The organism is Streptomyces sp. NPDC030021 (genome assembly GCF_055574035.1).
The window spans coordinates 244,040-301,710 of record NZ_JBVIAH010000008.1 but is presented as its reverse complement, the minus strand read 5'-3'; the positions used below and the strand labels follow the sequence as shown (position 1 = coordinate 301,710).

The following is a 57,671-nucleotide window of genomic DNA, read 5'->3' as shown; positions in this document are numbered from 1 at the left end:
AGCTCCCGTATCCAGCCCCAGCGGCGCAGCGCGAGCAGCGCCAGACCGACCACGGCCAGGGACCACACCATGCGGTGGGCGAGGATCTCGATCGCCCCGGAGGGCTTGAGGAGCGGCCAGAAGAGGGGGACCAGCCCCCACATCCCGTATGCGCCGAATCCGTAGAGCAAACCCGTGCGCTGCTCGTTCTCCGCCTTCACGGGGCCTCCTGTACGACTTCCAGCCAACTTCACGACGGTATCGCCGTACGGCTCAGATGTCATGCCCGTAATCGGGAGATACTCATGACATCTTTCGGGGCCCGTCGCCCCGGGGCCGCCCCGGGCCGCGCCGGACGCGCCGGAGCCCGGACCCTGGCGCAGGATCCGGGCTCCGTCGCGTGCGGGCGGTACGCGCTACCCGACGACGGTCCAGGTGTCGCTGCCGGCCAGCAGCGCCCCGAGGTCGCCCTTGCCGCTGCGGTCGATGGCCGCGTCGAGCTGGTCGGCCATGAGGGTGTCGTAGACGGGCCGCTCCACGCTGCGGAACACCCCGATCGGGGTGTGGTGCAGGGTGTCGGGGTCGGCCAAACGGGACAGCGCGAACGCGGTGGTGGCACTGGCGTTCTTCGCGTCGTGCACCAGGATCCGCGCCTCGTTTGCCGCGGTGACCTCGACCACCTCCAGGTCCCCGGTGGCCGGATTGCGTACGACACCCTTCGCGTCGTCCGCGCCGAAGCGGATCGGCTGCCCGTCCTCCAGCCGGATCACGGCTTCCAGGGCCTGGTCCTTGTCCTTGAGGACCTCGAAGGCGCCGTCGTTGAAGATGTTGCAGTTCTGGTAGATCTCCACGAGCGCCGTGCCCTGGTGGTCGGCCGCCTGGCGCAGTACCTCGGTGAGGTGCTTGCGGTCGGAGTCGACGGTCCGGGCGACGAAGGAGGCTTCGGCTCCGATCGCCAGCGACACCGGGTTGAAGGGCGCGTCCAGCGAGCCCATCGGCGTCGACTTGGTGATCTTGCCGACCTCGGAGGTGGGGGAGTACTGGCCCTTGGTCAGCCCGTAGATCCGGTTGTTGAAGAGCAGGATCTTCAGGTTGACGTTGCGGCGCAGGGCGTGGATGAGGTGGTTGCCGCCGATGGACAGCGCGTCGCCGTCGCCCGTGACCACCCAGACGGACAGGTCGCGGCGGGAGGTGGCGAGGCCGGTGGCGATGGCCGGGGCGCGGCCGTGGATCGAGTGCATCCCGTAGGTGTTCATGTAGTACGGGAAGCGGGAGGAGCAGCCGATGCCCGAGACGAAGACGATGTTCTCCTTCGCGAGGCCCAGCTCGGGCATGAAGCCCTGAACCGCGGCCAGCACGGCGTAGTCACCGCAACCCGGGCACCAGCGGACCTCCTGGTCCGACTTGAAGTCCTTCATCGACTGCTTGCTCTCGGCCTTCGGTACCAGCGAGAGCAGCGTCCGCGCCCCTTCGGTCACCTCAGTCATCGATGGCCTCCTTGAGAACCGTGGCGAGCTGCTCCGCCTTGAACGGCATTCCGTTGACCTGGTTGTACGACTGGGCGTCGACCAGGTATTTCGCCCGGATCAGGGTGGCGAGCTGCCCGAGGTTCATCTCCGGCACCACTACCTTCTCGTAACGCTCCAGGACCTCGCCGAGATTCCTGGGGAAGGGGTTGAGGTGGCGCAGGTGGGCCTGGGCGATGGGGAGTCCGGCGTTCCGCAGCCGGCGGACGGCCGCCGTGATGGGGCCGTAGGTGGAACCCCAGCCCAGGACCAGGGTGGTGGCGCCGTCCGGGTCGTCGACGTCGAGGTCGGGCACCCGGATGCCGTCGACCTTGGCCTGGCGGGTGCGGACCATGAGGTCGTGGTTGGCCGGGTCGTAGGAGATGTTGCCGGTGCCGTCCTGCTTCTCGATACCGCCGATGCGGTGTTCGAGACCGGGGGTGCCGGGGATGGCCCAGGGCCGGGCGAGGGTCTCCGGGTCCCGTTTGTACGGCCAGAACACCTCGGTGCCGTCGGAGAGGGTGTGGTTCGCACCGGTGGCGAACTTGACCTTCAGGTCGGGCAGGTCGGCGACCTCCGGGATCCGCCAGGGCTCGGATCCGTTGGCCAGGTAGCCGTCGGAGAGCAGGAAGACCGGGGTCCGGTAGGTGAGCGCGATCCGGGCGGCGTCGAGCGCGGCGTCGAAGCAGTCCGCGGGGGTCCGCGGCGCGACGATCGGCACGGGGGCCTCGCCGTTGCGGCCGAACATGGCCTGGAGGAGGTCCGCCTGCTCCGTCTTGGTCGGCAGTCCGGTGGAGGGGCCGCCGCGCTGGATGTCCACGATCAGCAGCGGAAGCTCCAGCGACACCGCGAGGCCGATCGTCTCCGATTTGAGTGCCACACCGGGCCCGGAGGTGGTGGTCACCCCGAGCGCGCCGCCGAAGGCCGCGCCGAGCGCCGCGCCGATGCCGGCGATCTCGTCCTCGGCCTGGAAGGTCCGCACGCCGAAGTTCTTGTGCTTCGACAGCTCGTGCAGGATGTCCGAGGCCGGGGTGATCGGGTAGGAGCCCAGGTAGAGGGGCAGATCGGCCTGCTGGCTCGCGGCGACGAGGCCGTAGGAGAGCGCCAGGTTCCCGGAGATGTTGCGGTAGGTGCCGGTGGGGAAGGCACGGGTGGCCGGGGCGACCTCGTAGGAGACCGCGAAGTCCTCGGTCGTCTCCCCGAAGTTCCAGCCGGCCCGGAAGGCGACGACGTTCGCCTCGGCGATCTCGGGCTTCTTCGCGAACTTCTGCCGCAGGAATTTCTCGGTGCCCTCGGTGGGCCGGTGGTACATCCACGACAGCAGGCCCAGCGCGAACATGTTCTTGCTGCGTTCGGCCTCCTTGCGGGAGAGGCCGAAGTCCTTCAGCGCCTCGACCGTCAGGGTGGTCAGCGGCACCGGGTGCAGGCTGTAGGCGTCGAGCGAGCCGTCCTCCAGCGGCGAGGTGGCGTAGCCGACCTTGGCCATGGGGCGCTTGGTGAATTCATCCGTGTTGATGATGATCTCCGCGCCGCGCGGCAGGTCCGCGATGTTCGCCTTCAGGGCCGCCGGGTTCATCGCCACCAGCACGTTCGGGGCGTCGCCCGGCGTGAGGATGTCGTGGTCGGCGAAGTGGAGCTGGAACGAGGAGACGCCCGGAAGGGTTCCGGCGGGTGCGCGGATCTCGGCGGGGAAGTTCGGCAGCGTCGACAGGTCGTTCCCGAAGGACGCCGTTTCCGAGGTGAAGCGGTCACCGGTGAGCTGCATACCGTCACCGGAGTCACCCGCGAATCGGATGATCACACGATCGAGGCGGCGCACTTCCTTGCCGCCCGGACTCTCCGGGGTGCGCTGTCCACCGACAACCGCACCCCCGGCCCCGTCGGCCTGCTCGGCTGGGCTGCTGACCTGGCTGGTCACTGAACTGGACCTCCTTCGAGGCGTGACCCCCCCGGGACCCACCCTACGACGGTAGGGATCAAGGCCCCCAGGAGTGGTCACATTCTGGACCGTAGGACCGCCCCTTGAGACGGCCCTGCCGGTATGCCATATCTGACAGAGTGTCAGTCGATCAAGATTTCAGATAGGTGAGAACGGCCAGTACTCGCCGGTGATCCCCGTCACTCGGCGAAAGGCCCAGCTTCATGAAGATGTTGCTGACGTGCTTTTCCACCGCTCCGTCGCTCACGACTAGCTGCTTCGCCACGGCGGAATTCGTCCGGCCCTCGGCCATCAGCCCGAGCACCTCGCGCTCGCGCGGGGTCAGGCCCGCCAGTACGTCCTGCTTCCGGCTGCGGCCGAGCAGCTGGGCGACGACCTCGGGGTCCAGGGCCGTACCGCCCCGGGCCACCCGCACCACCGCGTCCAGGAACTCCCGGACCTCGGCCACCCGGTCCTTGAGCAGATACCCCACCCCGGTGCTGGAACCGGCCAGCAGTTCGGTGGCGTACTGCTCCTCCACGTACTGGGACAGCACGAGCACGCCTATCCCGGGGTAGTCGCGGCGCAGCCGCACGGCCGCCCGTACACCCTCGTCCGTGTGGGTCGGCGGCATCCGCACGTCCGCCACCACCACATCCGGCAGCGCCCCCTCGGCCGCCAGGTCCGCCACCGTCTTGATCAGGGCCTCTGCGTCCCCGACGCCCGCCACGACGTCATGCCCCCGGTCGGTCAGCAACCGGGTCAGGCCCTCACGCAGCAGCACTGAATCCTCGGCGATGACCACCCGCACCCTGTCTTCCACGACTCAGCAGCTCCCGCGTCCACTCGTTCACGCACTACCTGACTCAGCCAAGCATCCCAGCCTTGAGTCCCGGTGAAGGCAGAGCCGCGACAACACGTGGTCGTACGGGGGGAGTTTTCGAGTACCGGAAGGTCGCATACCGCAAACGGGCACCGCGCGCGGCGGAAGTTGCGAAGGGCCGGGCCATCCGGCCCGGCCCTTCCGTCGGCAGCTCCGCCAGGCCGTCCTACGGGCGCCAGGGCAGCTCGGCGGTGACCGTCGTCCCGCCCCCGGCGGGGGAGTCGACGACCAGCACCCCGTCCACGGCGTCCAGCCGCTCGGTCAGCCCCGCCAGCCCCGTCCCCTCCCGCGGCCCGGCCCCGCCCCGGCCGTCGTCGGCGACCTGGATCAGCAGCCGCTCCCCGGACTTCCACACGTCCACCGAGGCCGCCCGGGCCAGCGCGTGCTTGCTGACGTTCTGCAGCAGCTCCGAGACCGTGAAGTACGCGATCCCCTCGATCGCCGCCGCGGGCCGGGCCGGCAGATCCACGGCCACCCGTACCGGCACCGCGCACCGCGAGGCCACCGAGGACAGCGCCGCGTCCAGCCCCCGGTCGGTCAGCACGGCCGGGTGGATCCCGCGGGCCAGGTCGCGCAGCTCCTGCAGGGCGATCTTCACCTCACCGTGCGCCTCGTCCACCATCCGGGCCGCGGCCTGCGGATCCTCGGTCAGTTTCTCCCTCGCCAGCCCCAGATCCATCGCCAGCGCCACCAGCCGGGCCTGCGCCCCGTCGTGCAGGTCCCGCTCGATGCGCCGCAGGTCGGCGGCGGCGGTGTCCACGACCACCCCGCGGTCGGACTCCAGCTCGCTGACCCGGGTGGCCAGGCTGGACGCCCCGAGCAGCCCGCCGACCATGACCCGGTCGACGGTGGTCAGGGCACGGATCACCCACGGGGTGGCGAGGGTGATCGCCAGCCCGATGAGGCTGGTGAGGACGATCATGACCGGTGAGTCGAGGTAGAAGGTGTACCCGTCGTTCTGGAAGAGCTGCAGACCGGGCTGGTCGGTGTAGGCCGGAAAGACCCAGAACCAGAGCGGGTACAGCAGGTACGCCCACCCGGACGCCCAGAGCACCAGGGACAGGCAGAAGGAGAACACCGCCCACGGGAAGTGGACGACCGAGTACAGCGCGTGGCGCCATGCGCTCCCGCTCTTGAGCAGCGCACCCATGGCGGCGAGCGGCCCGGCCTTCTTCGCCCGGATCGGCGCGGGGGCGGCGATCTCCGTCCCGAGCAGCGCCCGCACCCGGGCCCGCTCCAGGTGCCCGAAGCCGCGGCACATGGCGAGCACGCCGGCGAGGACCGGAACGCCGAGGAAGGTGACGAGCAGACCGGCGCCGAGGCTCACGCCGGTGATGGCGAGCGAGAAGTACAGCGTGCTCAGCGGCAGCCCGATCAGCAGGTACCCGAACTCCCGCCAGGTCCGCCCCTCGACCGGAGCCCGCAACACCGCGCCGATCCCGCTACCTGTGCCTCTGCCGTTGCCCATGATCCCGACCCACCCTTCCGGTCCTCCGCTGCACCCCCCACCCTGCCGCCCCCCGACCCCCGACAACCATGCAGCGGGTCGGCATCTCCACCGGGGGGTTAACCCCACCCCCTCAGCCCGAATCCAGCCTCGCCGGCGCCCGAGGCGCCCCGCCGCCAATCCAGCCCCGCCGGAGTTTGAGGCGTGAGGCGCACGGCGGAGGCCTGGGAAACGGCGGCGCAGCGGAATCCGTACGGGACCCGGCCCATGCCCGCAGCCCCGTCGGCGAGGCGCACGGCGGAGGCCTGGGAAACGGCGGCGCAGCGGAATCCGTACGGGACCCGGCCCGTCCCCGCAGCCCCGCCGGCGAGTCGCACGGCGGAGCCCTGGGAAACGGCGGCGAGCCGGACACGCGAGCGGGACCCCCGCCCACCCCGGACGGGAGTCCCGCTCACCAGCAACAACAGGGGCCCGGGGGCCCACGGGCCCAGGGGCCCGGGGGCCTACCCCCGGTCCCGCCACGGCAGCTCGGCCGTGACCACGGTCCCCACCCCCACGGGCGAGTCCACCACCAGCACCCCATCCACCGCGCCCAACCGCTCCGCGAGCCCCGCCAGCCCACTCCCCCCGGAGGGACTCGCCCCGCCCCGCCCGTCGTCCGACACCCGGATCATCAGCCTCGTCCCCGCCCGCCACACCTCCACCGTCGCGCCCCGCGCCCCCGGCCCCGCGTGCTTGCTCACGTTCTGCAGCAGCTCGGACACCACGAAGTACGCGATCCCCTCGATCGCCTCCGCCGGCCGCGCCCCCGGCAGATCCGCCGGCAGATCCACCGCCACCTTCACCGGCACCACACACCGCGCCGCCACCGACGACAGCGCCGCGTCCAGCCCCCGGTCCGTCAGCACCGCCGGGTGGATCCCCCGTGCGAGGTCCCGCAGCTCCTGGAGGGCCAGCTTCACCTCCCCGTGCGCCTCGTCGACCATCGCCGCCGCGCCCTCCGGGTCCTCCAGCAGCTTCTCCTTCGCCAGGCCCAGCCCCATCGCCAGCGCCACCAGCCGGGCCTGCGCTCCGTCGTGCAGGTCCCGTTCGATGCGCCGCAGGTCCGCCGCCGCCGTGTCGACCACGACTCCCCGGTCGGATTCCAGCTCCGCGATCCGCCGCTCCAGGTCGTCGGACGGCGACAGCAGCCCCCGTACCATCGCCCGGTCCACGTTCGCCATCAGCCGCACCAGATAAGGCAGCACCGGCCACAGCACGAACAGGCCGGTCAGCGCTACCGTGAAGGTGAGTACTCCCCACGGCAACCGGATCAGCTGGTACAGCACCGTCCGCCAGCCGACCGGGTCCTTGATGCTCGTCCACAGCCAGGGGAAGAATCCGCCGGACCGCTTCGGACCGGGGATCGGGGTCGGCTCGTCCACCCGTACGCCCAGCAGCCCGCGGGCGCGTGCCCGGTCCAGCCGTCCCAATTGCCGAGACAGATACAGACCGCACGCGAGCAGGGGAATTCCGACCGCGGTCACGGAAAGACCGCCGGCCGTGGAAACCATGACAACCGCGTAAACAAAACCGACGATCGCCAACGGCAGGTTGCTCACCAGATAGGCGATCTCCTTCCACGTCACGGCGCTGAAGACGGCGCGTACGGGGGGAGGCCGATCGTTGTCGGGTATGGCATGGCTCAGGGTCATGCGCCACACCCTGTCAAGTACGACCCGCTGATGCCATGGGGTGGCCGGGGTGCTGTGAACGGGGGATAACCCCACCCCGTGTGAGGCAGGCCCTAGACTCCCGTCCGTACCAGATCGTCGACAGTGACCGAGGAGCGAGGAACGGACGTGCCTGAACCAACGGTATCGACCGTAACCGTGCTCGCGGCGGACTACTTCCGGAGTTATTCGGTCGTCGGTCTCCTGGCCGCCCTCGGTGTGCTTTTCGTGGCCGTCGCCTTCGGCGCGGGCCGCCTGCTGCGGCCCGTCGTCCCGACCCCCGAGAAGCTGCTGACCTACGAATGCGGTGTGGACCCGGTCGGCGAGGGCTGGGCGCACACCCAGGTCCGCTACTACGTCTACGCGTTCCTCTACGTCATCTTCGCCGTCGACTCGATCTTCCTGTTCCCGTGGGCGACGGTGTTCGCCGCCGCCGGTTACGGCGCCACGACCCTGGTCGAGATGTTCATCTTCCTGGGCTTCCTGGCCGTCGGCCTGCTCTATGCGTACAAGAAGGGCGTCCTCGAATGGACGTGACACCGGCTGTGACGCCGACCGAGGGCGTGCTGCTCCCGGAGCCCAAGCGCCTCGGAGTCCTCTCCCGCCTGGCCCCGGAACCGATGAAGGTGGTCCTGAACTGGGGCCGCCGGTACAGCCTGTGGGTCTTCAACTTCGGCCTGGCCTGCTGCGCGATCGAGTTCATCGCCGCGTCCATGGCCCGGCACGACTTCATCCGGCTCGGTGTGATCCCCTTCGCGCCGGGTCCGCGCCAGGCCGACCTGATGATCGTCTCGGGCACGGTCACGGACAAGATGGCCCCCGCGGTGAAGCGGCTCTACGAGCAGATGCCGGAGCCGAAGTACGTCATCTCCTTCGGCGCCTGCTCCAACTGCGGCGGCCCCTACTGGGACTCGTACTCGGTGACGAAGGGCGTCGACCAGATCATCCCGGTCGACGTCTACGTGCCGGGCTGCCCGCCGCGCCCCGAAGCCCTCCTCCAGGGCATCCTCAAGCTCCAGGAGAAGATCGCCCGCGAGTCGCTGGCCGAGCGCTACGCGGCCTGGCCGTCCGTGTCCCAGCTGACGAGCGGCCTGGTCACGCCCCCGCCGGCACCCGCGCAGGGGGCCGGCGCGTGAACCTCTACGACTCCCTTCCCGACGCGGCGCCGACGGTCTTCGGGGCCGAGGCCGTCGGCGAGTTCTCGTACGACGTCCTCACCGTGGACGTGCCCGTCGGCAGCTGGATCTCCGCCCTCGAAATCGCCCGGGACAAGCTGGGCTGCACGTACTTCGACTGGCTGAGCGCGGTGGACGAGCCCGGCACCGGCTTCCGGATCTGCGCGCACGTCGCGTCGCTGGAGAACCACCGGGTGCGCCGGCTGCTGCTGCGCACGACCGTCCCGCACAGCGCCGCCTCCCTGCCGTCCGCGGTCGCCGTCTACGCGGGGGCGGAATGGCACGAGCGCGAGACGTTCGAGATGTTCGGGGTGACCTTCACCGACCACCCGCACCTCGTTCCCCTGCTCCTGCCGGAGAACTTCGAGGGCCACCCGCTGCGCAAGGACTTCGTCCTGGCCGCGCGCGTCGCCAAGGCCTGGCCCGGCGCCAAGGAGCCCGGCGAGGCGCACGACCCGGGCGCGCCCAAGCGCCGCCAGATGCTTCCGCCGGGCGTACCGGACCCCAACGACTGGGGCCCCATGAAGGGCCAGCTCCCGCCGGCCCCGTCCCGTCCGGCCCGCACCCCGCGTGCCGCCGGCGCGGCGGGCGCCGCCGCTCGCACCCCGCGCGAGGGCGCCCCGGTCCGCCGCACCCGCTCGGTCACCGAGGGCTCGGCCACCCAGCCCCCGGCGGACGCGGCCACCGAGGCGACTGCGGAAACCACCCCCCGCCCGCCGCGCCGCACCCGCTCGGTATCGGAAGGCTCGGCGAGCCAGTCCGCCCCGGCGGACGCGGCCACCGAGGCGACTGCGGAAACCACCCCCCGCCCGCCCCGCCGCACCCGCTCGGTCGCCGACGGCTCGGCGAGTCAGACGCCGGCTCCGGCCCCGGCTCCGGCTCCGGAGGAAGCCGCCGGGGGCGCCGCCCCGGACGCAGGTGAGGCTGCGGGTGCGCCCCGCCGCCCGGCACCGCGCAGCTCGGACGCCCCCTGGCACGACCCGAAGCCCGCTTTCGAAGAACCGGCTCCCGGGCCGGTTCCGAAGGCAGAGCCGGGGACCGGACCCGAGCCGGAGCCCAAGGCCGACCCGAAGGCCGACCCGAAGGCCGACCCGAAAACCGGGCCCGCCGCCGGCGACGGGACCCGCCCCACCACCGACCCCACCACCGACCCCGACAACGGAGGCGACGCGTGAACGACGTCCTCGACGTCGCCCTGCGGCTGATCGTCGTCTTCGCCGTCTTCCTCGTGCTCCCGCTCGTCGTCGGGCAGACCGAGCACAAGGTGATGGCCCACATGCAGGGCCGCCTCGGCCCCATGTACGCCGGCGGCTTCCACGGCTGGGCCCAGCTCGTCGCCGACGGCGTGAAGTTTGCACAGAAGGAAGACATCGTCCCGGCCAACGCCGACCGCCGGATCTTCCAGCTCGCCCCCGCCGTCGCCCTGCTGCCGTACCTCCTCGTCCTCCTGGTCATTCCCATCGGCCCCGGCGAGGGCGCCGTCGGCCAGGTCATCGACGCGGGCCTGTTCTTCGCGCTCGCCGTCATGGGTGTCGGAGTCCTCGGCTCCCTGATGGCCGGCTGGGCCTCCGCGAACAAGTTCTCCCTGCTCGGCGGCCTGCGCACCGCCGCCCAGCTGCTCGCCTACGAGCTCCCGATGCTGCTCGCCGCCGCCTCCGTCGCCATGGCGGCCGGTACGGTCTCCCTCTCCGGGATCGTCGAGGCCTTCGAGTGGTGGTGGCTGCCCTGGCAGATCGTCGGCGCACTCGTCTTCTTCGTCGCCGGCCTCGCCGAACTGCAGCGGCCCCCCTTCGACATGCCCGTCGCCGACTCCGAGATCATCTTCGGCGCGTACACCGAGTACACGGGCCTGCGCTTCGCCCTGTTCCTCCTCGCCGAGTACGCCGGCATCGTCGTCCTCTGCGCCCTGACCACCGTCCTCTTCCTCGGCGGCTGGCACGGTCCCTTCGGCGACGACCTCGGCTGGGTCTGGACCCTGCTCAAGATCGCGATCCTCGCCTTCGTCGTGATCTGGCTCCGCGTGAGCTACCCGCGCCTGCGCGAGGACCAGCTCCAGAAGCTCGCCTGGACCACACTCATCCCGCTCGCGCTCGCCCAGATCGCGCTCACCGGCATCGTGAAGGTGGCGATCCAGTAATGCCCATCCCCGGATCCGGCCTGGCCAAGGGCCTGGCCGTCACGCTGCGCACGATGACGAAGCGCTCGCACACGGCCCAGTACCCCGAGGTTCAGCCCGAACTGCCGCCCCGCTCCCGCGGGGTCATCGGTCTGTTCGAGGAGAACTGCACCGTCTGCATGCTCTGCGCCCGTGAGTGCCCCGACTGGTGCATCTACATCGACTCCCACAAGGAGACGGTCCCGGCGTCCACGCCCGGTGGCCGCGAGCGCAGCCGCAACGTCCTCGACCGCTTCGCCATCGACTTCTCCCTCTGCATGTACTGCGGGATCTGCATCGAGGTGTGCCCCTTCGACGCCCTCTTCTGGTCGCCGGAGTTCGAGTACGCGGAGACCGACATCCACGAGCTGACCCACGAGCGCGACAAGCTTCGCGAGTGGATGTGGACCGTCCCGGCGCCGCCCGCGCTGGACCCGGCCGCCGAGGAGCCCAAGGAGATCGCCGCTGCCCGCAAGGCGGTGGAGAAGGCCGAAGCCGCTGCCGCCGCCGCGGCAGCCGCCGCCGAAGCCGCCGCCCAGGCGGCCGAGACCGAACCGCCGACCGACCCGACCCCGGAGGGAGACGCGTGAGCCCCGCCGCCACCTTGGCCGCAGCCGCCACCGCCACCACCACCGGGCCCGGCTTCCTCTCCCCGACCGGCGTCGAGATCGCCTTCGTCCTCGTCGGACTCGCCACTCTCGGCGCGGCCCTCGTCACGGTCACCACCAAGCAGCTGGTGCACGCCGCCCTGTGGCTGGTCGTCGCGCTCGGCGGCATCGCCGTCGAGTACCTGCTGCTGACCGCCGAGTTCATCGCCTGGGTCCAGGTCCTCATCTACCTCGGTTCCGTGGTCGTCCTCCTCCTCTTCGGACTGATGCTCACCAAGGCCCCCATCGGCCGCTCCCCGGACGCGGACTCCGGCAACCGCTGGATCGCACTCGGCGTCGCCGTCGTCGCGGCCGTGTCGCTGGTCTGGGTGGTCGTCGACGCCTTCCGCACCACCTGGATCGACCTCGACGGACCGGTCCAGGGCTCCACCAAGGTCTCCGGCGAGATCCTCTTCCAGCACTGGGTGCTGCCGTTCGAGGCGCTCTCCGTTCTCCTCCTCGCAGCCCTGATCGGGGCCATCGTGCTGTCCCGCAGGAACGACCCCGCCGACCCCGCCGACGCCGCCACCCCGGCCGGCCCCGGCGAGAAGAAGGGCCGGCGCTGATGCACCTCGCCTACCCCGCCGTACTCGCGGCGCTCCTCTTCTGCACGGGCCTGTACGGCGTACTCGCCCGCCGCAACGCCATCCTGGTCCTGATGTCCGTCGAGCTGATGCTCAACGCCGTCAACCTCAACCTGGTGGCCTTCGACGTCTGGCTGCGCGACGCCCTGCACGCCGGCCAGGCCCTCACCCTCTTCACCATCGCGATCGCCGCCGCCGAGATCGGCATCGGCCTCGCGATCGTGCTGATGGTGTACCGCAACCGGGGCACCTCCGACGTCGACCGGCTGCGCGACACCGCCGAGGGCCACGAGCCCGCCGCGAACAACCAGAGCGAGGTCACCGCGTGAGCACCACGACCCTCGCCGTCCTCGTCCCGCTGCTCCCCTTCCTGGGCGCGGTGGCGGGACTGCTCCTCGGCCGCAGCGCCCCCGGGTTCGTCCGGCCGCTCGCGATCCTGCCCACGCTCGGCGCCGCCGTACTGGCCGTACTCGTCGCCGTCCGCCAGGGCGGCGGCGAGACGATCAGTGCCGCGACCGAGCTGACCCCGACCGGCTCGGTGCCGATCGACCTCTCGCTCTACATCGACGGCTTCGCCGCCCTGGCCGCCGTCCTGGTCGGGGTGGTCGCCACCTGCGTACAGGTCTACTCGACGGCGTACCTCCGTGAGGACCCGCGCTACCCGTCGTATGCCGCTCTCGTCTCACTGTTCACCTCCGCCATGCTGCTCGTCGTCTACTCCGGCGACCTGATGGTGCTGCTGGTCGGCTGGGAGGTCATGGGCATCTGCTCGTACTTCCTGGTCGGCCACTACTGGGAGACCGAAGCGGCCCGTTCCGCCTCCCTGAAGGCCTTCCTCGTCACCAAACTCGGCGACGTCCCCTTCCTGATCGGCCTGTTCGCGCTCGCCTCCGACGCCGATTCGTTCGAGATCCCGAAGATCCTGGGCACCGTCGCCGCGGGCGGACTCGACCACCCGACCCTGATCGCGCTGCTCCTGCTCGCCGGTGTCGCGGGCAAGTCCGCGCAGTTCCCCCTGCACACCTGGCTCCCCGACGCCATGGCGGGCCCCACCCCGGTCTCGGCGCTGATCCACGCCGCGACGATGGTCGCCGCCGGTGTCTACTTCATCGCCCGCCTCCTGCCCGTCTTCGCGGCCTCCCAGGCCGCGCTGGTGGTCATGGCCGTGATGGCGGCCGTCACGATGGTCGGCTCCGGCCTGGCCGCCATCGCCCAGGACGACATCAAGCGGGTGCTCGCCTACTCCACGATCGGTCAGCTCGGCTACATGGTCGGAGCCCTGGCCGTCGGTGACCGTGGCGCCGCCGTGTTCCACCTCCTGTCCCACGGCGCCTTCAAGGCGCTCCTCTTCCTCGGCGCAGGCGTGATCATCCACGCCGCCGGTACGAACTCCCTGGGCGTCATGTCCCGGATGGGCGGCCTGGCCAAGCGCATCCCCGACGCCTTCTGGACGATGACGATCGCGTTGCTCGCGCTCGCCGCGGTCCCGCCCTTCGCCGGCTTCTTCTCCAAGGAAGCCGTCCTCGTCGCCGCCGAGCACACCGCGACCGGCCACTCGGAGTTCGCGCCCAGCGCCGCCGGCTGGCTGGTGCTCGTCGCCGGTCTGCTGACCGCCCTGCTCACCGCCGCCTACGCCACCCGGCTGTGGCTGATGGCCTTCCGCGGCCGGGGCGCTGCCGCCCCCGACCACGGCAAGGAGCCCCTCGCCATGACCGGCGTGCTGTGGCTGCTGGCGATCCCGTCGATCGGCTTCGGCCTCGCGGCCGGCCCCATCTCCGACTGGTTCGACGGCGGAGAACTCACCCCGACCCTGGTCACCTCGGTCCTCGGCACGGGCGCCGCGGCCATCGGCGCGATGCTCACCTACGCCCTCTGGCAGCGTGCCTCGGCCAAGGCCGTCCTCGCGACCGCCGCCGGCACCGGAGACGGCGCCGCAGCCGGAGTGCCCGCCGCCGCGGTCACCGCCGCCGAATCCGCCGCCTCCGTCACGGCCGCCGAATCCGCCGCGGAAGCCCCCGAGGTGGCCGAGGTGACCCACGATCACCCCGCCGTCCCGGCCGGCCCCGCCGCCGACCCCGGCAAGGCGTTCCTCGGACCGCTGCACCGCCACGCGGCCGTCGGCTTCCACCTCGACGCCGTCTACGACCGGCTGTTCGTCCGGCCCGTCCAGGCCGCCGCGAGCCTCGTCCGCTTCCTCGACCGCGAGGTCGTGGACACGTACGTCCGCGGCGCGGGCACCGGCACCCAGCTGCTCGGCAGCCTCGTGCGCCGTGCCCAGACCGGCAACGTGCAGAGCTACCTGAGCGCCCTGCTCGCCGGCGCCGTGGTCCTGGCGATCGCCACCGCCGTCCTCGCCAACGTCAACGCCGGATCGTGAGCCGTGAGTCAGCCGTGATTGATATCAGCCCGTCCGTGATGCAGTTCCTTCTGGCGTTCATCGTGGCCGCACCGCTCCTCGGCTCCGCCGCGGCGCTCCTGCCGGCCCCGCCCGGCCTCAAGGGCAAGAGCCCCGAACAGGCCGTGCTCCGCCACGGCGTGACCGTGACCGGCGTGATCCTCGCCGCGGCCATCGCCCTCACCCTGGGCTTCGACCACGACGCCCCGTCCCGCATCCAGGCGACGACGGACATCAGCTGGATCCAGGCGCTGAACGTCCGGATCCACCTCGGCGTCGACGGCATCTCGCTCCCCCTCCTCCTGATGACCGCGCTGCTGTTCTTCCTCTGCGCGCTCTACAGCTACTTCAAGCTCCCCGCAGGCCCCTCCCCGAAGGCCTTCGTCGCGCTGCTCCTCGTCCTGGAGTCCGGCACCCTCGCGACCTTCGCCGTCCTCGACCTGCTGCTCTTCTTCCTCGCCTTCGAGATGGTCCTCATCCCGATGTACTTCCTCATCGCCCGCTGGGGCGGTGCTCAGCGGCAGGCCTCCGCCTGGAAGTTCATCCTCTACACGCTCCTCGGCTCCGTCGTCATGCTGCTCGGTCTGCTCCTGATCGGACTGAACAGCGGCACTTTCGACATGGTGACACTGGCCTCTGACAATGGCCGCGAACTGTCCCACACCACCCAGCTCCTGGCCGTTCTCGCCATCGGCCTCGGCCTCGCCGTGAAGACCCCGATGTGGCCGCTGCACAGCTGGCTTCCGGACGCCCACACCGCCGCGCCCACCGTCGGATCCGTCCTGCTGGCCGGCGTCCTGCTCAAGATGGGCACGTACGGCTTCGTCCGCATCCTGCTCCCCATCACCCCCGACGGCATGGCCACCTTCGCCCCCTACCTGGGCGCCTTCGCCGCCGTCGGCATCGTCTACGGATCGCTCGCCTGCCTCGCGCTGGCCCGCAAGGGGAACAAGGGCGACCTCAAGCGCCTCATCGCCTACTCCTCCGTCGGCCACATGGGCTTCGTCCTCCTCGGCATCGCGAGCATGACCCCCACCGGCGTCAACGGCGCGCTCTTCGCCAACATCGCCCACGGCCTGATCACCGGCCTCCTCTTCTTCCTGGTCGGCGCCCTCAAGGACCGCTACGGCACCGCCGACCTCGACACCCTCGCCGGAGCCACCGGCGCCGCCCTCTACGGCCGCGCCCCCCGCTTCGGCGCGCTCCTCGCGTTCGCCGCCGTCGCCTCCCTGGGCCTGCCGGGCCTGGCCGGCTTCTGGGGCGAGATGCTGGCCCTCTTCGGCGCCTTCGACCCCGCCGAGGGCCTCTCCCGCCCCGCGTTCCTCACGTACGTGGCCGTCGGCGCGTTCGGCACCCTGCTCACCGCCGCCTACCTGCTGATCGTCGTACGGCGCGTCTGCATGGGAGACCCGAAAGCCGGTCCCGAGCTCGCCGTCGCGGACGTCCAGCACTACGAGTTCGCCGCCTGGACCCCGCTCGTCGCCCTCACCGTCCTCGCCGGCCTGTGGCCCGCGGTCCTCCTCGGCCTCACCGACCCGGCCGTCCAGAAGCTCCTCGCAGGAGGCAATTCATGACGGCCATGACGGCCCTGACGGTCCTCTCCGCCGAGGCCCCGAACCTGGTCCAGTCCGTCGACTGGCTCGCCATCGCACCCGTGGTGATCACCGCCGCCGTCGGCCTGGTCGTCCTCGTCGCCGACCTGTTCCTCGCCGAGCGCCACAAACCGGTCCTCGGCTGGATCTCGGTCGCCGGCCTCGCCGCCGCGACCGCCACCCTGCTGCCCCTGCGCGCCGGTGACCGCGCCACCTTCTGCCTCACCGGCGACCCGGCGGCCTGCAGCTACGTCGCCGACCGCTTCACCCTCGTCATCCAGTTCCTGGTGCTGGCCGGCGCCCTGGTCACCGCCCTGGTGTCGGTCACCGCCGTCCGCGACACCCGCATGCCGGCCGGTGAGTACTGGTTCCTGCTGCTCTCCTCCGCCGCCGGCGCGGCCCTGCTGCCCGCCTCCCGCGACCTCGCCACCCTGATCGTCGCGCTCGAAGTCGCCTCGCTGCCCGCCTTCGCCCTCGTCGGCATGCGCCGCGGCGACCGGCTCTCCTCCGAGGCCGCCCTGAAGTTCTTCCTGTCCTCCGTCACCGCCACCGCCGTGTCGCTGATGGGCGTCAGCTTCGTCTACGCCGCCACCGGCTCCCTGCACCTCACCCAGGTCGCCGGCCGCCTCGAAGACGTCCCCGGACAGCTCGACACGCTCGCCGTGGCCGGTGTCGCGCTCACCCTCGTCGGCTTCGCCTTCAAGACCGCGGCCGTCCCCTTCCACTTCTGGGTCCCCGACACCTACGTCGGCGCCCCCCTGCCCATCGCCGGCTACCTCTCGGTGATCGGCAAGGCCGTCGGCTTCACCGGCCTCATCCTCGTCACGGTGATCGCCTTCCCGGCGTACTCCGACATCTGGGGCCCGGCCCTGGCCGTCCTCGCCGCACTCACCATGACCCTGGGCAACGCCGCCGCCCTGCGGCAGTCCCCGGACCGCCCGAACAGTGCCGTACGGCTGCTCGCCTGGTCCTCGGTCGGCCAGGCCGGATACCTGCTGGTCCCGATCGCCGCGGCCGCGTACTCCGGGCGCGACCAGATCGGCTCCACCGTCGCCTACGCCCTCATGTACGCCGCCGTGAACCTCGGCGCCTTCGCCGTGGCCGCCCTGGTCGCCCGGACCAAGCCGCTCCACCGGATCAGCGACTACCGCGGGCTCTACGCCGAGCGCCCGCTGGCCGCCCTCTCCCTGGGCTTCTTCCTGCTCTGCCTGGCGGGCCTGCCCCCGGGCATCATCGGGCTCTTCGCCAAGGTCACCGTCTTCCGGTCCGCGGTCGACGCGGGCCTGGGCTGGCTGGCCGTGGTCATGGCGATCAACGTCGTCATCGCCCTGTACTACTACCTGCGCTGGACGGCCCTGCTCTTCCGCACCCCCGAGGGCGCACAGACCCGTACGCGCGCCCCCTGGCCGGTGGCGGCGGCCATCGTCGTCACCGCGATCACGGCGGTCGTCGTCTCGGCCGCCCCGGAACTCATCCTGCGCGTCACCTCGGGCAGCCTCTTCGCGCAGTAACCGGGCGCGTGCGACCCGTACGGAGTAACGCCCGCCGCAGCCCCGCCGCCCCTCGGGAAGGGGCGGCAGCGGGCGGCCGCCCTGCCACGCCCTGGGAACCTGACGCCCTCACCTCGCGTTGACCAGAAAGGGAGGGTCCACTGGACCGTAGACCCTCAAATCCATGACGGGCTCCCCTGCCGCACCACTTGGAGGGCGTACCGTGCACCGCCGGCACAACGGGCTGAAGACCGCCGTACTCCTCGGCGGGCTGTCCGCACTCATCATCCTCATCGGAAGCTTCTTCGGACGGGGCGGCCTGATCATCGCCGTCCTCGTCGCCCTCGGGACGAACGCCTACGCGTACTGGAACAGCGACAAGCTGGCTCTACGCGCGATGCGCGCCCGCCCCGTGAGCGAGTTCGAGGCTCCCCAGCTCTACCGCATGGTGCGCGAGCTCTCCACGTCCGCGCGCCAGCCCATGCCACGCCTGTACATCTCACCCACCGAGGCCCCCAACGCCTTCGCCACCGGCCGCAACCCGCGCAACGCCGCGGTCTGCTGCACCGAGGGCATCCTGCGCATCCTCGACGAGCGCGAGTTGCGCGGGGTCATCGGCCACGAGCTCAGCCACGTCTACAACCGCGACATTCTGATCTCCTCGGTGGCCGGCGCCCTCGCCTCGGTGATCATGTTCCTGGTCAACTTCGCCTGGCTGATCCCGATCGGCCGGTCGAACGACGACGAGGGCCCCGGGCTCCTCGGCATGCTGCTGATCATGATCCTGGGGCCCCTGGCCGCCTCCGTGATCCAGCTGGCCATCAGCCGCTCGCGTGAGTACGAGGCCGACGCCTCGGGCGCCCAGCTCACCGGGGACCCGCTCGCCCTGGCCAGCGCCCTGCGCAAGCTCGACGCGGGCACCAAACAGCTCCCGCTGCCCCCGGAACCCCGGCTGGAGGCGGCGAGCCACATGATGATCGCCAACCCGTTCCGTCCGGGTGCGGGCCTTTCTAAGATGTTCTCCACACACCCTCCGATGGCCGAGCGCATCGCCCGGCTCGAACAGATGGCAGGCCGCCGCCAATGAAGACAATCCTCAACATCATTTGGCTCATCCTCAGCGGCATCTGGCTGTTCCTGGGCTACCTCCTCGCGGGCGTGCTGCTCTGCATCACCATCATCGGCATCCCGTTCGGCATCGCCGCCTTCCGCATCGCCGTCTACGCCCTCTGGCCCTTCGGCTACACCACGGTCGAGCGCCACGACGCGGGCGCCCCGTCCTGCATCGGCAACGTCCTGTGGCTGGTCCTGGCGGGCTGGTGGCTGGCCCTCGGCCACATCGTCACGGGCATCGCCCTCTGCGTCACGATCATCGGCATCCCGTTCGGCATCGCCAACTTCAAGATGGTCCCGCTCTCCCTGCTCCCGCTGGGCCGCGAGATCGTCCCGACGGACGCGCCGTTCGCCTCGCGCTGACGCAGCCGCCGGCGTCGTGGACGCCGACGGACACCCCGCCCGCAAGCCGACCGGATCGGCCTGCGGGCGGAGTTGTCCACAGGCCCGGGCGGCTGTCGGTGGGGTGCGTCACCATGAAGGCATGAACGAGACCGAGCAGTTGCTGGAGCAAGTCACGGACCGCGTGCGCAACTCCGCACGCAGGTACGAGCGGCACGGAAGGACCCTGCCAGGGCCGCTGGACGCCGGGGCGATCACCCGCGCCGAAGTCATACTCGGCTTCACCCTGCCGCCCCTGCTCGCCTCGCTCTACACGCGTCGGCGACGGCGGATTCGGCCCCGGTCAGGGGCTGCTGCCGCTGCGTCAGGCAGTCCTCGCGTACGGGGAACGACGGTCCTCCGGGTGGCGCTGGCCCGAAGGCGTACTGCCCGTGGCCGACTTCGGCTGCGGAATGGACGCCTGCGTGGACTGCCGGTCCGACACCGCCCAGGTCCTGCTGTTCGACCCGAATCCGGGGGAGCCCGAGCTCGCCTGGTACATCGACGCCCCGAGCCTGGCCGACTGGCTGCGCGGCTGGCTCGACGGCACGGCCTGGTACTGCGACGAGTCGCCGGCGGGGGAGGAGTACGACCTGGAGCCGACACCCTGGGACGGATTCAGATCCCGGATCTGAGACGCCCCCGCACCCCGTAGACCAGTACGCCCACCGCCAGCACCGCCGCCCCCCAGGCCACCGACGGGAGGGGCAGCGCACACGCCAGCACCACACAGCCGGACAGTCCGGCCACTGCCACGGCCCGATCCTTGACAGCTGAATCGAGAGTCCACGCGGAGACGTTCGCGATCGCGTAATAGGCGAGCACTCCGAAGGAGGAGAAACCGATCGCGCCCCGCAGATCGGCGGTGGCCGCCAGCACCGCCACGACCGCACCCACTGCCAGCTCCGCATGGTGCGGCACCTGATGCCGGGGATGTACGGCCGCCAGCGCGCGCGGCAGATGGCCGTCCCGGGCCATCGCCAGGACGGTCCGCGAAACCCCGAGCACGAGCGCCAGCAACGAGCCCAGCGCGGCCAGGGCCGCGCCCACCCGGACCACCGGGGCCAGTCCGGGCCGCCCGGCCGCCCGCACCGCGTCGGCCAGCGGGGCCGGCGACTGCGCCAGCCCTTCCGCGCCCAGCACCGACAGCACCGCCACCGCCACCGCGGCGTACACCAGCAGCGCGATCCCCAGCGCGATCGGCACCGCCCGCGGGATCGTCCGCTGCGGGTCGCGCACCTCCTCGCCCAGGGTGGTGATCCGGGCGTAGCCCGCGAAGGCGAAGAACAGCAGGCCCGCACCCTGCAACAGCCCGAAGACACCCCGGCCGGATCCGCCCAGCCGCCCCGGGTCGGCCGCCCCGGAGGACAGGCACACCACGACCACCCCGGCCAGCACCGCCAGCACCGCCGCCACGATCAGCCGCGCGATGCGGGCCGACTTCTGCACACCGCCGTAGCTCGCGGCGGTCAGTGCCACCACCGCCGCGACGGCCACGGCGTGCTGCTGCCCCGGCCACAGGTACGCCCCCACCGTGAGGGCCATGGCCGCGCAGGACGCGGTCTTGCCGATCACGAATCCCCAGCCGGCCAGATATCCCCAGAAGGGCCCGAGCCGCTCGCGCCCGTAGACGTACGTGCCGCCGGAGGCCGGATAGCGGGCGGCCAGCCGCGCCGAGGAGTGCGCGTTGCAGTAGGCCACGAGACCCGCCACGCCCAGAGCGGCGAGCAGGGCGCCGCCCGCCGCCTGCGCCGCGGGAGCCAGGGCGGCGAAGATACCGGCGCCCACCATCGCGCCGAGTCCGACGACGACGGCGTCGGACACGCCCAAGGTGCGCTTCAACTGGTGTTCCACGGGCGGAGGGTAACCCCGCTAGATGACGCCCTCCCCACCGGGCAGTGGCGCCCGCGTGCGCTCCCAGCCCTCCAGAGCGGTCAGACAGGCGTGGTCCAGGTGGCGCAGCCCGGTCAGATCCAGCCGCACCGGCTGCCCGTGCGGCAGCGCGTCCAGGGCGTCGAGCAGCTTGGGCAGCCGCAGGAAACTGGCGTTCCCCAGGACCTGCACGCACAGCTCCTCGTCCTCCCACACCTCCTCGATGTGCACGTGGGAGGTCTCCCAGGCCGCCTTGGCGACCGCGAGCCCCAGCCCGATCAGCACCCCCTCGAAGAGATTGGTGACCACGATCGCCGAGGCCGTGACCACCAGCACCACCGCCTCGCCCCGGTGCGTCCGCCACAACGCGGCCACCGCCCTGGCCGGCAGCAGCTTCCAGCCCGCGTGCAGCAGCACCCCGGCCAGCGCGGCCAGCGGCACACTCTCCAGAAGCTGGGGAAACGCCACGGCGAAGAGCAGCAGCCAGCCACCGTGCAGCACCCTGGCCGCGCGGGTCCGCGCCCCGGCCTCCACATTCGCGGCGCTGCGCACGATGACCGCGGTCATCGGCAGCGCGCCGAGCAGCCCGCACACACTGTTGCCCACGCCCTGGGCGATGAGTTCCTTGTCGTACTCCGTCCTCGGCCCGTCGTGCATGCGGTCCACGGCCGCGGCGCTGAACAGCGTCTCGGCGGAGGCGATCAGTGCCAGCGCGACCACGGTCCCGGCCGCGCCGACCGAGGTCAGGACCCCGAAGTCGCCCCAGTCGGGCGGAGACACGGCCTCCAGCACGCCCGTCACCCTCACCCTCTCGACGGGCAGCCGCAGCAGGACGGCTGCGGCGGTGGCGGCGGCCACCCCGACGAGCGCCCCGGGCACGATCCGCAGCCGGGCGGGCACCCGGCGCCAGGCGACCATGGCGGCGATCGTCCCGACCCCGAGCAGCACGGCGGCCAAGTCGGCCTGCGCCCCGAGCTCGTGCACCCCGCGCAGCTTCGCCAGGGTCTGCCCCGGAGCCTCCACGCCGCCCAGGGCGTACAGCTGCCCGGAGATCAGCACCAGCCCGATCCCGGCCAGCATCCCGTGCACGACGGCGACGGAGATCGCCCGGAACCACCGCCCGAGCCGCAGCATCCCCATGCCCAGCTGCACCACCCCGGCGGCCAGCACCAGCACCCCGAGCGCGGGCAGACCGTAGGCCTGCACCGCCTCGTAGACGAGCACGGTGAGACCGGCCGCGGGCCCGCTCACCTGGAGGGAGCTCCCGCGGAACCACCCGGTGACCAGCCCGCCGACCACCCCGGTGACGATCCCCAGCTCGGCCGGCACTCCGGAGGCGACCGCCACCCCGACGCACAGGGGTAGAGCGACCAGCGCGACGACCACGGACGCCCCGAAGTCATCACGAAACGTGCCGGCCCCAGGCATGCGAGAACCCCCTGCCACGCGGTGATGTGATGACATCCAGCGTGGTGGGCGCACTCATCGCGTCCCAAGTGCCCACAGGAGTCCGCGGTGGCGCGTGCGCCGCACACGCCCCGCACACACCCCCTTCGCGACTGCCGCGGCCCGGCGGTCGGTGAAGACCGCCGGGCCGGCGTGGGGCAGGTCGCGGAACAGGGTCAGCGGTAGTTCACGAACTGGATCGCGAAGTCCAGGTCCTTGCCCTTGAGCAGCGCCTGGACCTCCTGGAGGTCGTCACGGCTCTTGGAGCTGACGCGCAGCTCCTCGCCCTGGACCTGGGCCTTGACGCCCTTGGGACCCTCGTCCCGGATGATCTTCGCGACCTTCTTGGCGTTCTCCTGGGAGATGCCCTCCTCGATCGTGGCGAAGATCTTGTACTCCTTGCCGGACAACTGCGGCTCCCCGGCGTCCAGCGCCTTCAGCGAGATCCCGCGCTTGACCAGCTTGGTCTCGAAGACGTCAAGGACGGCCTTCACGCGCTCCTCGGAGTTCGCCTCCATCAGGATCTTCTCGCCGGACCAGGCGATGGTGGCGCCGGTGCCCTTGAAGTCGTAACGCTGCGAGAGCTCCTTGGCGGCCTGGTTGAGGGCGTTGTCGACCTCCTGCCGCTCGACCTTCGAGACGATGTCGAAACTGGAGTCGGCCATGTGCTGTGGCTCCTTGAAGTCGGTTGTGATCACCCCGGAGGGCGCGGCCGGACATGCCCGGCCCGCTCGGCAAAGCCTAGCCACCGCGCCCACCCGCAGCGCTGATCAATCCGGTGGTGAAGCACCCCCGGTCATCAGGTATCGTTTACGTCGTTGCCAGGGAGCGCCGCCGCAAGGTGGAAAAAATGGCAGCAAATCTTGGCGGTGTGCCCGAGTGGCCAAAGGGAGCAGACTGTAAATCTGCCGGCTCAGCCTACCCAGGTTCGAACCCTGGCGCCGCCACGCGAGTGGAACCCCCGTTCATCTGTGGAATCACAGTGAGCGGGGGTTCTTTCGTTACCGGGCGACCACTCCTGCCACCGCGGCCGGGCACAGGGCGGGACCGCTTCTCGACATTGCTCCGGTCAGATGAACTACTCACCTGACTGGGCCACAGCCCCGGCCCTGCCAGCGCCACGGCGAAGCCGTGGCCAGGTCGGATGGGCGGCGCGTGACGCACGCACCCCTCCCATCGCATCCCGCGGCAGCCCTCGGCGCCGGCGGGTAAGGAAGCCATGAACCTGAACCATCAGTCGGCGACGATTCAACGGCCCCGGGGGCGTTCCCGGGTTCTGCTCGCCTCCATCGCCGCTGCGGCGGCCCTCACCGGCCAGTTGATCGCATTGGCTCCGGCCGCATCTGCGGACGGGCCCAAGCCGGCGGGCCACCAGAACGTGAAGCCCGTCGACAGCAAGAAGCACGCGCTGTCGGAGCACGACAAGCACAAGAAGCACGCCCCCCTGGTCATCCACGGCCTGCGCCAGTTCACCTCGGACAACACCTTCACCCCACCGCCGGGCGTCACGTCGGTGTTCGTCCAGGCATGGGGCGCCGGCGGTGGCGGCGGCGGTGGCGGCGGCTCCGCGCGCAACAACGGTGGCGGCGGTGGCAACCCGAACAACCCGAACAACCCGAACAACCCGGCCACCGGGGCTGATGGCACCGGGGCCGATGGCACCGCGGACGCGGACGGTGCCGCCGCCGCGCGCAACAACACCGGTGGCCACGGCGGTGGCGGCGGTGGCGGCGGCTTCACCTGGTGCGTCATCCCGGTCACCCCCCTGGCCGACTACGGAGTGGACGTCGGCACCGGAGGCGCCAACGGCCTCGGCGGCGCACCGGGTGCCAACGGCACCGCCGGCGCCGCGGGCACCACCACGTCGCTGACCGTGGCGTCGACCAACACCGTGCTCCTCACCGCCACCGGTGGCACCGGCGGCGGAGGCGGCGGCGCCGCGGACCGCGGTCCCGGCGAGCCCGGCACGCCCGGCCTGGGCGGCAGCGGAACGTGCTCCTCGGGCGGCGTCAACCGCAACGGTGACCCGGGCAACGCAGACGGCACCGGAGGCGGCACCGCGGACGGCATCGTCCAGCTCCCGGACGGCACGGCCGTGGGCGGCGACGGCGGCCGCGGCGGCGGCACCAACCGGGCCATCGGCAACTCCGGCTCCCGCGGCAAGGACGGCGGCGACGGCTACGTAGTCATCTACTGGTAGCCGTACCCCCGCACTGCCGCACCACAGCACCGACCGGAAGTCCGTCCCGCCCGCCACCACGGACGGGCGGGCTTCCCGCCGTCACCCGATGCCGCACCGATCACGGCCGCAACGTCGGCGGCTCCTGTTCGTTCACCAGGGGTGAAATGGACATCTGACACGCGCGGGAAGGTCGGCGGCGGGGTGCTCATGGCCCTGCTCGGCGCAGGGATTCCGGCTCTGGTGGGAGCGGCCCTCCACACGGACGTGGGGGAGCCCTACCAGGAGACCCGGCTGTACTTCGGCACCCAGCGGGCCGACGGCCGCGACCCGGTCGAGGAACGCGAGTTCATGCGGTTCCTGGACCTGGAGATCACCCCCGCCTTCCCGGAGGGGCTGACCCTCCACGACGGGTACGGCCAGTGGCGCGGCCAGGACGGCAAGATCGTCCGCGAGACCTCGTACGAGGTGGTCCTGCTCTACCCGGAGAAGGAGGCCGACGAGCGCAGCACGCGCATCGAGCGGATCCGGCAGGCGTACGAGGACCGGTACCAGCAGGACTCCGTCGGCCGGTCCGACGACAAGGTCAGCGCCGGGTTCTGAACGGCCGGGCCGCCGGGCCGCCGGGCCGCCGGGCCGTCGGGCCGTCGTGGCGTCGGGCCGTCGGGCCGTCGTGGCGTCGGGCCGTCGTGGCGTCGGACTGCCGGGGCGTCGGCCTCAGTTGCCCGCCACGTCCTTCACGGCCACCTGCACCGGCACCGAACCGGAGACCAGCTCCAGGGTCAGGCCCGCCGTCGCCGGGGTCTCGATCAGCTCGGCCAGCACCGCCGCGACGTCGTCGCGCGGGACGGCCCCGCGGCCCGTCTGCGCCTCCAGACGGACCAGGCCCGTCCCGGCGTCGTCGATCAGCGAACCTGGGCGCAGGACGGTCCACTCCAGGCCCAGCCGGGTCCGTACGTGGTCATCGGCCTCGCCCTTGGCCCGCAGGTACGCGTCGAAGACCTCATCACCCCCGTGATGTGCGTCCGCGCCCATCGAAGAGACCATCAGGAAGCGCCGTACGCGGGCCCGTTCGGCGGCATCGGCGAACAGCACCGCCGCGCCCCGGTCCACGGTGTCCTTCCGCCCGATCCCGCTGCCGGGGCCCGCACCGGCAGCGAACACCGCCACGTCCGCGCCCTGCAGAATCCCCGCCACATGCTCCACCGAGGCCGATTCCAGATCGCAGAGCACCGGCTCGGCGCCCGCCTGCCTCAGGTCGTCGCCCTGTGCCGGGTCGCGGACGATGCCCGCGACCTCGTACCCGCGCGCGGCGAGCAGGCGCTCCAGCCGCAGCGCGATCTGACCGTGTCCACCCGCGATGACGATGCGCATGACCCGACGGTACGACGAGCCGGGCCCCGACGCCCGCGAGCGGCCGCCGAACTTCAGGGCCCCGCCTCCGTACGGCCCTGCCGGGGCAGGTCCAGAGCCACCGCGACGGCGGAGTCGCAGTACTCCCGTACGGCACTCGTACGGGCTACGACGCGCCCGCGGTGAATCACGATCCGGCTGTAGGCGAGGGACAGCACCCCCGCGATCCGGTCCCCGCGTACGGCGAGCAGCTCCGCCGGGAAACCGGCCTCCACCCGGACCTCCGGCAGGCCCATGGCCTCGCGGGCGCAGCCGCTGACGGACTCGTACGCCTCGGCCGCCCGGAGCCCTCCCTGGGAGGCCAGCAGGTACGCGGCCTCCAGCGGATCCCCCCGGCCGACGGGGTTCCCGGCGTCCCGCAGCGCCCCGCTGCCGGCCGCGACGCGCACACCGGCGGCCCGCAGCAGCCGGACGGGGGCGGTGCGCAGGCCGCGGCGTTCCAGGGCCGCGCAGTCGCCCTGGGGCAGGCAGGTGACCCGTACGCCGGCCGCGGCCAGCTGGTCGGCGGCGCGGGCGGCCGCGTCCATCGGGAGCCGGGACAGGCCGCCGCAGGGGCCGATGGTCACTCCGGGGCGCAGCCCGCCGGCCATCGCCGCGAGCCGGGCGAGGCGGCCCGGGTCGTCACCGTCCGTGTGCAGATCCACGGGGCAGCCGTGCTCGGCGGCGAGTTCCAGGACGGCCTCGAGGAAGCCCGTCGGGTCCGGGTCCAGGTCCGGGCAGCCGCCGATCACGGAGGCGCCCATCTTGACGGCGTCCCGCAGCATGGCCAGCCCGTCCGCGCCGGCCACCCCGGTCAGCAGCCGGGGCACGGCCACGGCGGTGAGGTCGGCGAGCCCGCGCAGGGAACGGCGGGCCTGGAGCACGGCTTCCATGGGGCCGAGGCCGTGCACGTCGCCGATGCGGACGTGGGAGCGGACCGCGGTGGCGCCGTGGCCGAGCTGGAGCAGGACGGCCTCGGTGGCCCGGCGCTGGACCTCGTCGGGGGCGTAGGAGACGGGCCCCTCGGCGTCGGCGGTCAGCGCCGTGTCCCCGTGGGCGTGCGGCTCGGCGGGGGCGGGGAGCAGCAGGTAGCCGGTCAGGTCCACCCGGGCCGGCGCGGGGGAGGGGAGGCTGCCCGTGGTGCCGACGGCCTGGATCCGGCCGCCGCCGAGGCGGACGTCGACCGTACGGCCGTCGGTGAGGCGCGCCCCCGTGAGCAGCAGGGTGGTGGCCTCGGCTGCGGCCGCGTTGCCCTTTCCGCCGAAGGGCGATGGGAACGGCTGCGGCTGGCTGTCGGACATCGCGCTCCTGCGGTGGCTCGGGCGGTTCCTGGAGCCGTGGCCCGCGGCCCAAGATCACGCAGCGTGCTCAGAGCCTAGGGCGCGGCGCACCCTGCTTCGCGGAAGAGCGCAATAGTCGTACCGGTGTGGTGCCACGCGCCGGAGCGCACGCGCGTGCGCCGCGACGGGCTCCAGGGCTCCGATCGGCGGGCGCCGGGGTGTGAGCCCGCCCACAATCCGCCCGAGAAGTGGGTCGGAAGTGATCGGTGGGTTGATCGAGAGCGGCGAGCGAACCCCCTCGGAGCCCTGTCCCCGCAAAGGATTTGGGCGATCGGCAGGCAACCGTGTAATGTCTTCATCGCTCGCCCCAATAGCTCAGTCGGTAGAGCGTCTCCATGGTAAGGAGAAGGTCTGCGGTTCGATTCCGCATTGGGGCTCTGGTGAGAGAGGTTCCCCACCCTCGGGTGGGGAGCTGATCACATCAAAGCGGCGTAGCTCAGTCGGTAGAGCAAGCGGCTCATAATCGCTGTGTCACCGGTTCAAGTCCGGTCGCCGCTACACACAGTAGCCGATTGCGGGGTCGGTCTCCCGGTCGGCTACTCTTGTATGCGTTCATCCGTCCCAATTTCCGTCAAGGAGCACTCACGTGGCTGCCACCGACGTCCGCCCGAAGATCACGCTGGCCTGCGTGGAGTGCAAGGAGCGGAACTACATCACCAAGAAGAACCGGCGTAACAACCCGGACCGTCTTGAGATGAAGAAGCACTGCCCGCGCTGCAACTCGCACACCGCGCACCGCGAGACCCGCTGACCCTAGCGAAGTCTCAATAACAGGCACCGTCATGAGGTCGTCCCCTTCATCGGGGGGCGGCCTTGTGTCGTTTCCGTGCCCGTTCCTGTCTTTCTTCTTGCGTCATTCATGTCCCTTCAACAGGAGGTAGTGAGTCATGGCTCTCGACCAGTCCTTCGTGGGGCGGAGCTACCCGCCCACCGATCCGTACGAGGTCGGCCGGGAGAAGATCCGCGAATTCGCGGCTGCGGTGGGTGACACCAATCCCGTCTACAGCGATCCCGAAGCCGCGAAGTCGTACGGCTACCCCGATGTGATCGCTCCGCCGACTTTCGTGTTTGCGATCACTTTCAAGGCCGCCGGCCAGGTCGTCGAAGACCCGCAGCTGGGACTGGACTACAGCCGCGTCGTGCACGGTGACCAGAAGTTCGCGTACTCCCGCCCGGTGCGTGCCGGTGACCGGCTGTCGGTGGTCTCCACCATCGAGTCCGTGAAGTCGCTCGCGGGCAATGACGTCATCGACATCCGCGGCGAGGTCCACGACGAGACCGGCGAGCACGTGGTGACGGCGTGGACGAAGCTCGTCTCCCGCGCCCCCGAGGAGGCCTGACATGGCAGCGCAGATCCAGTACTCCGACGTCGAGGTCGGCACCGAGCTGCCGGCGGCGTCCTTCCCCGTGACGCGCGCCACGCTCGTCCAGTACGCGGGCGCCTCGGGCGACTTCAACCCGATCCACTGGAACGAGAAGTTCGCCAAGGAGGTCGGACTGCCGGACGTGATCGCGCACGGCATGTTCACCATGGCCGAGGCGATCCGCGTGGTCACCGACTGGACCGGCGACCCGGGCGCGGTGGTCGAGTACGGCGTGCGCTTCACCAGGCCGGTCGTGGTCCCCAACGACGACCAGGGCGGGCTGATCGAGGTCACCGCGAAGGTCGCCGCGAAGCTGGACGACAACCGCGTCCGGGTCGACCTGACGGCCATGAGCGCGGGCCAGAAGGTCCTGGGCATGTCCCGCGCGGTCGTCGAACTGGCCTGAGCCGACAAGGCGAAGCGGGCGGGGCGGGGGCACCCTGGGCGGTGCTCCCGCCCTTTTTGCCCGGTGGGGGACCGGCCCGACACGGAGGGACGATGGGACTGCCGGGAAACCCCCATACACATCCCTGATGCCGCCCGAGCAGCTCCCGACCACCAAAGCCCCCGCCCCGCCCCGCCTCCCCGCCCCTTGACATAGTTAGTGATTGAGCAATAACTTTGCCTCATGGTCAGGATGAGCGCAGACGAGCGGCGTGAGAGCGTCATTCGCGCGGCGGTGCACGAGTTCGCGCGTGGAGGTTACTACGGGACCTCCACCGAGGCGATCGCCAAGCGGGTGGGTGTCTCACAGCCGTACCTCTTCCGGCTCTTCCCCAGCAAGCAGGCCATCTTTCTGGCCGCTGCCGAGCGCTGCCTGAGGGAGACGCGCGACCTCTTCGCCGCCGCCGCCGAAGGGCTGCAGGGGGAGGAGGCCACGCAGGCGATGGCGAACGCCTACACCCGGCTGATCGCCGAGGATCCCGACAAGCTCCAGATGCAGCTCCAGATGTACGTCACCGTGGCCGCCGCCGAGGCGGCCGGGGACCGCGAGCTCGGCGAGCTCGTGCGCAAGGGCTGGATGGAGCTCTGGGACACGGTCCACGTGCCCTTCGGCGGGGACATCGGCGAGACCACGACCTTCATGGCGTACGGAATGCTGATCAACACCCTCGCCGCCATGGGCTTCCCGCCCGAGCACCGGGTGTGGGAGGGGCTCTATCCGACGGCGCGCGCCAAGCGCCGTCTGGAGAAGTGAGGGCGCGCGAGATCTGCTCGCGCGCATTTTCATGATCATGAAAGTTAGTCAGCAATAACTAACAACTCGCAGGGGGAAATCGTGCAGACGCAAGACACCAAGCTCCGGGGGCCCGCCGTCTGGGCCCTCATCCTCACCGGCGTGGCCAGCTTCATGGCCGCACTCGACAACCTGGTCGTCACCACCGCCCTCCCGGCCATCCGTGAGGACCTCGGCGGCAAGCTGGAGGACTTGGAGTGGACGGTGAACGCGTACACGCTCACCTTCGCCGTCCTCCTCTTGTTCGGTGCCGCCCTCGGGGACCGCTTCGGCCGCCGCCGGCTGTTCATCGTGGGTCTCGCGGTCTTCACCGGCGCCTCCGCCGCCGCGGCTCTCTCGCCCGGCATCGACGCGCTCATCGCCGCCCGCGCCGTACAGGGCGTCGGCGCGGCGATCATGATGCCGCTCACGCTCACCCTGCTCACCGCCGCCGTTCCGGCCGCCCGCCGCGGCATGGCCCTCGGCATCTACGGCGCCGTCACCGGTCTCGCCGTCGCCAGTGGCCCCCTCATCGGCGGCAGCCTCACCGAGCACATCTCCTGGCAGTGGATCTTCTGGCTCAACGTGCCGATAGGCCTCGCCCTGATCCCGCTCGCCCGACTGCGCCTCGCCGAGTCCACCGCCCCCGGTGCGCGCCTCGACGTCCCGGGCACCCTGCTCATCAGCGGCGGCCTCTTCGGCATCGTCTACGCCCTGGTCAACGCCAACTCCGACGGCTGGACCAGCACCCCCGTCCTGACCGGCCTGATCGTCGGCAGCGCGCTCGTCGGCGGCTTCATCCACCACGGCTTCAACAACGCCAACCCCATGCTTCCCATGCGGCTCTTCCGTGACCGCGGCTTCCTCGGGATCAACCTGGCCAGCCTGCTCATGTTCCTCGGCATGTTCGGCTCGATCTTCCTGCTCAGCCAGTTCCTCCAGGGCGTCGCCGGTTACTCGCCCACCGAGGCCGGTCTGCGCATGCTCCCCTGGACCGGAATGCCGATGATCGTCGCCCCGCTGGCCGGGATCCTCTCCGACCGCATCGGCGGCCGTCCCGTCGTCGCCGCCGGGCTCGCCTTCCAGGCCCTCGGTCTCGGCTGGTTCGCGGCGATCCTGAGCACGGACGTCTCGTACGCGGCCCAGCTCCCGCCGCTGATCCTCAGCGGCATCGGTATGGCCCTCTACTTCGCCCCCGCGGCCAACGTCCTGATGTCCACCGTCGCCCCGGCCGACCAGGGCAAGGCCTCCGGCACCAACAACGCGCTGCGCGAGGTCGGCGGAGCCCTCGGCGTCGCGGTCCTGGCCTCCGTCTTCTCCTCCCAGGGCGGCTACGAATCCCCGCAGGCCTTCACCGACGGCACCATCCCCGCCCTGTGGATCGGCGCCGGCGCGGTCGCACTCGCCGCCGCCCTCGCCCTGCTGGTGCCCCGTAAGGCCAAGGCCGCCCCGGTGCCCGCCGGCCGGACCACCGCCGTCCCGGACAAGGTCCCCGCCGCCGGCTGACCCCGCCCACACCCGCCCCAGACCGCCAAGGAGCGCCCGCCATGCCCGACATCCCCTGGTCCACGCCCACCCAGGCCGCCCCCGACGCCGAGGTCTACGTCATGGCCTCCCGCTTCGAGACCGCCACGCTCGCCGGCGCCGTCAAGTTCTTCCTCAAGGCGCCCGGCATCATCCTCCAGATCCGCAAGGCCCCCGGTGCCCACGGCGTCGCCCTGCGCGCCCGGGTCTTCAGCCGTACCTTCCTCACCCTCTCCGCCTGGGAAGACCGGGACGCGCTCTACCGCTTCGCCCGCAGCGAGCCCCACCGCACCAGCTCCCGCGCCGCCAGCGCGTACATGAAGGAATCGGCCTTCACCTACTGGACCGTGCGGGCCGAAGAGCTCCCCCTCACCTGGGCCGAGGCCGAACGCCGCCTCGCCAAGCAGAAGACGGGCTACTGACCCGGCCGGTACGGGGGACGAGCGAGTACGGTCCGTGGCCCCGCAGGGATGCGAGGGGCGCGGACCGTACTCTTGTCCACGTGCAGGAACTCCACGATGCCCCCCTCGCCCCGCTGACCACCTTCCGTCTCGGTGGTCCCGCCGCCCGCCTGGTCACCGCGACCACCGACGCCGAGGTCGTCGCCACCGTGCGCGCCGCGGACGAGAGCGGCACCCCGCTCCTGGTCATCGGCGGCGGCAGCAACCTGGTCATCGGCGACCGGGGCTTCGACGGCACCGCCCTGCGCATCGCGACCACCGGATTCGACCTGGACGGGACGCGGCTGGAGCTCGCCGCGGGCGAGAACTGGAGCGACGCCGTCGCCCGCACCGTCGAGGCCGGCCTCGCCGGCATCGAGTGCCTCGCGGGCATCCCCGGCTCGGCAGGCGCCACCCCGATCCAGAACGTCGGTGCGTACGGCCAGGAGGTCTGCGACACCATCACCGAGGTCGTCGCCTACGACCGCACCAGCGGCGAAACGGTCACCCTGAGCGCCGCCGAGTGCGCCTTCCGGTACCGCAACAGCACCTTCAAGGACCAGCCCGAGCGCTACATCGTCCTGCGCGTGCGCTTCGCCCTGGAGGACGCCGGCGGCTTGTCCGCGCCGATCAAGTACCCCGAGACCGCCCGCGCCCTCGGCGTCGAGGCCGGCGACCGGGTCCCCGCCGCCACCGCCCGCGAGACGGTGCTGCGGCTGCGCGCCGGCAAGGGCATGGTCCTCGACCCCGCCGACCACGACACCTGGTCGGCCGGCTCCTTCTTCCACAACCCGATCCTGACCGACGAGGCCTACGCCGCCTTCCTCGCCCGCGCCCAGGACCGCCTCGGCCCCGGCACCGCCCCGCCCGCGTACCCCGCCGGCGACGGCCGTACGAAGACCAGCGCGGCCTGGCTGATCGACAAGGCCGGTTTCACCAAGGGCTACGGCACCGGCCCGGCGCGCATCTCCACCAAACACACCCTCGCGCTGACCAACCGCGGCGAGGCCACCACCGAGGACCTCCTCACCCTGGCCCGCGAGGTCGTCGCGGGCGTCCACGCGGCCTTCGGCGTCACCCTGGTCAACGAGCCGGTGACGGTCGGCGTCAGCATCTGAGGAGCCCCGGCCGCCCATGCTCTGTCCCCTGCACGGGGCCGGTACGGACCCCACCCGTCTCGTGGGGCGCACGCTCAGCCGAGTCGTCGCGTCCTGGCACATCAGCGACGGCGAACGTTCCGAGGCGCCCCTCGACGTCTGGCTGATCGACAGCATCGGCGACACCATCCGGATCACCACCGGATCCGACCAGTGCCTCATCGTCGAGTCCGCCACCCCGCACGCGGCGTACGACATGGGGGAGTGGGGCCGCATCGAGGTCGGTGAGGACCTCGGAGACCACCCCTTCCTGCGGCACCTCGGCGAGACCGTTGCCTCGGTCGCCGAGTTCGCCCTGCCCGAGCAGGGCCGCACCCACCTGGAGATCGGCTTCCTGGACGGCGGGCGGGTACGCGCCGACTGCTACGAGGGGGACCTGCGGCTCACCCGGTGAGCCAGTGGTCGATCCCCGCCAGCAGCTTGGCCTGCACCTCTTCGGGAGCCGCGCTGCCGCGCACCGACTGGCGGGCCAGCTCGGCGAGCTCCGCGTCCGTGAAGGCGTGGTGGCGGCGGGCGATCTCGTACTGGGCCGCGAGCCGGGACCCGAAGAGCAGCGGGTCGTCGGCGCCCAGCGCCATGGGGACCCCGGCCTCGAAGAGAGTGCGCAGCGGGACGTCCTCGGGCTGCTCGTAGACCCCGAGGGCGACGTTGGAGGCCGGGCAGACCTCGCAGGTGATCTGCCGGTCGGCGAGCCGCTTGAGGAGCCGGGGATCCTCGGCGGCCCGCACGCCGTGCCCGATGCGGGAGGCGTGCAGATCGTCGAGGCAGTCGCGGACGGAGGACGGGCCGGTGAGCTCACCGCCGTGCGGTGCGGCGAGGAGGCCGCCCTCGCGGGCGATGGCGAAGGCCCGGTCGAAGTCGCGGGCCATGCCGCGGCGCTCGTCGTTGGAGAGACCGAAGCCGACGATGCCGCGGTCGGCGTAGCGGACGGCGAGGCGGGCGAGGGTGCGGGCGTCGAGGGGGTGCTTCATGCGGTTGGCGGCGATGAGGACCCGCATGCCGAGGCCGGTCTCGCGGGAGGCCGCGTCGACGGCGTCGAGGATGATCTCGACGGCCGGGATCATCCCGCCGAGCAGAGGGGCGTAGGAGGTGGGATCCACCTGGATCTCCAGCCAGCCGCTGCCGTCCCGTACGTCCTCCTCAGCAGCCTCGCGGACCAGGCGCCGGATGTCGTCGGGCTCGCGCAGGCAGGAACGGGCGGCGTCGTAGAGCCGCTGGAAGCGGAACCAGCCGCGCTCGTCGGTGGCGCGGAGCTTGGGCGGCTCCCCGGCCGTGAGGGCGTCGGGGAGGCGCACGCCGTACTTGTCGGCGAGCTCCAGCAGGGTCGATGGTCGCATCGACCCGGTGAAGTGCAGGTGGAGGTGGGCCTTGGGCAGAAGCGTGAGATCGCGTGCGTGCTCCATCTGGTGATCCTGCCGTACCGCTGCGCTCGGCGGGAGGGGGTTTTACCGATCGGGGGCTTGCGCGAACGCGTGAGCGGGAGCCGGGGTCGCTGCGCGGGAGCCTTCCGGGCGCTGCCCGGACCCGCGCCTCAATCGCCGGCGGGGCTGGATGTGCCGGCGGGGCTGAAAGCGCGAGCGGCGCCGGCCCCGTGGGGGCGGCGCCGCTCGGGTCATGCTGCGGGCCGGGTCAGGCCTTGGCCTCCGCCAGGAGCTTCTGGATGCGGGACACGCCCTCCACCAGGTCCTCGTCGCCCAGGGCGTAGGACAGACGCAGGTAGCCGGGGGTGCCGAAGGCCTCGCCCGGGACGACCGCGACCTCGACCTCGTCCAGGATCAGGGCGGCGAGCTCGACGGAGCTCTGCGGGCGCTTGCCGCGGATCTCCTTGCCGATGAGCTCCTTGACCGACGGGTACGCGTAGAACGCGCCCTCGGGGGTCGGGCAGAAGACGCCGTCGATCTCGTTGAGCATCTTCACCATCGTCTGGCGGCGGCGGTCGAAGGCCTTGCGCATCTCCGCGACCGCGTCGAGGTTGCCCGAGACGGCGGCCAGCGCGGCGACCTGGGCCACGTTGGAGACGTTGGAGGTGGCGTGCGACTGCAGGTTGGTCGCCGCCTTGATGACGTCCTGCGGGGCGATGACCCAGCCCACGCGCCAGCCGGTCATCGCGTACGTCTTGGCGACGCCGTTGACGATGATGCACTTGTCGCGCAGGGCCGGGACCAGGACCGGCAGCGAGGTGAACTTCGCCTCGCCGTAGACGAGGTGCTCGTAGATCTCGTCCGTGAGCACCCACAGGCCGTGCTCGGCGGCCCACTCGCCGATCGCGCGGGCGTCGGCCTCGCTGTAGACCGAGCCGGTCGGGTTGGACGGGGAGACGAACAGGACGACCTTGGTGCGCTCGGTGCGCGCGGCCTCCAACTGCTCGACGGAGACGCGGTAGCCGGTGGTCTCGTCGGCGACGACCTCGACCGGGACACCGCCGGCGAGACGGATGGACTCCGGGTAGGTGGTCCAGTACGGAGCCGGGACGATGACCTCGTCACCCGGGTCCAGGACGGCGGCGAAGGCCTCGTAGATCGCCTGCTTGCCGCCGTTGGTCACCAGGACCTGCGAGGCGTCCACCTCGTAGCCGGAGTCGCGCAGCGTCTTGGCGGCGATCGCGGCCTTCAGCTCGGGCAGACCGCCGGCCGGCGTGTAGCGGTGGTACTTGGGGTTGCGGCAGGCCTCGACCGCCGCCTCGACGATGTAGTCCGGGGTCGGGAAGTCGGGCTCGCCGGCACCGAAGCCGATCACCGGGCGCCCGGCGGCCTTGAGGGCCTTGGCCTTGGCGTCCACGGCGAGGGTGGCGGACTCGGAAATGGCGCCGATACGGGCGGACACCCGGCGCTCGGAGGAAGGCGTTGCAGAGGTCATGTGGGCAATCGTCCCAGACGGCAAAGAACCGCCGCACACCGTTTCAGTCAACGGACCGGCGCATGTCAGCTCAGGCGCTGTTCGACGTCACGGCCCGGTTCACGTACACTCACCTGTCGTTGGACCTCGCCAGCCGCTGCAAAGCGTGAGCACTCCGTGCACTCGCTCGGATGCGGTAGGTTGGGGGACGCAAAGGGTCGTAGCTCAATTGGTAGAGCACTGGTCTCCAAAACCAGCGGTTGGGGGTTCGAGTCCCTCCGGCCCTGCTCCACACTCCATCTCGGACGTGTGTGCGCAGGTACGTACTTATGCAACGCCGTGCGGCGCAACCGGGCGCGGTACGGCCACGACCCGGATTCAGGTGAGAGACGTGACGGACGCCCTGGGCTCCATCGACATGCCTGACGCCGAGGACGAGACGCGCGAGAAGAAGGCCCGCAAGGGCGGCAAGCGCGGCAAGAAGGGCCCTCTGGGCCGGCTCGCGCTTTTCTACCGCCAGATTGTCGCGGAACTCCGCAAGGTTGTTTGGCCGACTCGCAACCAGCTCACGACGTACACCACCGTGGTGATTGTCTTCGTGATCATCATGATCGGTCTGGTAACCGTGATTGACTTTGGGTTTGAAAAAGCCATCAAGTTCGTCTTCGGCTGATCCCCGCGGAGGGCGGCGCCTTGATGGTGTCGCCCGTTTTCGCATGTTCCACCACCTTTTGTATCCAGGAAGAAGCAGCCACCGTGTCTGACCCGAACCTGAACGCGAGCCACGACTCCGTCGAGTCCGTCGAGGACGAGCTCGACATCGTCGAGGCGGCGGACGCTGTGGAGCCCGACGAGGCCGAGCTCGCCGACGTCGAGGCGGGTGTCGCCGCCGAAGAGGCCGCGATGCACGTCGAGTCCGACGAGGACGAGGACGACGCCGAGGTTGACGCCGAGGTCGAGATCGACGCCGAGGTCGAAGAGGCTGCTGACGACGCCGAGGCCGACGAGGAAGAGGCCGAAGAGGCCGCTCCGGTCGAGCCCGCCGAGCCCGTCGACCCCATCCAGGCCCTGCGCGAGGAGCTGCGCCTGCTCCCCGGCGAGTGGTACGTGATCCACACCTACGCCGGCTACGAGAAGCGCGTGAAGGCCAACCTGGAGCAGCGCGCCGTCTCGCTGAACGTCGAGGAGTTCATCTACCAGGCCGAGGTGCCCGAGGAAGAGATCGTCCAGATCAAGAACGGCGAGCGCAAGAACGTCCGGCAGAACAAGCTGCCCGGCTATGTTCTCGTCCGCATGGATCTGACGAACGAGTCCTGGGGTGTCGTCCGCAACACGCCTGGCGTCACCGGCTTCGTCGGCAACGCGTACGACCCGTACCCGCTGACCCTGGACGAGATCGTCAAGATGCTCGCCCCGGAGGCGCAGGAGAAGGCCGCCAAGGCCGCCGCGGAAGAGGCCGGTCTGCCCGCGCCCGCCGTCAAGCGCACCATCGAGGTCCTTGACTTCGAGGTCGGCGACTCGGTCACCGTCACCGACGGCCCGTTCGCGACGCTGCAGGCGACCATCAACGAGATCAACCCCGACTCGAAGAAGGTCAAGGGCCTCGTCGAGATCTTCGGCCGCGAGACCCCGGTCGAGCTCAGCTTCGACCAGATCCAGAAGAACTGATCTTCTGAGCGACAGCTTCCGGACAGGTCAGATCGCCCCGTGAAGGGCGGTCTGACCTGCTCGGTTTTTAGCCCCGCACCGATACCCGTTATCGTGGTGCGGTATGCCTCCATCCGGATGACCGGATGGGCGGCTGAAAACTCTCACTAGGACCCGGAGAGAGCAATGCCTCCCAAGAAGAAGAAGGTCACGGGGCTTATCAAGCTCCAGATCAAGGCCGGTGCGGCCAACCCGGCTCCGCCGGTCGGCCCCGCGCTCGGTCAGCACGGCGTCAACATCATGGAGTTCTGCAAGGCCTACAACGCCGCGACCGAGTCGCAGCGTGGCATGGTCGTGCCGGTGGAGATCACGGTCTACGACGACCGCTCCTTCACCTTCGTCACCAAGACTCCGCCGGCCGCGCGCCTGATCCTCAAGGCCGCGGGCATCGAGAAGGGCTCCGGCGAGCCGCACAAGACCAAGGTCGCCAAGCTCACCGGCGCCCAGGTCCGCGAGATCGCCGAGCTGAAGATGCCCGACCTGAACGCCAACGACGTCGATGCCGCGATGAAGATCATCGCCGGCACCGCGCGCTCGATGGGCGTCACGGTCGAAGGCTGATCCAGCCACCCCAGCACCATCAGTGGTAGGACCAAGCGCTGGTCCGCACCACGACTCCATGCCTGAAGCCAAAACACAGGAGCAGAAGTGAAGCGCAGCAAGACTCTCCGCGCTGCGGACGCCAAGGTCGACCGGGAGAAGCTGTACGCCCCGCTCGAGGCCGTCCGTCTCGCCAAGGACACCTCCACGACCAAGTTCGACAGCACCGTCGAGGTCGCCTTCCGCCTGGGTGTCGACCCGCGCAAGGCCGACCAGATGGTCCGCGGCACCGTGAACCTCCCGCACGGCACCGGCAAGACCGCCCGGGTCCTGGTCTTCGCGACCGGTGACCGTGCAGCGGCCGCGGAAGCCGCCGGCGCCGACATCGTCGGCGACGACGAGCTGATCAACGAGATCGCCAAGGGCAACCGCCTGAACGAGTTCGACGCCGTTGTGGCCACCCCGGACCTCATGGGCAAGGTCGGCCGCCTCGGCCGCGTGCTCGGTCCCCGTGGCCTCATGCCGAACCCGAAGACCGGCACCGTCACGATGGACGTCGCGAAGGCTGTCACCGAGATCAAGGGTGGCAAGATCGAGTTCCGCGTCGACAAGCACTCGAACCTGCACTTCATCATCGGCAAGGTCTCCTTCTCCGATGAGCAGCTGGTCGAGAACTACGGCGCGGCCCTCGACGAGATCCTTCGTCTGAAGCCGTCCGCCGCGAAGGGCCGCTACATCAAGAAGGCCGCCCTCAGCACCACCATGGGCCCCGGCATCCAGCTGGACTCCAACCGCACCCGGAACCTCCTCGTCGAGGAAGACCCGGCTGCTGTCTGAGCCTGACGGCTCACCGAGTGGCTCAGCGGGCCCCTCGCCCCCTTCACAGGGTGGCGGGGGGCCCGCTTCCGTGTTCAGGGCCACATACCCCTTGACCGGGGCTTAATGGGGCGCGATCCGACAGAGCGGGAACGTAGGGTCGGATCGGATCGAACAAGCGATTGATCACTGGGGTGGGGATGCGCGTGTCCGCGTACCGGAAGAAGACCATCGGCGCAGCGCTGGCCGCCGTACTGCTCGTCGGCGGTGCCACGGCGTGCGAGAGCGGCAAGAAGGACGACGCCGGCAAGGCCGCTGTGGGGGGATCGGCGGCGCCGGACCGGCCCGTGGTGGGCGGTGCCACCACCGAGGCGCTCACGGCGGCGTACAAGAAGACCTCCGCGGCCAAGTCGGCCAAGTTCCGCATGACCATGTCGATGCCCGCGTCCCTGGGCGCGGGCGGCACCGTGGAGATGACCGGTGTCCAGGGCTGGGACCCGCAGGTCATGGACGTCACCATGAAGGGCGCGCCCGCCCCGGGATCGGGCACCGACTCCATGCGCATGGTCATGTCGGACAACGTCATGTTCATGGAGGTCCCGAAGGGCTCCCCGATGACCGGGAGCATGGAGGGCAAGCGCTGGATGAAGCTGGACCTCAATGCCGCGGCGCAGGCCGCCGGCGACGCCGAGGCGCTCAAGAAGCTCAGCGGCATGAGCGGCATGGACCAGAACCAGGACCCGGCCAAGCAGCTCGCCCTCCTGCTCAGCTCGCCGAACGTGAAGCACCTCGGGGCCGAGAAGGTCGAGGGCGCGGACGCCGAGCACTACAAGGGCACCCTGAGCTTCGAGGAGATGCTGGCGGCCGACGAATCCGCCAAGGTGCTCTCCGACGTCGAGCGGACGCAGCTGATCGAGGCCACGAAAAAGGCCGGCATCAAGGGCTACGACATGGACGTCTGGCTGAACAAGGACGGCTACCCGGTCCACATGAAGGTCGGCATCGGGACGCCGCAGGGGGCCTTGAACATGGACGCCTACTACTCGGACTACGGCTCCGCGGCCACGGTCAGGACGCCGCCGGAGAACGAGACCTTCGACCTCTTCGCGATGTTCAAGGAACTGGGCGAGCGCGGCGCGGGGGCCTGACCGTCCCGCGTGCCGCCGGGCGTACGAATTTTCGGAACAAAGATCCACACATGGATCCACGCATGGGGGAGAACCAGATGAAGAAGGCTGTCCGGACCCGGGCCGGTATCGCGGTGGCGGGCACCGCACTGCTCGTGGGCGGCCTCACGGCCTGCGGTGGCGACAAGGCCGACACGGGCACCGCCAAGGCCGACGGGGGCAAGGGTGCCGAGGCGAAGGCGCATTCCTCCGTGGAGGCGGTGAAGGCGTCCTACCTGAAGACGGTGGCCGCCAAGTTCGCCAAGGCGGAGCTGTCCATCGTCGGGGCCGACGGCAAGACCGTCGGACAGTCCGGGACCAAGGGCTGGTATCCGTCCAGCCACGACGTGATCCTCAAGAGCGAGAAGCCCGACACCCGCTCGATCATGATCGGCGACATGACCTACACCGGCCTGGCCCAGCCCCAGGACGGCAAGACCTGGATGAGCATGAACCTGGCCAAGGACGGCAAGCCCGGGGTCCGGCTCAACGACGACCCGGCCGAGTACCTCGCGATGCTGCTGGGCCAGGAGAAGCTCACGCACGCCGGCGCCGGGAAGACGGCCGACGGCATCGACGCCGAGCACTACAAGGGCAGCTTCACCACCGCGGACCTGCTCAAGGCGGACGAGTCCACCAAGGTCATGGAGGAGGCGAAGCGCCAGTACCTCCACGAGGCCGTGAAGCACATCACCGCCTTCGAGGTGGACCTGTGGATCGGCAAGGACGGGTACCCGGTCCGCGCGGACACCGTGAGCACGGACGGCGAGGGCACGACGAAGACCACGGCGAAGTTCTCCGACTTCGCCGTGGCCACCCCGGTCCAGGCCCCTCGTGCCGAGCAGGTCGTCTCCCTCGACGACCTGAACAAGGAGACCGACCGCAAGCTGAAGGAGGCCGACCAGAAGCTCCGGGATGCCGGCCTGGGCGGCCTGGACCTCGACTCCTGAGGCGATTTGCCTCGGCTGCACTCCTTCACGTAGTCTTCCCCAGAAGCCAAAGACCGCTGGTCGTTGCCGTGCCCGCAAGGGTTCGGTGGCCGAAGGATCCGTTGAATGCGGACGACCCGCGTAGGTGACTGTGGAAGGTTCCCGGAATTCGTTCCGGTCGAGCCACGCCCTGGCGCCTACGCCGGGGCGTTTCTTATTTAGCCCCTTCTGAGCGGTCCTCATCACCCGGAAGGAGGCGAACGCACCATGCCGACGCCCAACAAGGCTGCATCGGTAGCCGAGCTCAAGGACGCGTTCCAGAGCTCGAACGCCGCCGTGCTGACCGAGTACCGGGGTCTCACCGTCGCGCAGCTCAAGACGCTGCGTCGCTCCCTTGGTGAGAACGCCCAGTACGCCGTGGTGAAGAACACGCTGACCAAGATTGCGGCCAACCAGGCCGGGATCACCGCGCTGGACGAGCACTTCGCTGGTCCGACCGCGGTCGCCTTCATCACCGGTGACCCGGTGGAGTCGGCGAAGAGCCTGCGTGACTTCGCCAAGGACAACCCGAACCTCATCATCAAGGCGGGTGTCCTTGATGGTAAGGCGCTCACCGCCGATGAGATCAAGAAGCTTGCGGACCTCGAGTCCCGCGAGGTTCTGCTCAGCAAGCTGGCCGGCGCGTTCAAGGGCAAGCAGTCTCAGGCTGCCTCGCTCTTCCAGGCGCTGCCGTCGAAGTTCGTCCGCACCGCGGAAGCGCTTCGCGTCAAGCTCGCCGAGCAGGGCGGTGCCGAGTAATTCGGCTCGCGCATTGATCCACGCCGCCTAGTGCGTGGGTCGTAGCGGGCCGTTACGCCCGCCTCTATATACATCCGGCACCTGCCGAATTAGTGGAAGGATCGCCCATCATGGCGAAGCTCTCTCAGGACGACCTCCTCGCCCAGTTCGAGGAGATGACCCTCATCGAGCTCTCCGAGTTCGTGAAGGCCTTCGAGGAGAAGTTCGACGTCACCGCCGCCGCGGCCGTCGCCGTTGCCGGCCCGGTCTCCGGTGCCCCGGTCGAGGCCGCTGAGGAGCAGGACGAGTTCGACGTCATCCTCACCGGTGCCGGCGACAAGAAGATCCAGGTCATCAAGGTCGTGCGTGAGCTGACCTCCCTGGGTCTGAAGGAGGCCAAGGACCTCGTGGACGGCGCTCCGAAGCCGGTCCTCGAGAAGGTCGCCAAGGAGGCCGCTGACAAGGCCGCCGAGTCCCTCAAGGCTGCCGGCGCGGCTGTCGAGGTCAAGTAACACCTCTGGGGCCCTCTGAGGCCCCAACCAAGGGCGATCACCCGTAAGGGTGGTCGCCCTTTGGCGTACCCGTGGTGCCTGACTTGCCCTGGTCTCGTTGGGGAGTAGGGTGATCATCGTTGCCCCGAAGCAGGGTCCGAAGATGATCCGCTCGGAGCAGGGGGCCTTGACGAACGGGACGCGGCGCGCAATTCTCAGTCCCGTCGAGAGGTCGACCGCCTGGATCCGAGATCCGAGGCATGGATCGACTACGAAGAGGGCAGTACTGATACGCGCTCTGTGCACGAGTACGGGCGCCGTAGCGTTGGACACAGTGTTGGTTGAACGACATGGGGAAGGCCTGTTGCCGGTTTCCGGAAACCTGGTCTGGACATCAGTGAGCCTAGTGGCTACACTGACCCTTTGCGCTGCCTGTTAGCTGTCCCCTGCCCGTCGCCAGGGACATGCCCACGCTTGAGCACACTTGATTGATCCACCCTGACCTGGCCTTTTCGGTTGGATTCGGGGGGCTTGTCTTCTGTGTCTGCTGGGACCGGTACGCGCGTAGTGAGTCCGAGCCCTCGGAAGGACCCCCTCTTGGCCGCCTCGCGCAACGCCTCGACCAATACGAACAACGGTGCCAGCACCGCCCCGCTGCGCATCTCCTTTGCAAAGATCAAGGAGCCCCTCGAGGTTCCGAACCTCCTGGCGCTGCAGACCGAGAGCTTTGACTGGCTTCTCGGCAATGCCGCCTGGAAGTCTCGCGTCGAGTCGGCGCTTGAGAGTGGACAGGACGTCCCCACCAAGTCCGGTCTGGAAGAGATCTTCGAGGAGATCTCGCCGATCGAGGACTTCTCCGGGTCGATGTCGCTGACCTTCCGCGACCACCGTTTCGAGCCGGCGAAGAACTCTGTCGACGAGTGCAAGGAGCGCGACTTCACGTACGCGGCTCCGCTGTTCGTCACTGCCGAGTTCACGAACAACGAGACCGGAGAGATCAAGTCTCAGACGGTCTTCATGGGCGATTTCCCGCTCATGACCAACAAGGGCACCTTCGTCATCAACGGCACCGAGCGTGTCGTCGTGTCGCAGCTTGTCCGCTCCCCTGGTGTCTACTTCGACTCCTCCATCGACAAGACGTCCGACAAGGACATCTTCTCCGCCAAGATCATCCCGTCCCGGGGTGCCTGGCTGGAGATGGAGATCGACAAGCGCGACATGGTCGGTGTCCGCATCGACCGCAAGCGCAAGCAGTCCGTCACCGTTCTCCTGAAGGCTCTCGGCTGGACCACCGAGCAGATCCTGGAGGAGTTCGGCGAGTACGAGTCCATGCGCGCCACCCTGGAGAAGGACCACACCCAGGGTCAGGACGACGCGCTGCTCGACATCTACCGCAAGCTGCGTCCGGGCGAACCGCCGACCCGTGAGGCTGCTCAGACGCTGCTCGAGAACCTCTACTTCAACCCGAAGCGCTACGACCTCGCCAAGGTCGGCCGCTACAAGGTGAACAAGAAGCTCGGCGCCGACGAGCCGCTCGACGCCGGTGTGCTCACCACCGACGACGTCATCGCGACGATCAAGTACCTGGTCAAGCTGCACGCCGGCGAGACCGAGACGACCGGCGAGTCCGGCCGTTCGATCGTGGTCGAGACCGATGACATCGACCACTTCGGCAACCGTCGTCTGCGTAACGTCGGCGAGCTCATCCAGAACCAGGTCCGCACGGGTCTGGCTCGTATGGAGCGCGTCGTCCGCGAGCGCATGACGACCCAGGACGTCGAGGCCATCACGCCGCAGACCCTGATCAACATCCGGCCAGTCGTCGCCTCCATCAAGGAGTTCTTCGGCACCAGCCAGCTGTCGCAGTTCATGGACCAGAACAACCCGCTCTCGGGCCTGACCCACAAGCGCCGCCTGTCGGCGCTGGGCCCCGGCGGTCTGTCCCGTGAGCGGGCCGGCTTCGAGGTCCGTGACGTTCACCCGTCGCACTACGGCCGCATGTGCCCGATCGAGACCCCTGAAGGCCCGAACATCGGTCTGATCGGCTCGCTCGCGTCCTACGGTCGCGTCAACGCGTTCGGTTTCGTCGAGACCCCGTACCGCAAGGTCATCGACGGTGTCGTCACCGACGAGGTCGACTACCTGACGGCCGACGAGGAAGACCGCTTCGTCATCGCCCAGGCCAACGCCGGCCTGTCCGAGGACATGCGCTTCACCGAGAACCGCGTGCTGGTGCGCCGTCGTGGCGGCGAGATCGACTACATCGCCGGCGACGACGTCGACTACATGGACGTCTCCCCGCGCCAGATGGTGTCCGTCGCGACCGCGATGATCCCCTTCCTGGAGCACGACGACGCCAACCGTGCCCTCATGGGCGCGAACATGATGCGCCAGGCCGTTCCGCTCATCAAGGCGGAGGCCCCGCTCGTCGGCACCGGCATGGAGTACCGCTGTGCGGTCGACGCCGGTGACTCGATCCGTGCGGAGAAGGACGGTGTCGTCCAGGAGGTCTCGGCCGACTACATCACCGTCGCCAACGACGACGGCACGTACACCACGTACCGCGTCGCCAAGTTCTCCCGCTCGAACCAGGGCACCTCGGTCAACCAGAAGGTCATCGTCAACGAGGGTGACCGGATCATCGAGTCCCAGGTCCTCGCCGACGGTCCCGCGACCGAAGAGGGCGAAATGGCCCTCGGCAAGAACCTGCTCGTCGCGTTCATGCCGTGGGAAGGTCACAACTACGAGGACGCGATCATCCTGTCGCAGCGCCTCGTGCAGGACGACGTCCTCTCCTCGATCCACATCGAGGAGCACGAGGTCGACGCCCGTGACACCAAGCTGGGCCCCGAGGAGATCACCCGGGACATCCCGAACGTCTCCGAAGAGGTCCTCGCCGACCTCGACGAGCGCGGCATCATCCGCATCGGTGCGGACGTCGTCGCCGGCGACATCCTGGTCGGCAAGGTCACGCCCAAGGGCGAGACCGAGCTGACCCCGGAGGAGCGCCTGCTCCGCGCGATCTTCGGTGAGAAGGCCCGCGAGGTGCGTGACACCTCGCTCAAGGTCCCTCACGGTGAGATCGGCAAGGTCATCGGTGTCCGCGTCTTCGACCGCGAGGAGGGCGACGAGCTTCCTCCGGGCGTGAACCAGCTGGTCCGCGTCTACGTCGCCCAGAAGCGCAAGATCACCGACGGTGACAAGCTCGCCGGCCGCCACGGCAACAAGGGTGTCATCTCCAAGATCCTTCCGATCGAGGACATGCCCTTCCTTGAGGACGGCACGCCGGTCGACATCATCCTGAACCCGCTGGGTGTCCCGTCCCGAATGAACCCGGGACAGGTCCTGGAGATCCACCTCGGCTGGCTCGCCAGCCGCGGCTGGGACGTCTCCGGGCTCGGCGAGGAGTGGGCCGAGCGTCTGAAGGTCATCGGGGCCGACCGTGTCGAGCCCGGTACCAACGTCGCCACCCCCGTGTTCGACGGTGCCCGCGAGGATGAGCTCGCCGGCCTCTTCGAGCACACCATCCCGAACCGCGACGGTGACCGCCTGGTCCTCCCGTCCGGTAAGGCGCGCCTGTTCGACGGCCGCTCCGGCGAGCCGTTCCCGGACCCGATCTCGATCGGGTACATGTACATCCTCAAGCTCCACCACCTGGTCGACGACAAGCTCCACGCTCGGTCGACCGGTCCGTACTCGATGATCACGCAGCAGCCGCTGGGTGGTAAGGCGCAGTTCGGTGGCCAGCGCTTCGGTGAGATGGAGGTGTGGGCGCTTGAGGCTTATGGCGCCGCTTACGCCCTCCAGGAGCTGCTGACCATCAAGTCCGACGACGTCACCGGCCGCGTGAAGGTCTACGAGGCCATCGTCAAGGGCGAGAACATCCCCGAGCCGGGCATTCCCGAGTCCTTCAAGGTGCTCATCAAGGAAATGCAGTCGCTCTGCCTCAACGTGGAGGTGCTGTCCTCGGACGGCATGTCCATCGAGATGCGCGACACCGACGAGGACGTCTTCCGCGCGGCGGAGGAGCTCGGTATCGACCTGTCCCGGCGCGAGCCGAGCAGCGTCGAAGAGGTCTGACGGGCCTGACGGGGGGCTCGCTCAAGAGCCCCCCGTCATCCCCGGGACCGTTCAGACCATGATTGAGACTCGACCCCGAAAGAGGGATTGACGCACAGTGCTCGACGTCAACTTCTTCGACGAGCTGCGGATCGGCCTTGCCACCGCGGACGACATCCGAACCTGGTCGCACGGCGAGGTCAAGAAGCCGGAGACCATCAACTACCGCACCCTCAAGCCCGAGAAGGACGGACTCTTCTGCGAGAAGATCTTCGGTCCTACCCGGGACTGGGAGTGCTACTGCGGCAAGTACAAGCGTGTCCGCTTCAAGGGCATCATCTGTGAGCGTTGTGGCGTCGAGGTCACGCGCGCCAAGGTGCGCCGTGAGCGGATGGGCCACATCGAGCTTGCCGCTCCCGTCACCCACATCTGGTACTTCAAGGGCGTCCCGTCGCGCCTCGGATACCTGCTGGACCTCGCGCCGAAGGACCTCGAAAAGGTCATCTACTTCGCCGCGTACATGATCACGTTCGTCGACGACGAGCGTCGCACCCGCGACCTCCCGTCGCTGGAGGCGCACGTCTCCGTCGAGCGTCAGCAGATCGAGAACCGCCGTGACGCGGACCTCGAAGGCCGGGCCAAGAAGCTTGAGACCGACCTGGGCGAGCTTGAGGCCGAGGGCGCGAAGGCCGACGTACGCCGCAAGGTGCGCGAAGGTGCCGAGCGTGAGATGAAGCAGCTCCGTGACCGCGCCCAGCGCGAGATCGACCGCCTCGACGAGGTGTGGGCCCGCTTCAAGAACCTCAAGGTCCAGGACCTGGAGGGCGACGAGCTCCTCTACCGCGAGCTGCGTGACCGCTTCGGCACGTACTTCGACGGCTGCATGGGCGCCGCCGCGCTGCAGAAGCGCCTGGAGTCCTTCGACCTCGAGGAGGAGGCCGAGCGCCTCCGCGAGATCATCCGTACCGGCAAGGGCCAGAAGAAGACCCGTGCGCTCAAGCGCCTCAAGGTCGTCTCCGCGTTCCTGCAGACCAGCAACAAGCCCAAGGGCATGGTTCTGGACTGCGTGCCGGTGATCCCGCCGGACCTGCGTCCGATGGTGCAGCTGGACGGTGGCCGCTTCGCGACCTCCGACCTGAACGACCTGTACCGCCGCGTGATCAACCGCAACAACCGTCTGAAGCGTCTCCTCGACCTCGGTGCCCCCGAGATCATCGTGAACAACGAGAAGCGCATGCTTCAGGAGGCCGTGGACGCCCTCTTCGACAACGGTCGTCGTGGTCGTCCGGTGACCGGTCCCGGTAACCGTCCCCTGAAGTCCCTCAGCGACATGCTGAAGGGCAAGCAGGGTCGATTCCGTCAGAACCTTCTCGGCAAGCGTGTGGACTACTCCGCGCGTTCCGTGATCGTCGTCGGTCCGCAGCTGAAGCTGCACCAGTGCGGTCTGCCCAAGGCCATGGCGCTGGAGCTCTTCAAGCCGTTCGTGATGAAGCGCCTGGTCGACCTGAACCACGCGCAGAACATCAAGAGCGCCAAGCGGATGGTCGAGCGCGGCCGCACGGTCGTCTACGACGTCCTCGAAGAGGTCATCGCCGAGCACCCGGTTCTCCTGAACCGTGCGCCCACGCTGCACCGCCTCGGCATCCAGGCCTTCGAGCCCCAGCTGGTCGAAGGCAAGGCCATCCAGATCCACCCGCTCGTCTGCACCGCGTTCAACGCGGACTTCGACGGTGACCAGATGGCCGTGCACCTGCCGCTCTCCGCGGAGGCGCAGGCCGAGGCCCGCATCCTGATGCTGTCCTCGAACAACATCCTCAAGCCGGCCGACGGCCGTCCGGTCACGATGCCGACCCAGGACATGGTCCTCGGTCTGTTCTTCCTGACCACCGACGGTGAGCTCCGTGACACCAAGGGCGAGGGCCGCGCGTTCGGCTCCACGGCCGAGGCGACCATGGCGTTCGACAACGGCGAGCTCGCGCTCCAGTCGGCCGTCGACATCCGCTTCCCGGTGGGCACCATCCCGCCGCGTGGCTGGGTGCACCCGGTCGCCGAGGAGGGCGAGCAGGAGTTCCAGGCGGGCGACAGCTTCCGTCTGAAGACGACCCTGGGTCGCGCGCTCTTCAACGAGCTGCTGCCCGAGGACTACCCGTTCGTCGACTACTCGGTGGGCAAGAAGCAGCTCTCCGAGATCGTCAACGACCTGGCGGAGCGCTACCCCAAGGTCATCGTGGCGGCGACGCTCGACAACCTGAAGGCGGCCGGCTTCCACTGGGCGACCCGTTCGGGCGTCACCGTGGCCATCTCCGACGTCGTCGTGCCCGAGGCCAAGAAGGCCATCGTCAAGGGCTACGAGGAACTGGACGAGAAGGTCCAGAAGCAGTACGAGCGCGGTCTGATCACCAAGGACGAGCGCACGCAGGAGCTCATCGCGATCTGGACCAAGGCGACCAACGAGGTTGCCGAGGCGATGAACGCGAACTTCCCCAAGACGAACCCCATCTTCATGATGGTTGACTCGGGTGCCCGAGGAAACATGATGCAGATGCGACAGATCGCCGGTATGCGTGGTCTGGTGTCGAACGCGAAGAACGAGACCATCCCGCGTCCGATCAAGGCGTCCTTCCGTGAGGGCCTCACCGTTCTGGAGTACTTCATCTCCACGCACGGTGCCCGTAAGGGTCTGGCGGACACCGCCCTGCGTACCGCCGACTCGGGTTACCTGACCCGTCGTCTGGTGGACGTCTCGCAGGACGTGATCATCCGCGAGGAGGACTGTGGCACCGAGCGCGGTCTGAAGCTGAAGATCGCCGTTCGCGGCGAGGACGGCGTGCTGCGCAAGGCCGACGACGTCGAGACCTCGATCTACGCCCGCATGCTGGCCGAGGACGTCGTCATCGACGGCAAGGTCATCGCGCCGGCCAACGTCGACCTCGGTGACGTGCTCATCGACGCCCTGGTCGCCAACGGCGTCGAGGAGGTCAAGACCCGCTCGGTCCTGACCTGTGAGTCCGCGGTCGGCACCTGTGCCTTCTGCTACGGACGCTCGCTCGCCACCGGCAAGCTGGTCGACATCGGTGAGGCGGTCGGCATCATCGCCGCCCAGTCCATCGGTGAGCCCGGTACCCAGCTGACGATGCGTACCTTCCACACCGGTGGTGTGGCCGGTGACGACATCACGCAGGGTCTGCCGCGTGTCGTCGAGCTCTTCGAGGCCCGTACCCCGAAGGGTGTCGCCCCGATCTCCGAGGCCGCCGGCCGCGTGCGGATCGAGGAGACCGAGAAGACGAAGAAGATCGTCATCACGCCCGACGACGGCAGCGACGAGACGGCGTTCCCGATCTCGAAGCGCGCCAAGGTCATCGTGCACGAGGGCGACCACGTCGAGGTGGGCCAGAAGCTCACCATGGGTGCCACCAACCCGCACGACGTGCTGCGCATCCTCGGTCAGCGTGCCGTCCAGGTCCACCTGGTCGGCGAAGTCCAGAAGGTCTACAACTCGCAGGGCGTGTCGATCCACGACAAGCACATCGAGATCATCATCCGGCAGATGCTGCGCCGCGTGACGATCATCGAGTCCGGCGACGCGGAGCTCCTGCCGGGCGAGCTGGTCGAGCGGTCGAAGTTCGAGACCGAGAACCGTCGTGTGGTCACCGAGGGCGGTCACCCCGCCTCCGGCCGTCCGCAGCTGATGGGTATCACCAAGGCCTCGCTCGCGACCGAGTCGTGGCTGTCGGCGGCGTCCTTCCAGGAGACGACCAGGGTTCTGACGGACGCGGCGATCAACGCCAAGTCCGACTCCCTGATCGGCCTCAAGGAGAACGTCATCATCGGTAAGCTCATCCCGGCCGGTACGGGCCTCGCCCGCTACCGCAACATCCGGGTGGAGCCCACCGAAGAGGCCAAGGCCGCGATGTACTCGGCCGTCGGTTACGACGACATCGACTACTCGCCCTTCGGCTCCGGCTCCGGCCAGGCTGTCCCGCTGGAGGACTACGACTACGGCCCGTACAACGGCTAAGAGCTCGTAAGAAGAAGCCCCCCGTCGCTCCGAGAGGAGCGGCGGGGGGCTTCTTCGTTGCCCGTGGGGGCCGCGGGGACACCGCGGGCCGCCCCCGGGTGGGCGGTCAGCGGCGCCGGCGGCGCAGGGTGGTGACCTGGACCGCCGTGAGGGCCAGCAGGGCCAGGGCGGCGCCTGCGAGGCCCGGGGCGAGGCCCTTCGGGGTGAAGGTGCAGGAGACCTCGGTCGTGCCCGGCGGGAGGTCCACGGCCAGCAGGCCGTGGAAGGGCTTCAGGGGGGCCGAGCACTGCCAGCCCGGGACGGCCGTCGTGGCGATGACGGCCGTGCCGCCGACGGGCGTGGGGAGGGTGGCCCCGATGGTGTGGCCGCCCGGGCGGACCGTGGTGGCGCCGGTGGCGGTGAGGTGCCGGACGGCCGCGTCGAGCGCCGCGCGGTCCAGGCAGCCGAGCGGGTACGCGCCCGCGTCCGCGTCCTTCGTACGGGTCTGCAGGGTGACGTCGACCTGGCCCGAGGCGGGGACGGTGCCCAGCGGGGTCACGCCGGTCATCCGGTCCTCCAGGAGCCGCTGGGGGCCACCGCCGGCGCGGACCGTGCCGTAGGGGGCGGGGGAGTACCAGTAGGCCTCGGAGCCGGGGGTGCACCGGGCGGCGTACGTCTGCTCGGTGGCGCTCCCGCCGCGGGTGACCGGCGGGACCTGGTAGACGGTGGCGCCCAGGACGTTCTCCTGGCGGGCGTAGACGGTGTCCGCCGGGTTGGGGGAGGTGTACGGCGCGGTGCGGACGGTGACCAGCGGGGGCGCGGGGAACTTCGAGGCCGTCCAGCTGTCCGCGGTGGTCCCCGGGCGGACCCGCGCGCCGATCGAGAAGATCGCGTCGAGTACCGGGTTGTCGGCGCCGAAGAAGGTCCGGCCGTCGTTCTTGAAGCCGTACCCCAGGGGCTCCAGGGCCTTGTAGGTGGCCTCGGGCAGGTAGCTGCTGTAGTACTGCGGACCCTCCGCCCGCAGCGCCAGGGCGTCGTTGTAGGCGCTCTGGGGCGCGCCCGAGTCGGTCCGGTAGGCGGGCCAGCCCGCCACGCCGCGGACGGCTTCGAAATGGTTGCCGATCGACCGGTTCGAGGTGACGACCGGCTTGGCCCAGCGCTCGCGGGCCCGGCGGGCGTCCGCATTGGCGGCGGCCACCGTGGACTCGGCGAACACGACGCCGATCATCAGGGCGGCGGCCACCGGGATCAGGTACCGGCGCTTCTCTCCGAGCCGCAGCAGGACCAGGGCCAGCAGGGAGACCGCACCGCCGCCGAGCACGGCCGGCCAGGTCCAGCCGCCGAAGTCGTCGGTGCGCCGCAGTGCGTAGGTGGCCGCCACCAGGAGGGCCGCCACCAGGGCCAGGTGCAGCGGGCGCGGCCGGTTGGCCAGCGCCAGCCAGGCCACGACCACGACCATCCCGCTGAAGACGAAGGCCTCGCGGTACGGGTTGCCGTTGGGCACGGCCAGCCCGTGCCACAGGTACTGCGTGGGCGGGAACTGGAAGGAGGCGACCACGAGCAGGGTCGCCGCCGCCCACACCAGGCGGGTCCGCCGGGCGACGGCGCTGTTGAGGACGAAGGCGCCGGCCAGGATCAGCCCGAGCGAGGCGACGTAGAGCCGCGGGCGGCCGCCCCACAGGTGCGTGGCCGGGAGCATGCCCGAGAGGAAGAGCTCGATCCGTACGGGGGCGAAGGAGGCCGCCCCGGTGGGCTGCGCGGCCCCGCTGGACAGGAACGACGGCAGGAGCAGCGGCAGGGTCAGCAGGATGCCGGTCCCGGTGGCCGTCGCGGCCCGCCACAGCGCGCGCAGCCGCTGCCGGCCCGTCATGTCGCGGGTGATCATGCGGATGGCCAGCAGGACGCAGGCGGCCATCGTGGCCATCATCGCGGTGTAGAAGTTCCCGAACCAGGCGAGCGCGACCAGCAGGGCCACGCCCGGCCAGCGGCGCTCCTCCAGACACCACTCGACGGCGATGCCGAGCATCGGGAGCGCGACCAGGCCCCAGAGCCACATGGGGATGTACGAGGCGTCGCTCAGCGCCCAGCCGCACAGGCCGTACACCGCTCCGAGCACGCCCCGCTGCCACCACGGGCCGGGGTGCAGCTTGCCGAGGTACACCGTCATCACGGCGGCGGCGGTGCCCATGGTGATCGGGGTGACCGCGAAGACGGCGAGGTCGACGTGGGCGCGGGGGACGAGGACGGCCAGCCAGGAGAAGGGGTTGCCGAGGTAGGTGTGGTAGTCGGCGAGGAACTGCTGTCCGAAGCCGCCGCGCCAGGTGAAGAGGACGTCGCCGGCGGCCTGCCCGTGGACCAGGTCCCACAGCGCCCGGTGGAACGGCACGTACTGGTTGGCCTGGTCGTTCAGGGCCCGGCCGGTGTTCCCGAAGGGGTAGGTGCCGCGCGCCACCCAGGCGGCGCAGAAGGCGCCCGAGGTGATCAGGAAGGCCAGCAGGGGGCTGCGGAGACGGGCGATCCGGCGGATGGCGGGTCTGCGGGAGGCGGGTCTGCGGGGGGTCGTGGGACGGGCGTCGACTGTGGTCGGCTCGGGTGCCACGGTCCCCAATGTCCTGCTCCCTGCTGATCGACTCGCCGGCGTCCCGCGCCCGGTCAAGCTGCCAGTTTAGGGCGCCGGGGCGGGCACAGGGCCGATCGGGCCGCTCCCCGCTTGCGCGCGGCGGGTTTTCGTGCTGGGCATTTGTTTTGACCTACCTCTGTGAGGTAGGTACGCTCTGACCTTGTGCCTGGGGTGTGCCCTGGCCCCCGCGTGTGCGTAAGACCCCGCGGAGAGCCGAGAAGAACACACCGCAATCTGCGCCCGACTCACTTCGGTGAAAGCGTGCAGTGTTCGACACACCCGACCGCGTGGGTCGGGGAAGTTCCAGGTTAGTTTCACTACACGGCACACAGAAACCGGAGAAGTAGTGCCTACGATCCAGCAGCTGGTCCGTAAGGGCCGGCAGGACAAGGTCGAGAAGACAAAGACCCCCGCGCTTGAGGCTTCGCCCCAGCGTCGCGGCGTCTGCACGCGTGTGTTCACGACCACCCCGAAGAAGCCGAACTCGGCGCTCCGTAAGGTCGCGCGTGTGCGTCTGACCTCCGGCATCGAGGTCACCGCTTACATTCCGGGTGAGGGACACAACCTGCAGGAGCACTCGATCGTGCTCGTGCGTGGTGGCCGTGTGAAGGACCTGCCGGGTGTTCGTTACAAGATCATCCGCGGTGCGCTTGACACCCAGGCTGTCAAGAACCGCAAGCAGGCCCGCAGCCGCTACGGCGCCAAGAAGGAGAAGTAAGAATGCCTCGTAAGGGCCCCGCCCCGAAGCGCCCGGTCATCATCGACCCGGTCTACGCATCTCCTCTGGTGACGTCGCTCATCAACAAGATCCTCCTGAACGGCAAGCGCTCCACCGCCGAGCGCATCGTTTACGGCGCCATGGAAGGCCTCCGCGAGAAGACCGGCAACGACCCGGTCATCACGCTGAAGCGCGCGCTGGAGAACGTCAAGCCGTCCCTCGAGGTCAAGTCCCGCCGTGTCGGTGGCGCGACCTACCAGGTCCCCGTCGAGGTCAAGCCGGGTCGCCAGTCGACCCTGGCCCTCCGCTGGCTCGTGGGTTACTCCCGCGCCCGCCGTGAGAAGACCATGACCGAGCGCCTCATGAACGAGCTGCTCGACGCCTCCAACGGTCTTGGCGCTGCCGTCAAGAAGCGCGAGGACACGCACAAGATGGCCGAGTCCAACAAGGCCTTCGCGCACTACCGCTGGTAGTCCCACCCCACATCGAGACCGAGAGAAGACCGAAGCCTTATGGCTACCACTTCGCTTGACCTGGCCAAGGTCCGCAACATCGGGATCATGGCCCACATCGACGCGGGCAAGACGACCACCACCGAGCGCATCCTGTTCTACACCGGTGTGTCGTACAAGATCGGTGAGGTCCACGACGGCGCCGCCACGATGGACTGGATGGAGCAGGAGCAGGAGCGTGGTATCACCATCACGTCTGCCGCGACGACCTGCCACTGGCCCCTCGAAGACGTTGACCACACCATCAACATCATCGACACCCCGGGTCACGTCGACTTCACCGTCGAGGTGGAGCGTTCGCTCCGCGTCCTCGACGGCGCCGTCACCGTCTTCGACGGTGTGGCCGGCGTCGAGCCGCAGTCCGAGACCGTTTGGCGTCAGGCGGACCGCTACGGCGTGCCGCGTATCTGCTTCGTCAACAAGCTCGACCGCACCGGCGCCGAGTTCCACCGCTGCGTCGACATGATCAAGGACCGCCTCGGTGCGATCCCGATCGTCATGCAGCTCCCCATCGGCGCCGAGATGGACTTCCAGGGCGTTGTCGACCTGGTCACCATGAAGGCGTTCGTCTGGTCCGCCGAGGCGACCAAGGGCGAGATGTACGACATCGTCGACATCCCGGCCACGCACACCGAGGCTGCTGAAGAGTGGCGCGGCAAGCTGGTCGAGACCGTCGCCGAGAACGACGACGAGATCATGGAGCTGTTCCTGGAGGGCAACGAGCCCTCCGTCGAGCAGCTGCACGCCGCCGTCCGTCGGATCATCCTGAACTCCGGCAAGGGCAAGGGCGAGCCCACGATCACCGCGGTGTTCTGTGGCACGGCGTTCAAGAACAAGGGTGTTCAGCCCCTGCTCGACGCCGTCGTCCGCTACCTGCCGTCGCCGCTGGACATCGAGGCCATCGAGGGCCACGACGTCCGCGACGCCGAGGTGGTCGTGAAGCGCAAGCCGTCCGACGAGGAGCCCCTCGCCGCGCTCGCGTTCAAGATCATGAGCGACCCGCACCTCGGTAAGCTCACCTTCGTCCGGGTTTACTCGGGCCGCCTGGAGGCCGGCACTGCGGTGCTGAACTCCGTCAAGGGCAAGAAGGAGCGCATCGGCAAGATCTACCGCATGCACGCCAACAAGCGTGAAGAGATCGCCGCGGTGGGCGCCGGTGACATCGTCGCCGTCATGGGCCTGAAGCAGACCACCACCGGTGAGACGCTGTGTGACGACAAGGCACCCGTGATCCTGGAGTCCATGGACTTCCCGGCTCCGGTCATCCAGGTCGCCATCGAGCCCAAGTCCAAGGGTGACCAGGAGAAGCTGGGTGTCGCCATCCAGCGTCTCGCGGAGGAGGACCCCTCCTTCCACGTTCACTCGGACGAGGAGACGGGCCAGACCATCCTCGGCGGTATGGGCGAGCTGCACCTTGAGGTGCTGGTCGACCGTATGAAGCGCGAGTTCAAGGTCGAGGCCAACGTCGGCAAGCCGCAGGTCGCGTACCGCGAGACGATCCGCAAGGCCGTCGAGCGTCACGACTACACGCACAAGAAGCAGACCGGTGGTACCGGTCAGTTCGCCAAGGTGCAGATCGCGATCGAGCCCATCACCGAGACCGACGGTCCGGCGTACGAGTTCGTGAACAAGGTCACCGGTGGACGCGTCCCGAAGGAGTACATCCCTTCGGTCGACGCCGGTGCGCAGGAAGCCATGCAGTTCGGCATCCTGGCCGGCTACGAGATGACTGGCGTTCGCGTCACGCTTCTCGACGGTGGCTACCACGAGGTCGACTCCTCGGAGCTCGCCTTCAAGATCGCCGGTTCGCAGGCCTTCAAGGAGGCCGCGCGCAAGGCTTCTCCCGTGCTCCTTGAGCCGATGATGGCCGTAGAGGTCACCACGCCCGAGGACTACATGGGTGACGTCATCGGTGACATCAACTCCCGCCGTGGCCAGATCCAGGCCATGGAGGAGCGTCACGGTGCTCGCGTCGTGAAGGGCCTCGTGCCCCTTTCGGAGATGTTCGGCTACGTCGGAGACCTCCGCAGCAAGACCTCGGGTCGCGCCAGCTACTCGATGCAGTTCGACTCCTACGCCGAGGTTCCCCGGAACGTCGCTGAGGAGATCATCGCGAAGGCCAAGGGCGAGTAACTCTTCCGAGTACACGCTTTAGGCTTGTCACCGGAGCCTCTGGGGCAACAGGAGTAACCCTCCGCTGCCCCGGGGGACCGGCTTTCCAGCAAAGATCACCTGGCGCCGATGAGTAAGGCGTACAGAACCACTCTCCAGGAGGACCCCGTGGCGAAGGCGAAGTTCGAGCGGACTAAGCCGCACGTCAACATCGGCACCATCGGTCACATTGACCACGGTAAGACGACCCTCACGGCCGCCATTACCAAGGTGCTGCACGACGCGTACCCGGACCTGAACGAGGCCTCGGCCTTCGACCAGATCGACAAGGCTCCTGAGGAGCGCCAGCGCGGTATCACCATCTCGATCGCGCACGTCGAGTACCAGACCGAGGCGCGTCACTACGCCCACGTCGACTGCCCGGGTCACGCCGACTACATCAAGAACATGATCACCGGTGCCGCGCAGATGGACGGCGCGATCCTCGTGGTCGCCGCCACCGACGGCCCGATGCCGCAGACCAAGGAGCACGTGCTCCTGGCCCGCCAGGTCGGCGTCCCCTCCATCGTTGTCGCCCTGAACAAGGCCGACATGGTGGACGACGAGGAGATCCTGGAGCTCGTCGAGCTCGAGGTCCGCGAGCTGCTCTCCGAGTACGACTTCCCGGGCGACGACCTGCCGGTCGTCCGCGTCTCCGCGCTGAAGGCGCTCGAGGGCGACAAGGAGTGGGGCGAGAAGCTTCTCGGCCTCATGTCCGCCGTCGACGACTTCATCCCGACCCCCCCGCGTGACACCGAGAAGCCGTTCCTCATGCCCGTCGAGGACGTCTTCACGATCACCGGTCGCGGTACCGTCGTCACCGGCCGTATCGAGCGTGGTGTCCTGAAGGTCAACGAGACCGTCGACATCATCGGTATCAAGGAGACCAAGACCACCACCACGGTCACCGGTATCGAGATGTTCCGCAAGCTGCTCGACGAGGGCCAGGCGGGCGAGAACGTCGGTCTGCTCCTCCGTGGCATCAAGCGCGAGGACGTCGAGCGCGGCCAGGTCATCATCAAGCCCGGTTCGGTCACGCCGCACACCGAGTTCGAGGCCCAGGCCTACATCCTGTCGAAGGACGAGGGTGGCCGTCACACCCCGTTCTTCAACAACTACCGCCCGCAGTTCTACTTCCGTACCACGGACGTCACGGGTGTCGTCACCCTGCCGGCCGGCACGGAGATGGTCATGCCGGGCGACAACACCGAGATGACGGTCGCGCTGATCCAGCCGGTCGCCATGGAGGAGGGCCTGAAGTTCGCCATCCGTGAGGGTGGTCGTACCGTGGGCGCCGGCCAGGTCATCAAGATCACGAAGTAATTTCGTGCTCTGACCTGGTAGCCCGTCCATCGGGCACCAAGTTGCACTGAAGGGCCCCGGGGGGGGGGGGGGGGGGGGGGGGGGGGGGGGGGGGGGGGGGGGGGGGGGGGTGGTGTGGGGGGGA

51 protein-coding genes and 4 tRNA genes (1 of these 55 cut by a window edge) are annotated in these 57,671 nt (G+C 69.6%); 41 read left to right on the top strand and 14 right to left on the bottom strand.

Features of this window, described 5'->3' with window-relative positions:
* From rarD to ACZ4YL_RS18670, 6 genes are all read right to left on the bottom strand, one after another.
* Positions 1-200 carry the 5' portion of an EamA family transporter RarD gene (gene rarD / locus ACZ4YL_RS18695; protein WP_468117614.1) on the bottom strand. The gene continues 748 nt to the left of window position 1, outside the view, so 200 of the gene's 948 nt are visible here — the first part of the coding sequence; its start codon is at positions 198-200; its stop codon lies beyond the left edge, outside the window.
* A 195-nt stretch (positions 201-395) separates the two neighbouring features.
* Complete coding sequence (locus ACZ4YL_RS18690; protein WP_468117613.1) at positions 396-1,466, bottom strand: 2-oxoacid:ferredoxin oxidoreductase subunit beta; 1,071 nt, start codon at positions 1,464-1,466, stop codon at positions 396-398.
* Positions 1,459-3,402 carry a 2-oxoacid:acceptor oxidoreductase subunit alpha gene (locus tag ACZ4YL_RS18685; protein ID WP_468117611.1) on the bottom strand — a complete coding sequence of 648 codons (1,944 nt, stop codon included), beginning with the start codon at positions 3,400-3,402 and terminating at the stop codon, positions 1,459-1,461. The genes ACZ4YL_RS18690 and ACZ4YL_RS18685 overlap by 8 nt, the downstream gene beginning before the upstream one ends.
* Before the next feature lie 151 nt (positions 3,403-3,553).
* Positions 3,554-4,213: a response regulator transcription factor gene (locus ACZ4YL_RS18680; RefSeq protein ID WP_373042948.1), complete on the bottom strand. Its 660-nt coding sequence runs from the start codon at positions 4,211-4,213 to the stop codon at positions 3,554-3,556.
* 238 nt (positions 4,214-4,451) lie between these two features.
* Entirely contained in the window at positions 4,452-5,753 is a 1,302-nt protein-coding gene (locus tag ACZ4YL_RS18675) for a sensor histidine kinase (protein WP_468117610.1), read from the bottom strand.
* A gap of 482 nt (positions 5,754-6,235) precedes the next feature.
* The gene (locus tag ACZ4YL_RS18670) at positions 6,236-7,426 is read right to left on the bottom strand and encodes a sensor histidine kinase (protein WP_468117608.1); all 1,191 of its coding nucleotides are present in this window, start codon (positions 7,424-7,426) and stop codon (positions 6,236-6,238) included.
* A gap of 147 nt (positions 7,427-7,573) precedes the next feature.
* Here ACZ4YL_RS18670 and ACZ4YL_RS18665 point away from each other — a divergent pair, with 147 nt between their 5' ends.
* The 13 genes from ACZ4YL_RS18665 to ACZ4YL_RS18605 all read left to right on the top strand — a co-directional run bounded on the left by ACZ4YL_RS18665 (position 7,574) and on the right by ACZ4YL_RS18605 (position 19,611).
* Entirely contained in the window at positions 7,574-7,981 is a 408-nt protein-coding gene (locus tag ACZ4YL_RS18665) for an NADH-quinone oxidoreductase subunit A (RefSeq protein WP_030012240.1), read from the top strand.
* Positions 7,972-8,580 carry an NADH-quinone oxidoreductase subunit B gene (locus ACZ4YL_RS18660; RefSeq protein WP_468117606.1) on the top strand — a complete coding sequence of 203 codons (609 nt, stop codon included), beginning with the start codon at positions 7,972-7,974 and terminating at the stop codon, positions 8,578-8,580. Before ACZ4YL_RS18665 ends, ACZ4YL_RS18660 begins: the two co-directional genes overlap by 10 nt.
* Positions 8,577-9,794: an NADH-quinone oxidoreductase subunit C gene (locus ACZ4YL_RS18655; RefSeq protein WP_468117604.1), complete on the top strand. Its 1,218-nt coding sequence runs from the start codon at positions 8,577-8,579 to the stop codon at positions 9,792-9,794. Before ACZ4YL_RS18660 ends, ACZ4YL_RS18655 begins: the two co-directional genes overlap by 4 nt.
* Positions 9,791-10,756, top strand: coding sequence for an NADH-quinone oxidoreductase subunit NuoH (gene nuoH / locus ACZ4YL_RS18650; RefSeq protein ID WP_468117603.1), 966 nt, complete (start codon positions 9,791-9,793; stop codon positions 10,754-10,756). The genes ACZ4YL_RS18655 and nuoH overlap by 4 nt, the downstream gene beginning before the upstream one ends.
* Positions 10,756-11,364, top strand: coding sequence for a NuoI/complex I 23 kDa subunit family protein (locus tag ACZ4YL_RS18645; protein ID WP_468117601.1), 609 nt, complete (start codon positions 10,756-10,758; stop codon positions 11,362-11,364). The genes nuoH and ACZ4YL_RS18645 overlap by 1 nt, the downstream gene beginning before the upstream one ends.
* Positions 11,361-11,987 carry an NADH-quinone oxidoreductase subunit J family protein gene (locus ACZ4YL_RS18640; protein ID WP_468117599.1) on the top strand — a complete coding sequence of 209 codons (627 nt, stop codon included), beginning with the start codon at positions 11,361-11,363 and terminating at the stop codon, positions 11,985-11,987. Before ACZ4YL_RS18645 ends, ACZ4YL_RS18640 begins: the two co-directional genes overlap by 4 nt.
* Positions 11,987-12,334: an NADH-quinone oxidoreductase subunit NuoK gene (gene nuoK, locus ACZ4YL_RS18635; protein WP_030726044.1), complete on the top strand. Its 348-nt coding sequence runs from the start codon at positions 11,987-11,989 to the stop codon at positions 12,332-12,334. The genes ACZ4YL_RS18640 and nuoK overlap by 1 nt, the downstream gene beginning before the upstream one ends.
* On the top strand, positions 12,331-14,382 hold the full coding sequence (locus ACZ4YL_RS18630) for an NADH-quinone oxidoreductase subunit 5 family protein (RefSeq protein WP_468117597.1): 2,052 nt from the start codon (positions 12,331-12,333) through the stop codon (positions 14,380-14,382). The genes nuoK and ACZ4YL_RS18630 overlap by 4 nt, the downstream gene beginning before the upstream one ends.
* 38 nt (positions 14,383-14,420) lie before the next feature.
* Positions 14,421-15,974, top strand: a complete 1,554-nt coding sequence (locus tag ACZ4YL_RS18625) for a complex I subunit 4 family protein (protein WP_468117741.1) — start codon at positions 14,421-14,423, stop codon at positions 15,972-15,974.
* Positions 15,971-17,503 (top strand): NADH-quinone oxidoreductase subunit N, encoded by a 1,533-nt coding sequence (locus ACZ4YL_RS18620; protein WP_468117595.1) that lies wholly within the window; start codon positions 15,971-15,973, stop codon positions 17,501-17,503. Before ACZ4YL_RS18625 ends, ACZ4YL_RS18620 begins: the two co-directional genes overlap by 4 nt.
* Positions 17,504-17,705: 202 nt before the next feature.
* A complete protein-coding gene (gene htpX / locus ACZ4YL_RS18615; protein WP_052874808.1) occupies positions 17,706-18,569 on the top strand; it encodes a zinc metalloprotease HtpX in 864 nt (287 codons plus the stop codon).
* Positions 18,566-18,958, top strand: a complete 393-nt coding sequence (locus ACZ4YL_RS18610; protein ID WP_189733420.1) for a YccF domain-containing protein — start codon at positions 18,566-18,568, stop codon at positions 18,956-18,958. Before htpX ends, ACZ4YL_RS18610 begins: the two co-directional genes overlap by 4 nt.
* 329 nt (positions 18,959-19,287) lie before the next feature.
* Complete coding sequence (locus tag ACZ4YL_RS18605) at positions 19,288-19,611, top strand: SMI1/KNR4 family protein (RefSeq protein ID WP_468117740.1); 324 nt, start codon at positions 19,288-19,290, stop codon at positions 19,609-19,611.
* Here ACZ4YL_RS18605 and ACZ4YL_RS18600 read toward each other — a convergent pair.
* The 3 genes from ACZ4YL_RS18600 to ACZ4YL_RS18590 form a co-directional block, all read right to left on the bottom strand.
* The gene (locus ACZ4YL_RS18600) at positions 19,595-20,830 is read right to left on the bottom strand and encodes an APC family permease (protein WP_468117594.1); all 1,236 of its coding nucleotides are present in this window, start codon (positions 20,828-20,830) and stop codon (positions 19,595-19,597) included. The genes ACZ4YL_RS18605 and ACZ4YL_RS18600 overlap by 17 nt on opposite strands.
* A gap of 18 nt (positions 20,831-20,848) precedes the next feature.
* Positions 20,849-22,276: a SulP family inorganic anion transporter gene (locus ACZ4YL_RS18595; RefSeq protein WP_468117592.1), complete on the bottom strand. Its 1,428-nt coding sequence runs from the start codon at positions 22,274-22,276 to the stop codon at positions 20,849-20,851.
* Between the two features lie 194 nt (positions 22,277-22,470).
* Entirely contained in the window at positions 22,471-22,959 is a 489-nt protein-coding gene (locus ACZ4YL_RS18590) for a YajQ family cyclic di-GMP-binding protein (protein WP_030009008.1), read from the bottom strand.
* A gap of 200 nt (positions 22,960-23,159) precedes the next feature.
* Here ACZ4YL_RS18590 and ACZ4YL_RS18585 point away from each other — a divergent pair.
* From ACZ4YL_RS18585 to ACZ4YL_RS18575, 3 genes are all read left to right on the top strand, one after another.
* Positions 23,160-23,241 (top strand) — tRNA-Tyr (locus ACZ4YL_RS18585).
* Between the two features lie 272 nt (positions 23,242-23,513).
* Complete coding sequence (locus tag ACZ4YL_RS18580; RefSeq protein WP_468117590.1) at positions 23,514-24,494, top strand: hypothetical protein; 981 nt, start codon at positions 23,514-23,516, stop codon at positions 24,492-24,494.
* Positions 24,495-24,635: 141 nt separating this feature from the next.
* Complete coding sequence (locus tag ACZ4YL_RS18575) at positions 24,636-25,076, top strand: DUF3574 domain-containing protein (RefSeq protein WP_468117589.1); 441 nt, start codon at positions 24,636-24,638, stop codon at positions 25,074-25,076.
* 114 nt (positions 25,077-25,190) lie between these two features.
* Here ACZ4YL_RS18575 and ACZ4YL_RS18570 read toward each other — a convergent pair whose 3' ends face one another.
* A complete protein-coding gene (locus ACZ4YL_RS18570; protein ID WP_468117587.1) occupies positions 25,191-25,847 on the bottom strand; it encodes an SDR family oxidoreductase in 657 nt (218 codons plus the stop codon).
* A 53-nt stretch (positions 25,848-25,900) separates the two neighbouring features.
* On the bottom strand, positions 25,901-27,166 hold the full coding sequence (locus ACZ4YL_RS18565; RefSeq protein ID WP_468117586.1) for an amidohydrolase family protein: 1,266 nt from the start codon (positions 27,164-27,166) through the stop codon (positions 25,901-25,903).
* 343 nt (positions 27,167-27,509) lie between these two features.
* Between ACZ4YL_RS18565 and ACZ4YL_RS18560 the strand changes: the two genes are divergently transcribed.
* The 10 genes from ACZ4YL_RS18560 (at position 27,510) to ACZ4YL_RS18515 (ending at position 33,300) form a co-directional block, all read left to right on the top strand.
* A tRNA-Thr gene (locus ACZ4YL_RS18560) sits at positions 27,510-27,582 on the top strand.
* A gap of 48 nt (positions 27,583-27,630) precedes the next feature.
* Positions 27,631-27,703, top strand: a tRNA-Met gene (locus ACZ4YL_RS18555).
* An 88-nt stretch (positions 27,704-27,791) separates the two neighbouring features.
* Entirely contained in the window at positions 27,792-27,956 is a 165-nt protein-coding gene (rpmG, locus tag ACZ4YL_RS18550; protein WP_003956487.1) for a 50S ribosomal protein L33, read from the top strand.
* Positions 27,957-28,092: 136 nt separating this feature from the next.
* Positions 28,093-28,545 (top strand): MaoC family dehydratase N-terminal domain-containing protein, encoded by a 453-nt coding sequence (locus ACZ4YL_RS18545; protein WP_189733406.1) that lies wholly within the window; start codon positions 28,093-28,095, stop codon positions 28,543-28,545.
* A 1-nt stretch (position 28,546) separates the two neighbouring features.
* Positions 28,547-28,975: a MaoC family dehydratase gene (locus tag ACZ4YL_RS18540; RefSeq protein WP_351162437.1), complete on the top strand. Its 429-nt coding sequence runs from the start codon at positions 28,547-28,549 to the stop codon at positions 28,973-28,975.
* Between the two features lie 222 nt (positions 28,976-29,197).
* On the top strand, positions 29,198-29,767 hold the full coding sequence (locus ACZ4YL_RS18535) for a TetR/AcrR family transcriptional regulator (protein WP_468117583.1): 570 nt from the start codon (positions 29,198-29,200) through the stop codon (positions 29,765-29,767).
* A gap of 81 nt (positions 29,768-29,848) precedes the next feature.
* Positions 29,849-31,291 (top strand): MFS transporter, encoded by a 1,443-nt coding sequence (locus ACZ4YL_RS18530; protein WP_468117581.1) that lies wholly within the window; start codon positions 29,849-29,851, stop codon positions 31,289-31,291.
* 41 nt (positions 31,292-31,332) lie between these two features.
* Positions 31,333-31,731, top strand: a complete 399-nt coding sequence (locus tag ACZ4YL_RS18525; protein WP_468117579.1) for a DUF3291 domain-containing protein — start codon at positions 31,333-31,335, stop codon at positions 31,729-31,731.
* The gene (locus ACZ4YL_RS18520) at positions 31,728-32,867 is read left to right on the top strand and encodes a UDP-N-acetylmuramate dehydrogenase (protein WP_468117739.1); all 1,140 of its coding nucleotides are present in this window, start codon (positions 31,728-31,730) and stop codon (positions 32,865-32,867) included. The genes ACZ4YL_RS18525 and ACZ4YL_RS18520 overlap by 4 nt, the downstream gene beginning before the upstream one ends.
* 16 nt (positions 32,868-32,883) lie before the next feature.
* A complete protein-coding gene (locus ACZ4YL_RS18515; RefSeq protein ID WP_030011236.1) occupies positions 32,884-33,300 on the top strand; it encodes a hypothetical protein in 417 nt (138 codons plus the stop codon).
* On the opposite strand, the gene ACZ4YL_RS18510 is transcribed toward ACZ4YL_RS18515, so the two are convergent.
* Both ACZ4YL_RS18510 and ACZ4YL_RS18505 read right to left on the bottom strand, forming a co-directional pair.
* The gene (locus ACZ4YL_RS18510) at positions 33,290-34,309 is read right to left on the bottom strand and encodes an adenosine deaminase (protein WP_468117578.1); all 1,020 of its coding nucleotides are present in this window, start codon (positions 34,307-34,309) and stop codon (positions 33,290-33,292) included. The genes ACZ4YL_RS18515 and ACZ4YL_RS18510 overlap by 11 nt on opposite strands.
* A 226-nt stretch (positions 34,310-34,535) precedes the next feature.
* Positions 34,536-35,762: a pyridoxal phosphate-dependent aminotransferase gene (locus ACZ4YL_RS18505; protein WP_266603862.1), complete on the bottom strand. Its 1,227-nt coding sequence runs from the start codon at positions 35,760-35,762 to the stop codon at positions 34,536-34,538.
* Positions 35,763-35,955: 193 nt separating this feature from the next.
* Between ACZ4YL_RS18505 and ACZ4YL_RS18500 the strand changes: the two genes are divergently transcribed.
* From ACZ4YL_RS18500 to ACZ4YL_RS18450, 11 genes are all read left to right on the top strand, one after another.
* Positions 35,956-36,028, top strand: a tRNA-Trp gene (locus tag ACZ4YL_RS18500).
* Between the two features lie 104 nt (positions 36,029-36,132).
* Entirely contained in the window at positions 36,133-36,414 is a 282-nt protein-coding gene (gene secE / locus ACZ4YL_RS18495; RefSeq protein ID WP_189733391.1) for a preprotein translocase subunit SecE, read from the top strand.
* 83 nt (positions 36,415-36,497) lie between these two features.
* Positions 36,498-37,409: a transcription termination/antitermination protein NusG gene (nusG, locus tag ACZ4YL_RS18490; protein WP_468117577.1), complete on the top strand. Its 912-nt coding sequence runs from the start codon at positions 36,498-36,500 to the stop codon at positions 37,407-37,409.
* 165 nt (positions 37,410-37,574) lie between these two features.
* Positions 37,575-38,009, top strand: coding sequence for a 50S ribosomal protein L11 (gene rplK, locus ACZ4YL_RS18485; protein ID WP_351158489.1), 435 nt, complete (start codon positions 37,575-37,577; stop codon positions 38,007-38,009).
* An 87-nt stretch (positions 38,010-38,096) separates the two neighbouring features.
* On the top strand, positions 38,097-38,825 hold the full coding sequence (gene rplA / locus ACZ4YL_RS18480; protein ID WP_189733388.1) for a 50S ribosomal protein L1: 729 nt from the start codon (positions 38,097-38,099) through the stop codon (positions 38,823-38,825).
* 179 nt (positions 38,826-39,004) lie between these two features.
* On the top strand, positions 39,005-39,952 hold the full coding sequence (locus tag ACZ4YL_RS18475) for an SCO4651 family lipoprotein (protein ID WP_468117576.1): 948 nt from the start codon (positions 39,005-39,007) through the stop codon (positions 39,950-39,952).
* Positions 39,953-40,002: 50 nt separating this feature from the next.
* Positions 40,003-40,920 carry an SCO4651 family lipoprotein gene (locus ACZ4YL_RS18470; protein ID WP_468117575.1) on the top strand — a complete coding sequence of 306 codons (918 nt, stop codon included), beginning with the start codon at positions 40,003-40,005 and terminating at the stop codon, positions 40,918-40,920.
* A 246-nt stretch (positions 40,921-41,166) separates the two neighbouring features.
* A complete protein-coding gene (rplJ, locus tag ACZ4YL_RS18465; RefSeq protein ID WP_030008449.1) occupies positions 41,167-41,697 on the top strand; it encodes a 50S ribosomal protein L10 in 531 nt (176 codons plus the stop codon).
* Positions 41,698-41,807: 110 nt separating this feature from the next.
* The gene (gene rplL / locus ACZ4YL_RS18460) at positions 41,808-42,188 is read left to right on the top strand and encodes a 50S ribosomal protein L7/L12 (RefSeq protein WP_468117574.1); all 381 of its coding nucleotides are present in this window, start codon (positions 41,808-41,810) and stop codon (positions 42,186-42,188) included.
* 576 nt (positions 42,189-42,764) lie between these two features.
* On the top strand, positions 42,765-46,247 hold the full coding sequence (gene rpoB, locus ACZ4YL_RS18455; protein WP_030008451.1) for a DNA-directed RNA polymerase subunit beta: 3,483 nt from the start codon (positions 42,765-42,767) through the stop codon (positions 46,245-46,247).
* A gap of 97 nt (positions 46,248-46,344) precedes the next feature.
* On the top strand, positions 46,345-50,244 hold the full coding sequence (locus ACZ4YL_RS18450) for a DNA-directed RNA polymerase subunit beta' (protein ID WP_468117573.1): 3,900 nt from the start codon (positions 46,345-46,347) through the stop codon (positions 50,242-50,244).
* Between the two features lie 106 nt (positions 50,245-50,350).
* Here ACZ4YL_RS18450 and ACZ4YL_RS18445 read toward each other — a convergent pair whose 3' ends face one another.
* The gene (locus ACZ4YL_RS18445) at positions 50,351-52,822 is read right to left on the bottom strand and encodes a YfhO family protein (protein WP_468117572.1); all 2,472 of its coding nucleotides are present in this window, start codon (positions 52,820-52,822) and stop codon (positions 50,351-50,353) included.
* Positions 52,823-53,189: 367 nt separating this feature from the next.
* Between ACZ4YL_RS18445 and rpsL the strand changes: the two genes are divergently transcribed.
* From rpsL to tuf, 4 genes are all read left to right on the top strand, one after another.
* Positions 53,190-53,561, top strand: coding sequence for a 30S ribosomal protein S12 (rpsL, locus tag ACZ4YL_RS18440; protein ID WP_007265893.1), 372 nt, complete (start codon positions 53,190-53,192; stop codon positions 53,559-53,561).
* Positions 53,562-53,563: 2 nt separating this feature from the next.
* The gene (gene rpsG / locus ACZ4YL_RS18435) at positions 53,564-54,034 is read left to right on the top strand and encodes a 30S ribosomal protein S7 (RefSeq protein WP_007265894.1); all 471 of its coding nucleotides are present in this window, start codon (positions 53,564-53,566) and stop codon (positions 54,032-54,034) included.
* Between the two features lie 39 nt (positions 54,035-54,073).
* The gene (gene fusA, locus ACZ4YL_RS18430; RefSeq protein WP_109778524.1) at positions 54,074-56,206 is read left to right on the top strand and encodes an elongation factor G; all 2,133 of its coding nucleotides are present in this window, start codon (positions 54,074-54,076) and stop codon (positions 56,204-56,206) included.
* Positions 56,207-56,353: 147 nt separating this feature from the next.
* Positions 56,354-57,547 (top strand): elongation factor Tu, encoded by a 1,194-nt coding sequence (gene tuf, locus ACZ4YL_RS18425; RefSeq protein ID WP_382550228.1) that lies wholly within the window; start codon positions 56,354-56,356, stop codon positions 57,545-57,547.
* Positions 57,548-57,671 lie beyond the last annotated feature (124 nt).

Coding starts and splice junctions, on each gene's coding strand:
- ACZ4YL_RS18690 (WP_468117613.1), bottom strand. CDS start 1,466: ATGACTGAGGTGACCGAAGGGGCGCGGACGCTGCTCTCGCTGGTACCG.
- ACZ4YL_RS18675 (WP_468117610.1), bottom strand. CDS start 5,753: ATGGGCAACGGCAGAGGCACAGGTAGCGGGATCGGCGCGGTGTTGCGG.
- ACZ4YL_RS18670 (WP_468117608.1), bottom strand. CDS start 7,426: ATGACCCTGAGCCATGCCATACCCGACAACGATCGGCCTCCCCCCGTA.
- ACZ4YL_RS18660 (WP_468117606.1), top strand. CDS start 7,972: ATGGACGTGACACCGGCTGTGACGCCGACCGAGGGCGTGCTGCTCCCG.
- ACZ4YL_RS18645 (WP_468117601.1), top strand. CDS start 10,756: ATGCCCATCCCCGGATCCGGCCTGGCCAAGGGCCTGGCCGTCACGCTG.
- nuoK (WP_030726044.1), top strand. CDS start 11,987: ATGCACCTCGCCTACCCCGCCGTACTCGCGGCGCTCCTCTTCTGCACG.
- ACZ4YL_RS18625 (WP_468117741.1), top strand. CDS start 14,421: ATGCAGTTCCTTCTGGCGTTCATCGTGGCCGCACCGCTCCTCGGCTCC.
- ACZ4YL_RS18620 (WP_468117595.1), top strand. CDS start 15,971: ATGACGGCCATGACGGCCCTGACGGTCCTCTCCGCCGAGGCCCCGAAC.
- ACZ4YL_RS18610 (WP_189733420.1), top strand. CDS start 18,566: ATGAAGACAATCCTCAACATCATTTGGCTCATCCTCAGCGGCATCTGG.
- ACZ4YL_RS18595 (WP_468117592.1), bottom strand. CDS start 22,276: ATGCCTGGGGCCGGCACGTTTCGTGATGACTTCGGGGCGTCCGTGGTC.
- ACZ4YL_RS18590 (WP_030009008.1), bottom strand. CDS start 22,959: ATGGCCGACTCCAGTTTCGACATCGTCTCGAAGGTCGAGCGGCAGGAG.
- ACZ4YL_RS18580 (WP_468117590.1), top strand. CDS start 23,514: ATGAACCTGAACCATCAGTCGGCGACGATTCAACGGCCCCGGGGGCGT.
- ACZ4YL_RS18570 (WP_468117587.1), bottom strand. CDS start 25,847: ATGCGCATCGTCATCGCGGGTGGACACGGTCAGATCGCGCTGCGGCTG.
- ACZ4YL_RS18565 (WP_468117586.1), bottom strand. CDS start 27,166: ATGTCCGACAGCCAGCCGCAGCCGTTCCCATCGCCCTTCGGCGGAAAG.
- ACZ4YL_RS18545 (WP_189733406.1), top strand. CDS start 28,093: ATGGCTCTCGACCAGTCCTTCGTGGGGCGGAGCTACCCGCCCACCGAT.
- ACZ4YL_RS18540 (WP_351162437.1), top strand. CDS start 28,547: ATGGCAGCGCAGATCCAGTACTCCGACGTCGAGGTCGGCACCGAGCTG.
- ACZ4YL_RS18535 (WP_468117583.1), top strand. CDS start 29,198: ATGGTCAGGATGAGCGCAGACGAGCGGCGTGAGAGCGTCATTCGCGCG.
- ACZ4YL_RS18525 (WP_468117579.1), top strand. CDS start 31,333: ATGCCCGACATCCCCTGGTCCACGCCCACCCAGGCCGCCCCCGACGCC.
- ACZ4YL_RS18515 (WP_030011236.1), top strand. CDS start 32,884: ATGCTCTGTCCCCTGCACGGGGCCGGTACGGACCCCACCCGTCTCGTG.
- ACZ4YL_RS18510 (WP_468117578.1), bottom strand. CDS start 34,309: ATGGAGCACGCACGCGATCTCACGCTTCTGCCCAAGGCCCACCTCCAC.
- ACZ4YL_RS18505 (WP_266603862.1), bottom strand. CDS start 35,762: ATGACCTCTGCAACGCCTTCCTCCGAGCGCCGGGTGTCCGCCCGTATC.
- rplK (WP_351158489.1), top strand. CDS start 37,575: ATGCCTCCCAAGAAGAAGAAGGTCACGGGGCTTATCAAGCTCCAGATC.
- ACZ4YL_RS18475 (WP_468117576.1), top strand. CDS start 39,005: ATGCGCGTGTCCGCGTACCGGAAGAAGACCATCGGCGCAGCGCTGGCC.
- ACZ4YL_RS18470 (WP_468117575.1), top strand. CDS start 40,003: ATGGATCCACGCATGGGGGAGAACCAGATGAAGAAGGCTGTCCGGACC.
- rplJ (WP_030008449.1), top strand. CDS start 41,167: ATGCCGACGCCCAACAAGGCTGCATCGGTAGCCGAGCTCAAGGACGCG.
- rplL (WP_468117574.1), top strand. CDS start 41,808: ATGGCGAAGCTCTCTCAGGACGACCTCCTCGCCCAGTTCGAGGAGATG.
- rpsG (WP_007265894.1), top strand. CDS start 53,564: ATGCCTCGTAAGGGCCCCGCCCCGAAGCGCCCGGTCATCATCGACCCG.
- fusA (WP_109778524.1), top strand. CDS start 54,074: ATGGCTACCACTTCGCTTGACCTGGCCAAGGTCCGCAACATCGGGATC.